Genomic DNA, 57,671 nt, shown 5'->3' with positions numbered 1-57,671 from the left:
GCCACCCAAAACAGTCTTATTAATAGAAGAAGCGATGAAGTTAATCCTATCTATTGGCCCTTAGCAGTGCATCTGTTGTTGTTACCTACTTATTTCATTTTTCGTTAACCGCATCATGGCAAATCCCATAGCTCCTACAAATCTTCAATATGTTAACTCCCCAGAAATGCTAGAGCCTTCCTGGGAAGCGATCGCTAACTCTCACGGAACCCTCGCCGATCCTTTAACTGGCGAACCCCTGTTTTCTGCTGCTGCCATGCCTTCAGACCTGGTGGCCTTCGATGAAAATGCCTACCTGGAACAAAACCCCGACGTAGCGGAGGCCGTGGCCCGAGGCTCGCTTGCCAGCGGTTACGACCATTGGGTGAGGTTTGGTTTAGCCGAAGGGCGGATGCCACAAATTCCTTTTAACGAGAGCTTTTATCTCGACTTTAACCCCGACGTAGCGGAGGCCGTGGCTGACGGCGATTTTGCTAGCGGTTTGCAACATTACCTTAACTTTGGCGCTGCGGAAGGTCGCGCCCCTGTCGGTAGCGCTACCCGGGAGGGTTCTTTCCTCCAAGAGGTTTTAGACCGAGGCTTTTTGCGGGTGGCGGTCTATGACGATGCCGTTGGTTTTAGTAACCGAGAAGCGGACGGGTCTTTTAGTGGCATTGGCATTGATTTTAGTCGGGCCATTGCCAATGCTTTATTTGGCAATCCTGATGCGATCGAATATGTGGTTGTCGAAGCGGGACAAGACTTTAATGCGGTTGCTAATGGTGCCGCAGATATCGCCGCCACTTTGCCCGCTCATTCGGTTCTCCGCGATGCCAGTTTAGGAGTGGATTATTCCCCGACCGTGTTCTTCGATACCCAAGGGGTAATGGTGCGAGGGAACAGTGGCATTAGTTCGGTGGAACAATTGCCAGGAACTACTATTGGGGTATTGGCTGGAACTCGCTCTCAGCAAAACTTAGAAGATGCGGCGCAACGAGCGAGAGTAACTCTAAATATCCAAACTTTTTCCTCTCAAGATGACCTCTTTGCTGCTTATGATGCGGGGCAAATTGGGGCAGTTTCGATGAATCGTGGGGCGCTGGCTTCGCGGATTCCCACCTTATCTAATCCGGGGAATCAAGTGATTTTAGAGGAGAATCTGGGTAAAGAACCGTTAGCATTGATTTTCCCGGAAAACCAGTCAGAATTTGCCGATGTAGTCCGCTGGGTAGTTAACGCGCCCATTCAAGCGGAAGTTTTTGGCATCAACTCCCAGAATGTGAATGAATTTCTCAATGGCAATACCGACATTAAGCGGTTCTTGGGAGTAGAAGGAAATTTAGGCGAATCCCTGGGAATCTCCAATGACTTCGCCCGGAAAATCATCCAACAAATCGGCAACTACGAAGAGATTTACAATCGCAACTTCGACGAAACGGCGTTACCCCGCAATCTCAACGAACTGATGTTTGTGGAACCAGAAGGTCAGCTATTTTATCCGCCCTTTTCCGGTAGCGATACAATCAGCGTGCCCTTGGTGGATAACGATAACCGCAACATTTTGCAGGAAGTTTTAGACCGAGGTTTCGTGCGCGTCGGGGTGAGAAATGAGGCTCCCGGACTGGGTTTTGCCGATGCCAACGGCAACTTAACCGGCTTCGATGTGGATTTGGGGCGGGCCGTAGCAGCAGCGGTATTTGGCGACCCCAATGCTGTGGAGTTCGTGGTTCAGACATCCGCCGCCCAGCGCTTCAGCGATGTTGCCAACGGCATTGTGGATATTACCAGTCGCAACACCACCCACAACCTCAAGCGGGATGCCCTGTTGGGAGTCGATTATGCCCCGATTAATTCTTACGACGCTCAATTTGTAATGGCTCGCAGTGATAGTGGCATTACCTCTTTTGAGCAGCTTGAAGGTCGTCGCATTGGTGTCGGTGCGGGTACGACTTCTGAGACTCGGTTGCGAGAAAGACTGGACTCTCTGGGCGTTAATGCGGAAATCGTCACCTCTACTAACTTCCAAACTCTATTTGATAGTTACATTAACGGCGAACTCGATGTCATAACTGGCGATGGAACCTTGATTCTCTCTAGTCTTCTGAGTTTACCTCCCGAACAGCAAAACCTGTCGCAGCCGCTGCCCGGAGTCTTGGGAGAGGAACCTTTAGCAATGGTGGTGGATGAAAACCAATCCCAGTGGAAGGATGTGGTTTCTGGGGTGACTTACGCCCTTTATGAAGGGGTAGAACTGGACTTGACTTCAGAGAATGTGGCTGAAGCCGTTAATAGTTTCGACCCAGTTGTGCGCCGCTTTTTGGGCGCGGAAGGAAATATCGGAGCAAGTTTGGGTTTGCCCAATGATTTCGCTTTGAATGCGATTTCCGCTGTGGGCAATTTGAGTGAGATGACAGCCCGGAGTTTTCCCGGTCTTCCGGTTGGCGTTGTCGATACGGAAGACGGTTATGTTTCCATTCCTTTTGCTTGATTTTGTGCCGTCGGGGGAATTTATAACTCTCCCCTGACCACAATAACTACTGTAGATTTACTGTCAATTCATTGGAGTCGTGACATGATGCTGGTGCCAACCCCTACTCATCTTTCATCTTTCTTTAAAAGCGCGATTTTCAATCAGCAATCAATCCCATTAAGTACAGGTAATCCTCCTGTAAAACGGACTACTAAACTGAAAAATTATGCAAAAATAGGGAAATTGCAACGACAAAATGAATGTGGAGTTTATCAAGGCAATCAATACCACAGAAACTTTCAACCTCAAAATAAAATCCTAAAATCTCTTTAAGAGACAATGAAACTAGCCAAGAAATAAAACGGCACGATGCCATTATTTCGCGTCACTCTAAACCATCTCTAACCGAAGGATAAAGCACCATGAAAATTCCAATTCAGGCGGGACACGTCCCGCGTTAAGCGGAGTAAATGTTCTGCAAATAAACCCATACAAAACAAAAAGGAGGTGATGATTAATATGTTTTTTTTCTTCTGGCGGCGTTGGTAATTAAAGCATCATAATACTTCTTTCCGTCAATTAATCTTTTTCGTTCAATCCCGTGATTAATTGCAATGGAAAAGAACTGGGGTGAGCCTCTCTCACCCTACTGACTCAAAAGTAGGATGGGCAACGCTCATCCTACTGATTGAGAAAATATCGAAACACCTAGCCCTCAAAGGCATAAAAGCATCGGCAGTTCACCGAAATCCAGGAGATCGGATTTTGAGTTTGCTTTAGTAATAGCGTGAGCATTGCCCACCGTCGGGATTAGACCCACGAAGATGGCAGTCTAAATTTTTGCCAACAGCATTTACACCAACCATGCAGCAGCTTACTTGGTTTATCAAAACCATCGCTAAATATATCGGCCCCTACAAATGGCAAGTTATTCTTATGTTTTGCTGCATTATTTTTAATGCGGCCTTTGATTCTGTATCGAGAGTCAGCTTAAAATTTCTGGTTGATGCAGCAATTATCCCTCAAAATTACCGACTTTTAGTTTTAATCATATCCCTACTTTGTATTGGGGCAATTCTTTACATTGCCATTGGCTTGCTGGGTAATTTTTTAGGAGCCAGATTGGGAATTATTATTACTAACAATATTCGCCGCTCTCTATTCGAGCATCTCCAGGGTCTGTCAATGGAGTTTTTTGGACGACGTTCAGCCGGAGATATTCTTAAATGTATCATTTCCGACGTAAAAACTGTAGAAGATGGTTTAATCTCGGCGGGGCTAACCGTGGTGGTTATGGCAATGAGCAACATCCTCTTTTCTACGGTTTTCCTCTTCTTACTCAACTGGCAGTTAGCCACTTTGACGTTGATGGGTATTACCCTCTGTGTTATTGCTCCTGCACCCATTGCCCAAATCGCTACTGCCAAAGGTTATCATGTGCTGCAAAAAGAAGGAGAAATTTCCAGTCTCCTCGAAGAAAATATTCTCTCTCAATCTGTGGTCAAACTGTTTGGCATGGAGACTCGCGCTTCTCAAGAGTTTGACCGTGAGTTGAATGACTTGCAGCGAATTTATGTTCGGGCAATGTTTTTGTCCTACTTAGTACAAAGAATTCCCCTCATTCTCTTTGTTCTCACCCAGCTTGCCATCCTCAGTATCGGTTCGGTGATGACCTACAACAATTATATTTCTGTAGGGACTCTCGTTTCCTATCAAGTTTTGCTCCTCAATTTAAACCTCTATATTCTTGCCCTAGCCAGTTCGATTCCGATTTTTATTGATGGTGTAGCTGCCCTGCGACGCATCACGGATATTTTCTCAGAAACGCCCACAGTGCAAGAGTCACCGGATGCAGTTGCATTGCCGCATTTTTCCCAGGAAATTTGCTTTGATACTGTCACTTTTAACTACTCTACCGAGAGAGTCGGAGTTAAAAACTTATCCCTGAAAATTCGTCACGGCGAGTATGTGATGTTTGTCGGGCAGAGTGGGGCTGGGAAAAGCACGATTGTTAACTTACTGACGCGCTTTTATGACCCCGACAAAGGGAGCATTTTGTTGGATGGAATCGATTTACGCCATGCCACTTTGCGTTCCCTGCGCTCTCAAATCGGACTGGTTTCTCAGGAGGTGATTTTATTTAACACTTCCATCCGAGAAAATATCCGCATGGGTGATTTAGAAGCCAGCGATGCACAAGTAGAAGCCGCCGCCAAAGCAGCCGAAATTCACAATTTTATCTTAACTTTACCCCAAGGTTACGAGACCCGGGTTGGCGACAGGGGCGGACAACTATCGGGGGGACAACGGCAAAGAATCGCCCTAGCGAGAGCGTTGGTGAGAGATCCGGCAATTCTGATTCTCGACGAAGCCACATCTGCCCTGGATGTGGCGACGGAAGCGGGAATTCTCGCGACTATCGATCGCATCGCCCAAAAGCGCACGGTAATAGTCATCACCCACCGCATCGCCCAAGCCTTGCGTGCGGATAAAATCTTTGTTCTGGAACATGGCAGCATTACCGCATCGGGACACCATACGGATTTGGTGGAACGAGAAGGACTCTATGCCACCCTGTGGCAACAGGGTCATCAAACTTCTCACTCCCCCAAACTTCCTCTATCCTAACTACTAGTTAGGTAGGGTGCGTTACGGCGACAATAAACCTTCGTGCGCCACCAGAAAAGGGAAATCGCCGTAACGCACCGCCTCCACATTTCCACCATCACGGTCATTTATAAAATCATCATCACATCATCCCAATTTCACAAACACCCAGAAATAATATGTTTTTCTGGGTCGGTTTTGTCTGTGTAAAACCAATATTTATTAATGGAATTTTTCGGTGGGGGTGGTGCGTTACGGCGATGTCAATATTTGCGTCAAAACCCATCATGTATTCCCGCCGTAACACACCCTACCGGGGGCGATCCCATCATAGGTAGGGTGTGTTATGCGGTCAGAAAATGTCAATGGTGACAAATCAATGATATTTCCGCATAACGCACCATTCCAAATCGCGCGACACCATCATAGGTAGGGTGTGTTATGCGGTCAGAAAATGTGAATGGTGACAAATCAATGATATTTCCGCATAACGCACCATTCCAAATCGCGCGATACCATCATAGGTAGGGTGTGTTATGCGGCCAGAAAATGCGAATGGTGACAAATCAATGATATTTCCGCATAACGCACCATTCCAAATCGCGCGACACCATCATAGGTAGGGTGTGTTATGCGGCCAGAAAATGTTAATGGCGACAAATCAATGATATTTCCGCATAACGCACCATTTCAAATCGCTGGTTGTAACAGATGTAGTTTGCCAAATTATGCGATAATTATTATTCTCATTCTTTTGTGCTAATGTCATCACAATTTGCTGCCCGGACTTCCGTTGAAGCTGTCGAAGAAGGAATGCTATTGGCTCCTAAGTTTGACCCCAATGGATTCATCCCCGCGATCGCTACGGATGCTGCAACCGGCAAAGCAGAATTGCAGATCGTTCGAGGTGAGCCATGAGCCAGACCTATGTCATTTATGCTGATATCTGTTGCCTCAACCGTCCACTGGATGACTTGCAACAATCAAGAGTCAAACTTGAAGCTGAAGCAATGCTGTCTATCCTCCAAAAATGCGAAGATCGAGAGTGGTTACTACTCAGTAGTGATGCAATTCGGTTTGAAATCGCCAGAAATACCGATTCATCCAAGCAAGAACAGCTAGAAGCTACCTTATCCATTGCTCAAACCCATCTCTCCTCCACGCCAGAAATTGAAGCTTCTGCCCAGGAGTTGATGCAGCTAGGATTTAAGCTCTACGATGCCTTGCATTTGGCATTTGCCCAGTCACCGTCCGTCGATATTTTTCTGACTACCGACGATCGACTTCTGCGAAAAGCCAAGCAATATCCTGAAATAGTCACTATCCCGGTTGAAAATCCGGTTGTTTGGTTGATGAACCGATTACAAGAGGAAAATACAAACCATGAAACAAGCTGAAATTAGAAAAAATGGCTACAAAGCTCTGGTTGATTCGCTCGGAGTCGTTGGTATGTTGCGCTTCCTTCAGCAACTCGAAGTTGGCAGCGGTGACTACACGCTGGAACGGCATCAAGCAAGCGTTCCCACCCTTGAAGAATTTCAACAATTTACCCATACAGTCTCTAAGCCTTAATATAACGAGATGGTGCGTGACGCGGGTATTTGACAAATCTGACAACCCGCCAAATTTCCTGGCGCGTCACACACCCTACCGGGATTTTTAATTGAAATTACTGGCCCCAATCGGGGGGATAAATGCCTTGTTGAATAAACCGATGAATGGTTGACCACGGCCAATCTGTCGGCGATTTACATAACCCATGTTTCACCGGGTTAATATGAATATAATCGCAATAGGCGGCAAATTCTTGTTCGTCCCGTACCCGATGTTCCCAAAACCGCCGTTGCCATAAATTTCGTTCCCGACGGGATTGGCGCGATCGCGTTGTTTTCGTCTCCAAATTCAAGCGATCGCCGATCGCTCTGGTTACATGGCTTTTGACCAAACGCATTCGGGTTGAAAAATCCCCATCGTTTTCCGGTAGCGTCCACAGACAATGAAAATGGTCGGGTAATAAGACAAAAGCATCGATTTGAAACGGACGTTTACGGCGAACCGTTTCGATCGCCTGTCGCAACGCTACCCTAGCCATATCGTCGCACAGCCAGGACTGGCGATCGCAGGTCACCTGTGTAAAAAAATAGGTTGCCCCCTGCCAATATTCTCGCCGATATTCTGCCATTGTAATCCGTCGAAAATTGCGATCGTATTATTATGATAGATAAATGGTACGTTTGGATTGTCGAACAGGTAGGGTGTGTTATGCGGTCAGAAAATGTGAACCGTCACAAATCAATGGCATTTCCGCATAACGCACCATCCATAATTACGCGATCGGCCAATTTGAATCATCGCACCATGCAAATGATATCAATATCTGGGATGTGGTGCGTTGCGGCGATGTGGATATTTGGGTGAAAATTGTGGTGTATTCCCGCCGCAACACACCCTACCGGGGGCGACACCATCATAGGTAGGGTGTGTTATGCGGTCAGAAAATGTGAATGGTGACAAATCAATGATATTTCCGCATAACGCACCGTCCACGGAACGCCGAATTCAATGTTGGGTTGAATTCACATATTTATTCATGGGGTTTGTTGGTGGGGGTGGTGCGTTGCGGCAAGGTTAATATTTGTCGTAAAAACCGATGATTTATCGATGCCGCAACACACCCTACCGGGGTTTTGGGAAACCCCACAAACCATTTCGGGTAGGGTGTGTGACGCGCCAGGAAATTTGGCGGGTTGTCAGATTTGTGAAATACCCGCGTCACGCACCATCTCGTTATATTAAGGCTTTGAACATTTTTCTTGTTTAAGTCCCGATAACCGATCGCCTAGTTCTTTGGAACTAGACCGCTCTAGTCCTTTTGTGAAGGGAGGGTTAGTGCTAGTGTGAGGTGGATTTGGGTGTTTAGAGTCAGGTCATTCCCTAGCTGTGTTTCCTAGGATGGAAGCAAGTTCAAGGAGGTACTGACGATGTTACAGAATGTTCCTGAGAAACAGATGAGAAGGGTGCGATCGCTGCTGGCGATCGCCTGGTTGCTCTTAATTGCATCTTTGATATACGACCCCATTTCACCCCTGTTAACCCATCCAGACACCCACTGGAGCTTACTGCGTCTCGATCCGAGGGTATTCGATCCGCAACGGTGTCATGAGGTGGTAACGGTGCAAGGACAGTGTTTTATTGAGCGTCCCTATGCGATCGCCACCCGACTCTTTTGGGGAGTCATTATCGGTGCAGTCATCTGTATCGTTTTTCTCTTCGGTCATGAAAGTTGGCGCAGAATTTGCCCCCTCTCCTTCTTTTCCCAACTGCCCCGTTTATCGGGTATTCAACGGCAAAAACAAATCACCAATCCTCGTACGGGTAAAATCCGTTTAGAAGGAGTAAAAATTGACTCCAATTCTTGGCTCGGTCGCCATCATATCCTCTTTCAATTCGGGTTTCTCTTTGTTGGTTTATGCCTGAGAATGTTATTTTTAGACTCCCATCGTCTGCTGTTAGCCGCTTTTCTGAGTGCCACCATTCTGGCTAGTATCATTGTCGGCTATTTATTCGCCGGTAAAACCTGGTGTCAATACATTTGCCCCATGGGCCCCATTGAAGTCTTTTACACCGGCCCCAGGGCATTATGGGGCAGTCCAGCCCATGAAAAAACCACGTCTAAAATTACCCAATCCATGTGTCGAACAATGGATGAAACCGGGAAAGAAAAAAGTGCTTGTGTTGCCTGTAAATCCGCCTGTTTTGACATTGACGCAGAACGCAGTTATTGGGACTCTTTGCAGAAATCAGAGCGCAAGTTTTTCCATTATGGCTATGTGGGCTTGGTAATTGCATTTTATTTGTATTACATTTTATATGCTGGAGATTTAGACTACTTTTACTCTGGGGCTTGGACTCACGACACAGAACAAGTGCAAAGACTGTTTACCCCTGGTTTTCACCTGTTTAATATCCCTATTCCGATTCCCCGATTGATTGCTGTTCCTCTGACCTTTGCAGCATTCACTTTCGGGAGTTATGGGAGCTTGTGTCGGCTGGAAAAAGCCTATAAAGCCTATTGTCTACACCACGATCGAGAATTTTCGGCGGCAAAAGTCCGTCATCATGTGTTTTCCTTGTCTACCTTTGTGACGTTTAACTTTCTGTTTTCCGTGGGAACCCATTCTACCTTAGAATTATTTCCAGAATGGCTAGAATGGAGTCTTCAAGCTCTGGTTCCGCTTTTAAGTGCTGCCTGGTTGTATCGCACGTGGAATCGTTCCTTAAGTCTGTATCATAAGGAAAGTGTGGCGAGTAGTTTGCGCCGACAATTGAGTAAATTAGAGTTTGATTTTACGGAGTTTCTGGAAGGACGTTCTCTGGAGGATTTGAAAGCGGAAGAAGTGTATGTTTTGGCTAAGGTGCTGCCGGGATTTAGTCAGGAGTCTAAGGTGCGGGTTTATGAAGGAATTTTGCGGGAAATGTTGGAGAAGAAGATGACAGGTTCTCAGGAGTCTTTGGAGTTGTTGACTCAGGTGCGGGTGTCGTTGGGAATTGAGGAGGAGGTGCATTTTAGGCTGCTGTCTGAGTTGGGAGAAACGTATCTAGAGCTGTTGTATGGCGATCGCCCGTTAATGCCGATGTCGAGTTTATCCACTTCAAGTGACAGCGCTTTCCTTGCGTCGCGGACATGAAACGCGCGGCAGAAGGGTAATAGGCTGAGAGGTTGGGTACTACGATTAAAAAAGGTTGGCTTCTGTGGTTGGGGGGATGGTTTTGCGCCAGGCTTGAATGCCTCCCTCTAGACTCACCGCTTCAATACCCGCTTGTTCGAGGATCTGTTGAGCTTTACCGGAGCGAAACCCGGAGAAGCAATAAAGGATGACAAGGCGATCGCCGGCTAATTGACGAATTTTCTCAATCTCTTCTCCCGATTCAATTTCTGCCAGGGGAATTAAGGGACTCTCCCCAATGCGATCTTGGGCGTATTCTTGAGGGGTGCGGACATCGATAAAGAGGGCGTGTTCGGCTAAGGTTCCCGGTGTTTGAGCCACCAGTTGCTTCACCTGAGTCACACTCATTTCGGCGATCGCCTCTTGGCTGTTACCGGGAAGGGCACATCCGGCGATCGCAGCACTTAAATATAAAGCAGATAGAACTAGAATCCAGCGTTTCCCTTTCATAACATTAACTCTCAATCTCAATATCTTGTTATAACAGGCGATCGCGCGACTCAGGATTATTTTAATCGATGCATCTAGGAAAAAGGGGAAAATCAGGAGAAAATAGACCAGAATTAAGGTAACTTTTATGGGATTTTGGACTGAAATCACCGATAGTCTTCTCAATCTATTTTTGCGCTCGAATTGTCCCCTGTGCGATCGCCCCACAGATGGGGATATATTGTGTTCCTCCTGCGGGCGCTCCTTACGTCAATTGCAATTTTGCCCGTCCCGTCGCCATCTCTATACTTGCCCCTCCTCTCCTATCCCCGTTTGGGTTTGGGGCAAATACCAAGGACAGCTCAAACGGGCGATCGCCCGCTTAAAATATGACAACCATCCCGAAATTGCCCGCCCCTTGGGACAATGGTTGGGGGAAGCCTGGAGCGCTACAGGGGTTTCTAAGCAGGCTTCTCCCCTCGTCATCCCCATTCCCCTACATCAGGACAAACTCAAACAACGGGGATTTAACCAAGCCGAGCGCCTAGCCGCCAGTTTTTGCCAAGTTACAGGCTTTCCTTTATCTGCAAACGGCCTGATTCGCTCTCGTCCAACCGAAGCCCAATTTGGTAAAAGCGCCGATCAACGTCGTGTTAATCTTAAAGATGCCTTTACCGTCAACCCAGCTCGAATTTCCCGGTATCCATCCTCCCCTGTGCTATTGTTGGACGATATCTATACCACAGGGGCAACGGTGCAATCCGCAACCGAAGCTTTGCGTCATCAGGGGATATCCGTTTATGGTGTAGTGGCGATCGCCACCACATCCGTCACCCAACCTCCAGTTTAACCTTTTCTCCCTTAGTCATTATCGAGCGCCATTACATTATGTCTGCTGCCCCAGAACACCCGACCCCCTTAAGGGTTCTCATTGTTGAAGACGACCCCATGATGCAACTCGGCTTAGAACAAACCCTCACCGAATTTCCCCACTTGGAAATTATCGGTCAAGCCGAAGACGGTTATCTAGGGGTGCAAGCAGCCCAAAAATTGCAGCCCGATCTCGTCGTCATGGATATTGGTTTACCTCGCTTAGATGGCATTGCCGCCACCCAACAAATTAAAGCACAACTCCCCCAAACACGGGTGGTGATGCTCACCTCCCATACCACCGAAAATGAAATTATTGCCGCCCTCTCTAGTGGGGCCGATGCCTATTGTATTAAAGGAGCCAATGTAGACCGACTCTTGGCCGCCATTTCTGCGGCCCAGGAAGGTGCAACCTATCTTGACCCACAAATTGCCCGCCAAGTGATTAGTCATCTCAAGCCCCCCACTCCCCAGGGCAATATTGCCAATTTATCAGAGCGGGAGTCAGAGGTACTCAAGTTAATGGTAGAAGGATACAGCAATCCCCAAATTGCCGAGCAACTCTACCTCAGTCCCAATACGGTTAAAACCCATGTACGGGGGATTATGAATAAATTAGCCGTCGATGACCGGGTACAAGTGGCGGTTAAGGCGTTGCGAGAAGGGTTGGTGTAGGGATGTAATCGCCCCTCTGCTGGTCATCGGTCTCAGGGATTTCTAAACTATCTAAGCCTCTCGATTCTTTTCTGTTAATCCTAATCCGGCCACTTCCATCAGCAGAGCAGTACCGGCCAATCCAGGGGGGACACTTTTGAGACTCAGCAGTCCGGAAGCCACACAGCCGCCACCGATTAGAAAGAGAGCCACGCCACCGGAGACTAATCCTTGGGCAACTTTGGTTTGGAGTTCAGGTTTCATACAGTTTTTTAAGTTTCTTGTCGATTGTGGGCAACTTTGAGGGATCTAATGTTAAGCAATGATAAGTCTTTTTCAGCGTTTTGTCATCTCATGGATGGATTCACCTTGAGAAAGATCGAGCAAGATCGTCAACTCGACCTTACAGAGTGACTCTCAAAGTTATTAACTTTTGTCATGAGTGCGATCGTAAATTCTGAATTTTATCCTCTTTTGACCGCGATCAAACGGATGACCGGTCTAAAGTTAGATACCCTTAATAAGATAGTCCTTAGATATTCTACTAGGGGCGATCTCGATTCTCACCCACTTCCAATCAGCAACAGCTATGAGCATACAGCCTCCTAATCCCGATCTGTCTTCCCTAAGTTCTGCCAATAGCTCGCCCAAGCTCGACTCCATAGTTCAGCAACGCACGAGCCAACTGGAGCAAGCCCTAGAGTTTGAGGCTATGCTCAAGCGAATTACGGATAAAGTCCGAGATAGTTTAGACGAAACCCAAATTTGGCAAACTGCTGTTCGAGAATTAACTGTAGTTTTGGGCATTAAAGGATGTAATGCCTCTTTATATGATTTAGAGAAGGGAACCTCAACGATTTGCTCGGAATATGCTGCCACAATTCCTGCCATTCACGGCCGGGTGGCCAAATTAGCCAAGTTTCCTGAACTGTATAAACAGTTGCTTAGAGGGCAGTATTTTCAGTTTTGCTCCCTATTGCCCAATCCAGAACGGGGGCGATCGGCGATGTTAGCCTGTCCTATTTTTGACAATCAAGGAGTATTGGGAGATTTGTGGTTAGTTCACCATGCGGACTATGAGTTTAGCGAGCTAGAACTTCGCTTAGTGCAGCAAGTCGCCAATCAATGTGCGATCGCCATCCGTCAAGCGCGTCTGTTTCAGTCCTCACAAGCTCAAGTGCAGGAGTTAGAGAAACTCAATCATCTTAAGGATGATTTTCTCAGCACCGTTTCCCATGAACTGCGCACTCCCGTGTCGAATATGAAAATGGCGATTCGGATGCTCAATATCTCCTTAGAACGATATATGACTGCGGCTCCCCCAGAAAGCGGGAACACTCAACAGGAAGCCTTAGAGAAAAAAGTGAACCATTATTTACAAATTTTGGGGGCTGAATGCGAACGGGAAATTAATCTGATTAATGACTTACTCGATCTCCAGCGATTGGAAAATCAGGAAGCACCCAGCGATCTGGATCGGATTAATTTGGTCGAGTTTATGGAGAAGATCCTGCCCTCGTTTCGCGATCGCGCCCACACTCGTCAACAACACCTGTCAATTGCAATTGCTGATGACATTCCCGACTTCCTCTCCGAGACGTTTAGCTTAGAACGGGTAATTGCCGAACTGTTCAATAATGCTTGTAAATATACCCCTCCAGACGAATCAATTCAATTCAAGGCATGGTTAGAGCAACCCTCAGAATTTTTACCCCCCAACTCCGATCGGGTGGTTAGCAATCGTCCCAAGCTATGGATGGAGGTTAAAAATACAGGCATAGAAATTTCTAAATCTGAATTAGAGCGAATTTTTGATAAGTTTTATCGCATTCCCAGCGCCGATCCTTGGAAACAAGGGGGAACGGGTTTGGGACTGGCTTTAGTGAAAAAATTAAGCGAGCGTTTAGGGGGAAAAATTCAGGTGAACAGTGGTAGTACATTTGTTGCTTTTACGGTTGTGTTGCCGATACAGACTGAAAATGGATAGTGATACAGGGAATGGGCACTCCGAGTCACCCCTTAATACTCATTACTTTTGAGGATAAATGGAGATAACAGGGGATCGGGAGTACCGGTTAACTGCCGGGCAAACCGGGGGGCGATCGCCGGAACTAAGGTCATGGGAGCGGTAAACCCAGAAAAAACATATAACCCTTCTCGTTTGGGTACAGCCCCCATAATGGCAAAATTTTGATGGACAAAGGCAACTAAACAAGAGTGCCAGGTTCCTGGTTCTTGGGCTAACGCGGGTAAGACTTGTCCCACTTTTTGGCGAATCTCTTGCTCGCTCTTTTGAGGATTAACCTGAGCTTGGGGATCGGTTACCGTGCGGCTCAATTGTCCCAATAAGAGTCTACCATCTTGAAACTGTACCGCACTGGTATCGACAATGGCGGGGGCTAATTCATGTCCCGGTTCATCCCAAAGGAATTCCAATTCTGGACGACTAGAAACGGTTTCCAGTTGATAGAGTTGGGTTTGGGAAGGGATGACAAAACTGGATAAACGCTGGTTGGTTTCGAGAATTTCTATTAATTCTGCATGGGTAAAATAAATAGGGATATCAATTCCCGCTTGTTTGAGCAGTTGGCGAGTCCATCCCCCCGCGCAAACAACTACATTTTTCGCCCGATAGATATCTTCAGAAGTGCTGACAGAATAGGAACGATCGCGATGGTTTTCTAATTCCTGGACTTCACCCATTTCCATGGCTCCCCCTTGACGAATCATGGCCTGTTGATAGGCTTGATTGAGGAGAATGGGGTTAACCTGCGCTTGCTCTAAGATTAAAGCATGAACGATCGCCTCTGGATTCAGTAGAGGTTCAATTTCACAGGCTTCTTGGGGGCTTAAAATCTGAAACGGATCGCTCATCTGCTCGTAAGCGGCGATCGTGCGTTCCACATCTTGCCCCGGATCGACGGTAAATAACAGATTCACCGGTCGATATTCCGTATCCATCCCTAACTCGTCGGATAATTGCTCGTGTCTGGCTTTTCCTTCCTGGAACAATTTTCCCATGTCTCCGGAATTACCATACCAATGAACGCCCCCATAACTATAGCGGGTTGCCCGATCGCGTTCATGTCCGCTTGCGGAAAGCGACTCCGCAGGAATATCGCCATCAGCACTTTGATCTAAAAGCAATACCTCTAATCCCAGCTTACCGAGTTCATAGGCTAGAGCGCTACCGGTAATACCTGCCCCGATTAAGATCCAATCATAGATTTTTGTCATATTTACCGAATCCCTTCCCTAATTGCCAACATTTTTTGCACAAAGCGCCGAGGAATATCTGGGCGATCGCCCCAATGTAAATGCAAATAGGAGGCATGAAGATTATAGATTTGCCATCCTTCGCTTACCGGGAGCCTATGGCGATCGTAGCCTTTTAATTGAAATAAGGGAAGAGCCGCCCCTTCTCCAGTGGGGAAAGGGGGAGTCAGTTGAGAGCGATGAAACTCATGGCCTTGAAGGGTTGTACCGGCTACCACCAGGGGACTATCATGGAGGACGGTTCCTTGTCGATAGCCGAGGGTAAGTTTTTTCTCCATGGTGACATGGGAGGGCAGAATACCTACCATTTCCCAGGTTTTGCCTGCAAAGGTGGTGAGACTTTGGCACAAAACCATTAAACCACCGCATTCGGCATAGGTGGGCAGTCCGGCTAAGATGGCGTGGTAGATGGCTCTTCGAGCGGCTTGATTTTCTGTGAGTTGCTCGGCGAACATTTCTGGAAATCCGCCCCCGAAGTAGAGTCCATCAATCTTAGGGGGAAGGGTGCGATCGCCTATCGGACTCCAGGGAACCAGTTCTACCCCTAGATTTTCCAAGATATCTAAGTTATCGGCATAGTAGAAGCTAAAGGCTGGATCTTGGGCGATCGCCAATCGGACTTTAGGCTTATGGTTAGGGGATGGGGGGATTTTATGCGATCCCCCTAAATCCCCCTTAGAAAGGGGGACTTTGAGAAATTGCTGCAAGGTTTGCCAATTAAAATGATGTTTTCCTAAATGGGCTAATCGGTCTAAAATCTGGTTCAACTGGGGTAATTCAGCCGTGGGAATTAGCCCTAGATGGCGGTCTGGGATGGTAATTTGAGTTTGGCGGGGAAATACGCCTAAAATAGGCAAATTGAGGGGTTCTAGGGCTGCTTCCAGGTATTCTTGATGGCGATCGCTCCCCACCCGATTGAGGACAATTCCCGCTAATGGTATGCTGGGGTCGAAGGTTTTGAAGCCATGGGCGATCGCGGCTACAGAATTAGACATCCTTCCGCAATCTAAAACCAGCATCACCGGTAAATTGAGCAGTTTGGCCACATGAGCCGTAGAGCCAAAAAAGCGATCGTCAGGATGACAATTGTAGGGCAAGCCATCAAACAACCCCATCACCCCTTCTACCACCGCACAATCTGCTGTTTGCTGATGGTGAGAATAACAGGTTTGCACCCATTCTGGAGAGGTTAACACCGGATCTAAATTGCGGCAAGAGCGACCCGTAATATAAGTATGAAACATGGGATCGATATAATCGGGCCCCACCTTAAACGATTGTACCGATACTCCTTGTTCTCGCAAACTTGCCAACAGTGCCAAGGTGATGGTTGTTTTCCCCACTCCGGAGCGATCGCCCGCAATGATTAATCCCATAATCAATTAAAAATTAAAAATTAAAAATTAAACAGTTTATTTTCCACGATTTCGGATTTTACACCACCTGATACCAAAATCAGGCGGTGTGCCGTTTGTCTGCCATCCAGGTATTGAGGGGTAGTATAGGGAGCAAGAGGGGTAGTATAGGGAGCAAGAGGGGTAGTATAGGGAGCAAGAGGGGTAGTATAGGGAGCAAGAGGGGTAGTATAGGGAGCAAGATGCTCCCACTCCAATAATATCAAAGGATTGAGGGAGAGTGCGGGCATCTTGCCCGCTCGTTTAAATCCAATAATATCAAAGGATTGAGGGAGAGTGCGGGCATCTTGCCCGCTCGTTTAAATCCAATAATATCAAAGGATTGAGGGAGTGCGGGCATCTTGCCCGCTCGTTTAACTCATTTTCATGTCCGCTTGCGGAAACCGGACTTGATATCATATCAAGTCTGTTGAATCAATTACAATTTTATAGCTTTTCTTACCTTTGTGTTCTCTGTGTCTTGGTGGTTTCAACAGCAACTATCAACCAATACCAGGATTCAACCATCGCAAAATCTCAGATTTCAACCGGGTAATATCCTTATAAATAAACTCCTGTTTCACCCATTGCCCCATAGCATCTAAAGGGCTAAACTCTCGTCCCGCTTGCCAGTTTATATCTTGTCCGAGGGGCGTTAAATGATTGCCGGGAAGCCTTTGTAACGTGACCATATTGGCAAATTTGGCTTGCAAAATTTCAATTAACCGGGAACTTTGATCGATGTCGTCTTTCTGAAAGCGAATTAAGAGATTGCGTCGGATCTGATACTCTTTCTCGATCGAACGTTCGGTTTCTTCTGGAGAGGGGGTAAATTCGAGTTCTAACAGGCTGGAAAGATTGAGACCCAGAGGAATGGCTTCATTAACGGGAGCGTTATTGTAGGCAATCAGGATGTTTCCGGCTCGATTAATCTTGGGTAAACTACCGATCAGCAGGTGCAGTTTACAGCCCATGCTATGACCTAATCCGTAAAGGGGTAAATAGCGCCGTCGCAGTTTTCCGAATCGTTCTAATTCGGCTAGGGTGTGATTAAATCGCTCCAAAACCGATCGCGCAATCTGATAATGATCGAAGGTATTGATAAAGGGGGTGGTGACGATAATATAGCCTTGAGCGGCGATCGCCTCCAATAACCAGCGATAGGTCACATGGGGGGCTGCACCAATAAACGCACCGCCCAAAAAATGCACCACGGCGATCGGTTTGGGAGGTACTAATACCCAATTGTCATCAATCTCTAACCAGTCCATAGCCTCAACTTAAAATCCTTGAGTTTATATCCAATCCTTGATAATCATGATCTTGTCTATCCTAAGTTTAAGTCTACTTCCATTCGCGAAACGCAACCTGCGGCGATCGCTCCTTCTTCTAGTCCTCTTGTTTACCACCTGGGGACTCGTCATCAGTTGCAGTTCATCCGTGAACCAGGTCAAAAATTTGCAACTCGGACAAGGGGAGCAGATGATCGTTTTGGGCGATAGCATTGCCTCTGGCTATGGAGTCCAGGTAGAGCAAGCCTTTCCCAGTCTTTTAAGTCGTCGCTTAAATGTCCCCATTCTCAATCAAGGGGTAGCAGGAGATACCACAGCCCTGGGGTTAGCCCGTCTGCAAACCGATGTATTGGATCAAAACCCCTGGTTGGTGATGGTAGAATTATCGGGAAATGACTATCTACAGCGTATCCCCGAAACCGAAACCGAGGAAAATTTACGCCAAATCATTACCCGAATTCAAGCTCAGGGGGCGATCGCCGTCATCTTGGGCATTAATGTAGGGGTTGTGGGAGATAATTACGATCGCCTGTTTGAGGACTTAGCCAAGGAAACTCAAGCCTATTTAATTCCCCAGATTCTTAAAGGCCTGCACAGAGATGAGAGATATCGACAAGATGATATTATTCATCCGAGTGCCGCAGGACATCAGATCATTAGCGATCGGGTTTTTGAGGGTTTACAACCCTTACTCAAAGCAGCTAAAATCCCCCCGACTCTTGAAAATCTGGTGATTGAAGAGTAAGAAAAAATGTTAACCTTTGTAAAGTATCAAAGGTCTGGCAAAGAACCTGGTAAGATACCTGTCGAAACTCTCCGATCTTATGAAGGGACATCGTTATGAGCTGGGAAACTGTGCGCCGACATCTTTCCGAATTAGCGGAATTAATTAGTCAATTGGAGTATGAAAACCTCAACGCGGAACAAAAGAAAGCCAAAGCTTCCCTAATTGAGACCTATGAAACGATGAGAACCCGCGTGATTGAAGAGTATTGGCGCGAGATTGAAATGAAAGGCGCTTATATGTCAGAAGATGCGGGATTAATTGCAGTAGCGGAAGAGTTAAAAGATGCCCTAGAGGCCGATGGTAATTACTTAGGCAAAACTCAAGAAGCCTTTGACGTATTTATGGCTGATGTACAGAAGTTACGCTAATGTAGCGCTACCCGCTAGGGAATTCGGGAATAAGCATGTATATTTTAGGAGTGGGTCATGGGAAAAACCAGGGCGATCGCCATCGGCATTAATCAATATCAACATTTCCAACCGTTAAGCTATGCCCAACAAGATGCCCAGGCATTTTCTGATTTTTGGACATATCAAGCGGGGTTATCCCTGGATCAATGCTTACTCCTGAGTGAGGTTTCACAGCCCATTCAAGGAGAATCTACTTACCCCGATCGCCCCACAATCGAAGGGTGGATCGACAAAATCGGTCGGCGCGAGCATCCCCAATTCCAGCTAGAGCCAGACGATCACCTTTGGGTCTTCTTTAGCGGTTATGGCTCCAGTATCGATGGCCAAGACTATCTGATGCCCATTGAAAGCGATCCCAATCAAGTCACCTCCACAGGTATCTCGATAGCTGACTTATTCAACCGTCTAGGAGACTTACCCACTGAAAATGTGCTGGTTGTTCTGGATATGAATCGGCCATCGAGTTTGCAAATTGGGGGACTTTTAGGAAACCAGACGGCTAATTTAGCGCGAGAACTAGAAATTGCCACCCTTCTTTCTTGTCAACCGGGTCAATTTTCCCAAGAGACCTTAGAATTACGACAAGGGTTATTTACGGCTGCTTTGCTGGAAGGATTGCGATCGGGTCAATGTAGTACATTAGCAAGTTTAGATCGCTATCTGCACCGTCGGCTAATGGAATTGAGCGATCAACACAATCGACCCAACCAACAAGCCTTGATGGTGGTGAATCCTCCCGGCCGAGTTCATCGGGTGATTTTACCGATTGAGGAACCCAAAACAGAAGAATCCCTTTCTCACTCTTCCAGTACCACCGAACCGTTAAGTGTTCCCTCCGGTTCTGGGGGCGTTCCTCAGCCAAGCCCTGTTGCCCAGAAAACCTCAACAGATACAACAGATATTCGTAAGCCTATGGAACCTGACAAAAAACCCCAATCTCAAGACCCCAAATCCAATGAAGAAGATGCACAGTTTTGGCGATTACTGATTCTGGCTTGGGGGGGCATCGCTCTGATTTTAATTGGGGGAGTATTTTTACGCAATCGCAATGCGCTAACCACGGTGGAAGGACAACCCAGCCCGACAGTGACTGAGCCTGTCCAGGGTTCTCCAGGGCCTTCTCCAGCAGCCACTCCTTCAGAAGTGGTGGTGATTCCTGCCCCTGCTCCAGAAGCGGCGACTCCAGCGCCTTCTCCAGTGCCTTCCCCAGCGCCTTCTCCAGAACCAGTTCCCCAAGCTCCGGCAACGGTGGCTCCACCGGCAGCTCAACCGGAACCAGCCAGTCCGCCAACGCTCTCAGAAGTGACCAGTATTTTAGGTTCTCAGCAAGCGTCACCTTATGTAAAGGCGATCGAAGAAGCACGGAAAATTTCAGCCGATAATCCGGCCTATGCCGAAGCTCAAGGAAAAATTGAGTTATGGGGTCAAGCGATTATGGATATTGCCATGGGTCGAGCGGCTCAGGGAGAATTTCAGAAGGCGATCGCTGCTGCCCAACTGGTTCCATCGGAAGTATCGGTTTATTCGCAAGCCCAGAACATGATTCCTTCCTGGCAACAGCAGGCAGCCCAAGCGCAAGCGAATCAGACGGTGATTCAGCAAGCCAGTAGCAAGGTTAAGGCCAATCAAGCGTCTTCTTATAATCAGGCGATCGCCCAGGTGAAGACCATTGGAGCCGATCAACCCCGCTATAGCCAAGCCCAGCAGTTAGCCAACCAATGGAGTAGTGAAATTCTCAAAATTGCCTATCGGCGGTTAGCCAGCGACGGCCCAGCAGCAGCGATCGCGGCTGCCCAGTTGGTTCCCCAAAATACGGCAGCTTATGCAGAGGCCCAACGGGCGATCGCCGTCTGGCAGACTCGCTTGTAACCTCAAGCCCTAGCATCCAAGGGATCGACTCCTCTGAAGGGATACAACCGACTGGTTGTATCCCTTATTCATTCAAAGCTTTAAACTTCTTTACGCACAGTTACCCTTCTAATCTTTTATACTGGCCAAGCTACCCATCCAGACAACTCCCTTATTTTTCCGTTTATTTCAATCCCATGTCCGATGAGTATGTTGTGGTTAAAGCAAGTGAATATACGGCCCTTCAAGAGGAAATTGAACGGCTTAGAGAACGGGTATGGGAACTGGAAAAAACAACCCAGACGCAGCCAGAACCCGTTCAGATTGCCCAAGAAAAAGCCCTCTTAGCGGTGATTACTCGCATTCGCCAATCTCTGGATGTAGAAACCATTTTTCAATCAACCGCCAGAGAAGTACGGCAGCTTTTGAATGCCGATCGGGTGGGGATGTATCAGTTTGGCCAGAACTCGAATTACCAATGGGGGGAATTTGTCTCCGAGGATGTCCTACCCCCGTTTTCTTCAACCTTAGCCGCTCGCATTGAAGACCACTGTTTCGGCGATCACTACGCCCAATATTACCAAGACGGGCGAATGTGGGCCTGTGATGACATTTATCAAGAAGGTTTGAACCTTTGCCATATTCAGATCTTGGAGCAATTCCAAGTCCGAGCCAATTTAGTGGTTCCCCTGCTTAAGGGAGAGACCTTATGGGGGCTTCTATGCATTCATCACTGTCGCGCCCCTCGCTCTTGGCAACCCCAAGAAATAGAATTTGTTTCCCATATTGCCGTTCATTTAGGAGTCGCCCTACAGCAAGCAGAAGTCTTAGCGGGGCAAAAGCAGCAGTCCGAACAGTTAGCCCAAGCCGTCGCTCAAGCTGTAGAACGGGAACAGGCGATCGCCGCCGTGATCACCAAAATCCGTCAATCCCTAGATCTCGACACCATTTTTCGCACCACCACCCAAGAAGTCCGCCACCTCCTCAAAGCCGATCGAGTCGTCATTTATCGCTTCAATGAAGACTGGAGTGGTGAATTTTTAGTAGACTCCGTTAACCCACACTGGAAATCCTTAATTATCTGTCAACAAGAAAATCCAGAGTTGAACTGTAAGATTAGTGAATGTAGCCTCAAAAATCTAGAACATTTGTCCGTCACAGACACTCATTTACAGGCAACCCAAGGACAATTATTTAAGCAAGGGCAATTATTTCGCGTCTGTTCCGATATTTATACCCATGATTTTTCAGACTGTTATATTCAGGCATTAGAATCCTATCAAGCCAGAGCCTATGCCATTGTAGCCATTTATCAACACCAGCGTCTCTGGGGGTTATTAGCAGCCTTTCAAAACACTGGCCCCAGAAATTGGCAAGAAATTGAAATTAACTTCTTAATTCAAATTAGCTCCCAGTTAGGCGTAGCCATTCAGCAAGCCCAGTTATTAGCCCAAACTCAAAAGCGCTCTAGCGAATTACAAAGCACCTTAGAAGCGCAACTGAAAAAACGGGCAGAAGAATTAGAAGAAGAAGCACAACGGGAGAGAGCGATCGCAGAAGTCATCGATAAAATTCGTCGTACCTTAGATTTAGAAACCATTTTCCAAACAGCCGCCACAGAAGTTAGACAATTACTCAACGCCGATCGCGTCGGGATTTTCGCCTTTGATTCCCACTCCGATCAAACAGTCGGGAAATTTATTTCCGAAGATGTTATCCCCCCCTTTGACTCGACTTTACAAAAAATTGTACAAGATCGATGCTTTCACGATCATCATCACATCCATTATCATCAAGGTAAAATCCAAGCCATTTCTGACATTCAAACAGCCAACTTATCCCCTTGCTACTTTGATATCTTAAACCAATTCCAAATTCGAGCCAATTTAGTTTTGCCCCTAGTAAAAGGCGAACAGTTATGGGGCTTGCTCTGTATTCATCAATGTTCAGAACCCAGGACTTGGCAATCCAAGGAAATAGAGTTCACTCGTAAAATTGCCATTCAACTGGGAGTCGCCCTACAACAGGCAGAATTACTCTCCCAGGCTCAAAAGCGATCCAGCGAACTGCGAACTACTTTAGCCGATTTAAATGCCATTGTTGATAACTTGGCCGATGGATTATTGGTCACGGATACTCAAGGAAAAATCACCCGATTTAATCCGGCTTTGTTAGCCATGTTTAATTTAGAAAAATGGCAATTACAAGGGCAGAATATTTGGACAATCTTTTCTCCAGAATTACATGAATTAATTACGACGATTCAGAATCGGAACCAGGAGATTGTAACCCTGAATGTAAAGTTAGGCAACAATCGGGAAGGTCAAGCCCTAGCCACCAGTATTATTAAGGAGGGAGAAGGCATGGAAGGGGATCAATGTATGGGTTCCGTCATTCTCATTCGAGATGTCACAGTAGAACGGGAAGTGGATCGGATGAAAACTGATTTTTTGAACACCGTTTCCCATGAATTACGCACCCCGTTAACATCCGTTTTAGGATTTGCGGAAATGATTCAGGAAAAATTAGAAGACGTAATTTTCCCGGTGACAGTGCAAGAGGATAGAAAAGTTAAGCGATCGGTGATTGCAGTTAGTAATAATATTGAAATCATCATCTCCGAGGCAGAACGCTTAACATCCTTAATTAATGACGTTTTAGATATTGCTAAGATGGAATCTGGGCGAGTGGATTGGAATATTCAACCCGTCGATCCACAAGTGATTTTAGATCGAGCGATCGCGGCAACATCCTCTTTGATTGAACGGAATCATTTACAATTCATTAAAAATATCGATCCCCATCTCCCCGTGATTGAAGTCGATCGCGATCGCATCATTCAAGTCGTCATTAATTTAATCTCTAATTCCGTAAAATTTACGGAGCAAGGAACCATTACTTGTGAAGCCAAGGTAGTGGACGATCATTTGATGATTGCCATTATTGATACGGGAATTGGCATTGCTCCAGAAGACCAGGATAAAGTATTTGAGCGATTCAAGCAAGTGGGAGATATTTTAACCAACAAACCCAAAGGCACTGGCTTAGGGTTACCCATTTGTAAACAAATTATTGAATATCATGGCGGAAAAATTTGGGTCGAAAGCACCCTCAATCAAGGAAGTAAATTTTCTTGCTTGCTTCCCCTGGATGCAACCGTTGTCAAAGCACATATTTTAGAGGAATTTAATGAATAAAAAAGTTTTAATCGCTGACGATGAGCCAAATATTCTTATCCTTATGGAACAAGCCCTTGAAAAGCTCGAAGATGAAGATGACGTAATATTACTCACGGCTAAAAACGGCCAAGAAGCATTGCAGATTATTGAACAAGAGAAACCTGATTTAGTATTTTTGGACGTAATGATGCCGAAAATGAATGGATTAGAAGTTTGTGCCCAAGTTAAGCAAAATATGAGCTTGGGTCATATCTATATTATTATGCTCACCGCAAAAGGTCAAGAATTTGACAAAAAAACAGGAATTGCCATGGGCGCTAACTTATATATGACCAAACCTTTTCGGCCCAAAGAAGTGTTAGCAAAATCTAGAGAAATTCTTGGATTTCTATATGAGTAACGGTGAATGATTAACCTCAAGTTTAAAAAAATTATCCTCAAACCAAGGATGAAAGGATTAATTCAGCGACTCTTGGATGATGACCATCCGATAGCGGTTTTAGATGACCATCAAAGACCGATTATCGGCAATTTGAATTTAGGGGATTTTCAAGGGTATGAAATTTCTATAGAAAACTCGATTGTCGGTTGGGTTGTGAGTCCTCTATTAGATCATCCCATCACACAAATGCTCATTTACTTGATTGAAACAGAAATCAACAAGAAAGTTTTAGCTATTGATGCTTTAGATAAATATGAAGAACTAAATTTTTTATATGATATTTCTGCCAAACTATCCACGTGCTTGAACGTCCAGGAAGTGATCAAGCTGATGGCAGATGAAGCCTTAAAACAAATTCCGGGTAATGCCCTGGTGGTGATGATTTACCAGGATGGTATGATGCAAGTATTTTACCCGAAACAAAACGAAAATCAAGTCATATTAGGTCAAAAAATATCTGCCAATTTAGGAATTTATGGCCATGTTTTTAAGACAGGGCAAGCAGAAATTGTCAATCAAGTTGATTTAGATACTCGCTTTATTTCGCAAACTTTTAAGATTGCTTCTCTAATGTGTTGCCCGTTAATGACTCAAACGGGAAAATTAGGTGTGATTCAAATTAGTAGCGATCGCACTCTAGAATATACTGCCCAAGATCTAAAATTATTTATTGCTCTAGCTTCCCAAGCCGCAGCCTCTATTCAAAATGCCCTCTTTTATGAACAACTTCGAGAATATTCCCATACTTTAGAACGAAAAGTGGCCGAAAGAACTGCCGAATTAGAAAAAGTTAACCAGGAATTAAATCAACTGGCCAATTTAGATGGTTTAACTCAAGTGGCGAACCGTCGTTGTTTACAAGAAACATTTAATCGAGAATGGTATCGCTTGGCCCGAGAGCAAGGGCCCTTATCGATGATTATTTGTGATGTAGACTATTTTAAGCGCTATAATGATACCTATGGGCATCAAATGGGGGATGAATGCTTACAAAAAATTGCCCAAACTCTTAAAAAAACATTAAAAAGACCAGCCGATTTAGTGGCGCGATATGGGGGAGAAGAATTTGTGGTCGTGCTACCCAATACTCAAGCATCTGGGGCTTGGATTGTGGCTCAAGAAATTCAAAGCAATGTGCGAAATTTAGGGATTGAGCATCAAGCCTCTTTGGTGAGTCCATTGATCACGATGAGTATGGGGATTTCTTCGACCGTTCCTACCCATTCCACATCAGGAGAAGAGTTATTTGAAGTTGCGGATCAAGCGCTCTACGAAGCGAAAAAACAAGGGCGCGATCGCATGATATTTCGGGAATTTAAATCCCCTATCTCCCCATCACAACGGCCAGAACCTAGACGAAATGACGGTTTTTATAGATTATAGTGGGGAGATGGGTAGGAGATCCTCATCTCAAGTTTGGTTGAATTGCTAAACTAAGATCCGATCTAAATCTCTCACCTTGAGAATCCTAACGCTATGGTTGATAACAATACCCAACCCTCTGTTCCCCATGTCGTGATTGTCGGAGGAGGCTTTGGGGGGCTTTATGCAGCTCAAGCCCTAGGCAAAGCACCGGTTAAACTGACGTTAATCGATAAGCGAAACTTTCACCTGTTTCAACCCTTACTCTATCAAGTGGCTACGGGCAGTGTATCCCCAGCCGATATTTCTTCACCCTTGCGTCTGGTTCTCAATCAAAATAAAAATACCCAAGTTCTCTTAGACCGGGTAACGGATATCGATCCCGATCGCCAACGGCTTACCCTCGGCGATCGTACCCTCTCCTACGATACCCTGATTCTGGCCACGGGCGTGAAGCATCACTACTTCGGCAATGACCAATGGCAAAGTATTGCCCCTGGCTTAAAAACCATCGAAGATGCTCTACTCATGCGTCGTCGCATTTATGGGGCCTTTGAAGCCGCAGAAAAGGAAACCGACCCCGAAAAACAAAAAGCCTGGCTCACCTTCGTGATTGTGGGGGGCGGCCCCACTGGGGTAGAATTAGCGGGGGCGATCGCCGAACTGGCCCATAGCGTTCTCAAAAATGACTTTCACCACATCGATACCACCAGCGCCCGGATTTTGCTCCTAGAAGGCATGGATCGCATTTTACCCCCTTACGCGCCAGAATTGTCCGCGAGAGCAGCATCAGACCTCACCCAGCTAGGGGTAAAGGTACAAACCCAGACCCTAGTCACCCAGGTAACGGAAGGGTCAGTAACGGTACGTCAGGGAGAAACGGAAAAATTAATTCCCGCCCGTACCATCCTCTGGGCTGCTGGAGTCAAGGCTTCTGGACTCGGTAAAGTGTTGCATGAAAAAACTGGAGTCGCCCTAGACCGAGCGGGTCGGGTGATGGTCGAAGATAACTTAAGCATTTCGGGTTATCCTAATATCTTTGTTATCGGTGACTTAGCCAACTTTTCCCATCAAGGAGAAGGAGAGCGTCCCTTACCCGGTATTGCTCCTGTTGCTATGCAAGAGGGCAAATATGTGGCCCAATGGATCAAACGGGAACTGCGCGGCCAAACCCATTCCCCATTCCGCTATACCGAAGTGGGCAGTCTAGCGGTGATTGGGGAAAATGCGGCGGTGGTAGACTTGGGATGGATGAAGCTCACGGGATTTATTGCCTGGTTAACCTGGGTGTTTGCCCATATTTACTATTTAATTGAGTTTGATAATAAATTAGTGGTGATGGTGCAATGGGGATGGAACTACCTAACCAGAGGTCGAGGAGCGCGGTTAATTACCGGTGAAGATTTCCTGTTAACCATTACTCCGGAAAATCTGGATACGACGGAAGATATGCCCCTTCCAGCGATCAAAAATTAAAAGAATGCAGGGGAATTATGACAGGACAACCTTCTAATCGTCCACCCGTAGAGAGTCCCTCTTGGGTGAAACGGCAAATGCTGAAGATCTTGCGATCGCTCATTACTGGGTTGCAGGCGATCGCCGATCGCCTAGAAACCTCTCCCTTTTCCGATCCCCAAGAGCCAATATTTCCCCTGTGGGATCGGCTTTTAGCACGGGTGCGCCGATGGCTACCGGCTCCCTGGAATCAGAACATCAATGATTTTGACCTCAGTCTAGCTCTAGGTGCAATCATCACCGTCTCTCTGATCCTCTCCGTTTCCCTCATTCCCCGTCCCGCTCCAGAAGTCGCGCAAGTTCCAGAACCGCCGCCAGAAGTGGAAGAACCAGAGATCGCCCCAGAACCTATCCCTGAAGAGATCCCAGAAGAAGAGATCCCAGAACCCATAGAAGAAGTGACTCAAGAACCCGAACCCCCAGAAATGGCAGAAGCAGAAGAACCTGTTGAGCAAGAAGAACAAGAAGAAGAAATTCCAGAACCCATTCCTGTAGACATTGCCCCACCCCCTCCTCCCGTTCTCACTCCCGAACAACGGTTAATTGTCACCATTCAAGAGCAAGTCAACCGCTTAACCGAAAAATATGAAGAGGGTTTAATTGATTCATTAGAAGCCGATTTCTTGAATAGCCTCCTGGTGCTAAAAGTCGATCGGCGCTGGTATGACTTACCTTTAGAGCAACAAAAGCGCCTCGCTAACGATATGTTGCGGCGATCGCAAAAACTCGACTTTAGCCGTTTAGAAATTCTCGATCTCGACGGTCATTTATTAGCCCGTAACTCCGTCGTAGGAAGCAACATGGTCATTCTCAAAGCCCAAACATTTGATGCCACTACTTAAAAACCCCAGTAATATCAAGTCCGGTGAATGGGAAAAAAGAAGCGGGCAAGATGCCCGCACTCCTAGAAAAAAGAAGCGGGCAAGATGCCCGCACTCCTAGAATCGGTTGATCTTAGTGGAGTGGGAGCGTCTCGCTCCCTAGACTTTTAATTAGGGTATTTCCGCTTCGCGGACATGAATAACCGGACTTGATATGAAACCCATGCAACCTAAGAGGTTGCTTGTGCAGGATAAACACTCACTTTCTTCCGATATCTACCGTTGCGCTCAAACGTAACGATACCATCAGTCAGAGCAAACAGAGTGTAATCCCGGCCCACACCCACATTTTTACCCGCATGGAAAGAAGTTCCTCTTTGACGGACAAGAATATTACCCGCCAGGACATTTTCCCCACCAAAGCGTTTTACACCCAAGCGTTGGGCGTTCGAGTCGCGGCCGTTGCGTGTACTTCCAGTTCCTTTCTTATGTGCCATAGGACTTTTGAGATTGATTATCGAGTGTATATCTAGTGTACAAACTTTACTGCAATTAAGCTTCTTCAGAGACTTCAGCCGGTGCTGCGGTTGAGGTTAACACCTCTCCATTGAGATTAATGGAATCGATCATCAACCGGGTGCGTTCTTGGCGGTGTCCGCGTTTTTTGCGCGTTTTCTTTTTCGGCTGCATTTTATAGACTAAAACCTTGCGATCGCGAAAATGACGCATTACCGTTCCTTCCACCGTCGCGCCACTCACCAAGGGTTGCCCCACATGGATATCATCACCATGCTGGATATACAACACCTGGTCAATCGAAACCGTTTGCTCCGGTTCCACCGCCAACAGTTCAATGTCATAAAAGCGACCGGGTTCAACTCTCAGTTGTTTACCACCCGTTTCAATAATTGCGTAACTCATGGGATATCGGTTCCTTGGGGTTGCCGTACAGGTAGCTGGTTGTTACCAGCATTTAGGGATGCTTGCACCTGATCCGAGCAGGGATTAAGCAGACAATCTATCATTATTTCACTTTACTTTCTATTTTGTCAATTACGGTTACTGTTGCCGCTCCTCCCCTGCTTCTGCTGCGGCATTGGCTAGAGCTTGAATCACGCGAGCATTACTTTCGATCAGGCGATCGTGGTTCTTAGCCATTTCAAATAACTGTTGCCGCTCTTCCCTAGCGGCACGAGCATTACTTTCGATCAGATCGGCTAAACGGTCTAACCGCTCATCATCCCAGCGCTCTGTACTCATCAATATGTCTCCTTTAATCTCCTACTGTTAGCTTAAACAGAAATCACCGTTGAAGAGGCGATCGCCCCCATCAGAATCCAGAGCAGAGCGGGACTCTGAAAATATGTTAAAATTTGATAAGTAAACACTCACAACTTGGTACGCTCAAACCCCCTCTGTGGGCGGGAATACCAAGTTTTGTAGTTTCTGAATTGTTTTCTGCATGGAGCCTTGCCCCGTATGAGTATCCCCCTAGATCGGATTGTGCCCACGGACTTAAGAAATGAGATGTCCCGGTCATACCTAGAATACGCCATGAGCGTGATTGTAGGTCGAGCGCTCCCCGATGCCAGGGATGGACTCAAACCGGTTCACCGCCGGATTTTGTATGCGATGCATGAACTGGGATTAACCCCCGATCGCCCCTTCCGGAAATGCGCCCGTGTCGTCGGGGAAGTCCTCGGTAAATACCATCCCCATGGCGATACCGCCGTTTATGATGCCCTCGTGCGGATGGCGCAAGACTTTTCCATGCGATCGCCCCTGATCAACGGTCATGGTAACTTCGGCTCCGTAGACAACGACCCCCCAGCCGCCATGCGGTACACCGAATGTCGCCTCCAGGCGATCGCCACCGAAGCCATGCTGCAAGACATCGAAGCCGAAACCGTAGACTTTCTCGATAACTTCGACGGCTCCCAACAGGAACCCATCGTTCTCCCCGCCAGGGTTCCCCAACTGCTGCTCAACGGTTCAGCCGGTATTGCCGTGGGAATGGCCACCAATATCCCCCCCCATAACCTGGGAGAACTGATCGATGGCTTAGTGGCGCTTATTGAAAATCCAGACTTAACCGATACTGCCCTGATGCAGTATATTCCCGGCCCTGACTTCCCCACCGGCGGCAAAATATTGGGAACCTCCGGTATCCAAGAAGCCTATACCCTGGGGCGCGGCTCCATTACCATGCGCGGGATCGCCGACATCGAAACCATTGAGCATCGGGGAAGACCGTCACGGGATGCCATTATTGTTACTGAACTTCCCTACCAGGTGAATAAGGCTGCCCTCATTGAGCGGATCGCCGAACTTGTCAATGATAAACGCATTGACGGCATTGCCGACATTCGCGATGAAAGCGATCGCGACGGAATGCGGATCGTCGTCGAACTGCGCCGGGATGCCTATCCTAGGGTCGTTCTCAACAACCTCTACAAACAAACCCCCCTGCAAACCAACTTCGGGGCCAATATGTTGGCCCTCGTCAACAACGACCCCCAACTGCTCTCCCTCACACACTTCCTCAACGTCTTCCTGGAATTCCGCGTAGAGACCATCACCCGACGCACCCAATACGAACTCCGCAAAGCCGAAGAGCGAGACCACCTGTTGCAGGGCTTGCTCATTGCCATGCAATACCTAGATGAAATTATCCAACTCATCCGTCACGCTGCCGATACCCCCAGCGCCAAAACCGAGCTGATCGAAAACTACTCCCTCTCGGAAATGCAGGCAGATGCCATTCTGCAAATGCAACTGCGGCGACTGACGGCCCTAGAAGCCGAAAAAATTCGTCAAGAACATGAAGACCTACAACTTCGCATTGCCGACTTAAAAGACATTCTGGCCAACCGCAATCGTATCCTAGAGATGATTAAGGCAGAATGTGCAGACCTGAAACAAAAATTTGCCACCCCTCGCCGCACCCAAATCGAAAGAGCAGAAGGGGATCTCGTCGATATGGACTTGATCGCCAATGAAAAAGCGGTGATCTTAATTACGGAACAGGGCTATATTAAACGGATGCCCGTGGATACCTTTGATGCCCAAAGTCGGGCAACACGGGGTAAATCCGGCGCAAAAATCAAAGAAGATGATGGCATTGACCATTTCTTGACCTGTTGCGATCACGATAGCTTACTCTTTTTTAGCGATCGCGGTGTGGTCTATCGCCTCCTGGCCTATCAAATTCCCAGTGGCTCCCGGAATGCTAAGGGCACGCCCCTGGTACAAATGTTGCCCATCCCCATGGATGAGAAGATTACATCCATTATCCCGGTATCTGAATTTAGCGACCATGAATATTTGGTCATGCTCACCCAAAATGGCTATATTAAACGCACTACCCTTGATGCCTTTAGTAACATTCGCACCAACGGGTTAATCGCCATTTCTTTAGGGGAAGGGGATCAGTTGCGTTGGGTCAGACGAGCAACGGAAGAAGATAGTATTATTATTGCCTCTCGCCAGGGCAAAGCGATTCATTTCCGAACCAATACCCAACAATTGCGTCCCCTGGGTCGGACGGCACGGGGAGTGCGAGCGATGAAACTGGCGGATGGCGATCGCCTAATTAGCATGGATATTCTACCCGGTCAGGTTCTCAATGAGCTAATGGTCGATCAGACCGAAGAAGAAGAGACCAACGAGCAACCAGAAACCGAAGACATAGATACCACTCCCCTGGGCCCCTGGGCTTTAGTCGTCACCACCAGAGGCTATGGAAAACGAGTTCCCGTGAACCAGTTCCGACTGCAAAATCGCTCCGGAAAAGGCATTATTGCCACTAAGTTCAAATCCCATAAAACCCATGATAAGTTAGCCGCTCTCCGCATCGTTCACCCCGACGACGAGTTAATGATGGTCACCTCCCGTGGCATTATTATTCGCCAGTCCACTAACGCCATTTCCGTACAATCCCGTGGTGCAACCGGGGTATTGGTGCAACGGTTAGATAAAGACGATGCCATTGCCGCAGTTGCCCTGGTTCCTACCCACGCCGAAGAAACGACAGAGGGAGAGCAAGAGGTAGAGTTACCCCCTGAAATCGACACTCCCGAACCCTTAGCGGAATAATTTCCAGTTCACATCGTGGTGATGAAATCTTGGTGATATGCGTATTTATGGCAATCGTGTGATTAAAACCCTTTCCGGTTCTCGGACTCGCCCGACTGCTGGGCGAGTCCGAGAAGCGGTATTTAATATTTGGCAAGGTTCGATTGAGGGCTGTCGCTGGTTAGATTTGTGTGCTGGTAGTGGTTCCATGGGGGCGGAAGCGTTGTGTCGGGGGGCTAGTTGGGTGGTGGGGATTGAACAGTCGAGTCCCGCTTGTGGGGTGATTCGCCAAAATTGGCAACAGATGGCATCAGCAGATCGATTTCGGGTTTGGTCTGGGGATGTGGTGAAGCGGTTGCAGCGCTTAGAGGGCGATCGCTTCGATCGCATTTACTTCGATCCACCCTATCAGAGTTCATTATATCAGCCGGTGTTAGAGGCGATCGCCGATCTCGATCTGCTCTCTCCTACAGGAGAACTCGCGGTTGAACATGCTCCCCAACTCCCTCCTCCAGGTGAGCTAGATGGCTTAGAAATTCTTCGCCAAAAGGTTTACGGGAATAGTGCTGTCACCTTTTATTCGAGTTAATTCTTCCTGTTAAGCAGTCAAAACCGAGTCAATAGGACATAATGTTAATGAGGGGCGTGACCCCTCATTCTTATTTTTGCGGAAGATCAAGTATTCTAGATAACATTTTGTGAGGACGGAGCGTTATGACCCTAGCAGAGAAGATAGCTGGCGCAAAACTTAAGAGACAGGGTAGAAACCAGCCTCAACCTCAGCTATCTGATAGAGTATCAACAACTCCAGTTGTGGAATCTTTGGTTTCTATTGGAGAATCAGATCGCCATCTGCACCTGTGCCGATTGCGGACTCCCTCCGAGAGAACAATCTATCCCTTTGATTGCTTGAGCGAACAACAAACGGCCGTGTCTAATGCTGCGGATATCACAGAATCTGACTTACCGTCCTCTGCTGGGGGGAGCAAGAGGATTCATTTGGATTTAGAAACCTTGCAAGGGTTTGAAGTGGTGAATCACCAGTTTGAACAGTGGGGGATTCAGTTTCGCAATGCGATCGCTCTTCAACCCTCTAATCCTGCCTATCCTCCGAAAACAGGAACAATGGTACTGATTGCTGGGCCCAAAAGTGGTTGGATGGAAGTGCTGTTTACTCGTCCAATCAGCGCCATGAGTTGTTATGTCACTAGCTCCCGACGAATTACGTTAACGGGGTTTGATCGACACAAGCAAGCGATCGCCTATACGGAGTTGTCAGAAGCGAATCTAGCAGACTCTAACGCTCCTATTGCTCCGAATGCTCTTTTGACGTTAACCACAGAGACACCAGAGATCCACCGCATTAACTTTTCCGCTTTTGATGGACAATTTAGTGTGGATGACTTTTACTTTCAATGGGATTAGCGATCGCATTGTGAACTATAGCGCTTCGCGCGGTAATAGGTAATGGTATTACTCCTGTGCAATGAAGTTGTGGGTAAGCGCCTGGCAAGGCTGATGGACAACTTAAGGCGCTGTCAAGTTTCTCATGACTTATTACTTAAAAATCATTCCTCCTCCGTAGGTCGTAAAGGAATTTCCACAATAAACTGAGCGCCCTCTCCCGGTTGAGAAATACAACTGAGTTGTCCGCTATGTTTTTCCACCACAATTTGATAACTGATGGATAACCCTAGACCAGTTCCAGAACCGACCGGCTTAGTGGTATAAAAGGGATTAAAGATTCTTTTCAAGGTTTCCTCGCTCATCCCCGGGCCATTATCAGCAATAATGACTTCCACCGATTGGCGATCCGTTACTTGCGTCCGCACCGTAATCGAGGGTTGCCGATCTTCAGGGGTTTCGGTATTTCTCTGATCTTGCATCGCATCGCAAGCATTGGTTAATAAATTCATGAACACTTGATTGAGTTGCGAAGCGTAGCAATTGACTAGAGGTAAATTGCCATACTCTTTAATAATTTTAATTTCTTTTTCATTCCCCGACTCTTTGAAGCGATTTTGCAAAATCAAGAGCGTACTCTCTAATCCATCATGCAGATTAACCGGTTTTTTATCTGCTTCATCCAGGCGGGAGAAGTTGCGTAGAGAAAGAATAATCTTCCGGATGCGTTCAGCTCCCACTTGCATGGAAGTGAGAAGATTTTTGAGGTCTTCACTGATAAAGTCGAGATCGATATCTTCAATCAGATCTTCAACTTCTTCAACAGGATTAGGGTAATGGGTTTGATAGAGATCGATCAAAGACAGTAAATCTTCAACATATTCTGTAGCGGGGGCGAGGTTCCCATAGATAAAACTGACGGGATTATTAATCTCATGGGCAACACCAGCCACCATTTGACCTAAACCGGACATTTTTTCTGTTTGGATGAGTTGGGCTTGGGTTCGTTGTAGCTCTTCGAGGGTTTGGGATAAATCTTGGTTTTTTTGGTTGAGTTCTTGGGTGCGCTCTTGCACTTTTTGCTCGACGGAGGCATAGAGGAGAGCATTATCAAGGGCGATCGCCGCTTGGGAGGATAAAACTTGCAGCACTTCAATGCGATCGCTGGTGAAGGCATCGGTAGTGAGGTTATTCTCTAAGTAGAGAATACTAATCAGTTGCCCTTGGCTAACAATGGGGATACACAGCAGAGATTTAACCTGGCGCTTAGTAATATAAGGATCGTTAGTAAACTGCCCATCTCGACAGGCATGACTTAACACCACATCCGAGAGCGATCGCTCCACATAGTTAATCACAGTAATGGGAAGCTCTTCACTGGTTTCTACGGCTGTTGAGTCTTGATTAATAATCGTTTCCTCATCGACAGAAGCCGACGCAGAAATCAGCAACTTGCCCTCCTTGGGCAGCAGCAAAAATCCAGATTGCGCTCCGGCATTTTCAATCAAGATTTGCATTAAGTTACCTAAAAGCTTATCTAAAACGATTTCACTCGAAATGGCTTGAGAGGCTTTGAGGACTGTATTTAAATCTAGGCTATGAGAAATCGAATTGGTAGAGGTGTGAATGGTTTTCGCCACATCTATGCCATTGGTGGATTGATTTAATGTGGCTTCTAATTGGGGATAGGCTAATTTCAGAGATGCCACTTTGCGCTTGATGCCCCATTTCTGGTAATGATAGTAAGCCTCCCGTAAATGCACCAGAGCATAGGAGACTTTATTTTTGTCCAGCCAAAAATCCGCCGCCCGTTCATTAGCGATCGCCTGCACCGGCATTAACTCATGCTCCGTAGCAACGGCGATCGCGCGATCGTACAAATCGATCGCCAGCTCCAGATCATTTTGCACGCGAGCCAATTCCCCTTCTACCAGTAAATATTTAGACAAGAAATTCGCCGCACAATTTTCCGACCATACCTTTAATTGCCGTTGATTCTCTCTCACCTTAGCTAACAGAGCCTCTCGCTCCGTCTCCTCTGTCATCCCATAAGCCGATAGACACAGCAAAGAAGAATAAAAATTATACTCAGTAACCGGCACAGTTCCCAGAATCGACTGAAGTTGATTAGCGATCGTCTCACTCAGAGCTAAAGCTTCCTCCAGATTGCCATACAAATAGAGCGTTTGCATCTTAAAAATCTGATAAATACACAACGCAAACGTATTCTGATTTTGCTGACACAGCTCCACATACTCCCCTTCCGTTAAACTCGGCCCATCAAAATTTAACGGCTCATCCGTTTGATCGTCCAAATTCAACAGTACCAACTGTAAACCCAGTAAAATATCCGTCACCAACTGATTTTCCGTTTTCTCGGCAAAAGGTAAATACTTAGGAATCTCCTCTAAAATCTCATTAATCGGTTTACCTTGGACAAAGAAATTAAGAGACTGATTATGCAACACATAACCCCCATAGGGTAAATCACCCGCATCCAGCGCAGATTGATAAGCCTCATTGCCTAAAGGATTTGAATCTTTCACCGGATTAAACCAATAATTCAAAGTGCTAATTAAACACACACCAGCCTTATAAGTCGGATGTCCCCACTTTTGATTCAACTGATAAGCCACCCGTCCCAGATCATAACCATTACGATATTCTCCAAACAAATTCACCAACAAAATGCCATAGGTAGGCAAAAAGAATCCCACTTCTGGAGTATATCCCTCCTCTAAAACCAACGTTGCACCCTTCAGAATCATCAGCGTCCACAACTGAATATTCAGCATATAAGTCGGTGGAGCCAAATTATTTAATAACTTCACCTTCATTTCGCTGACAGGATTCTCCATTTTCGGTTGATCGAGCAAGGATAAGATCGGGCGATTCCCTAGCGCTTCACCCGCTTTTTCTAACTGCTGGGGAATTACCCGATCTAAACCTTCAGTCGGTAAATCTATCCCTAATAAATCAAGAGCAGTTCTACCAATTTCCACCGCCTTTTGATATTGACCTCTGAGGGTATTTTGAATTAATAAAATATTATAAATCTCCGCCTTCTCAAAATCAGACTCAGCATGAGCTAAAACTTCATCAATCAAAGCTTCTGATTCAGCAAAATTTCCATTCAGATACTCCACATCTGCCCGTTCTCTATACAACGAAAACGCAAACCCATGATCCAACTGCCAAATATTATCCGGCAGACGACTCATTGCCTCCCTTAAATATTGAGAAGCAGCCACAAAAGCCGTAGCATCCTTCGCCCGTTTTCCTGCCTCTAAATTCAGTTGAGCCAATTCCAGGATTTGATCCCTTTCCGCAATCAAAGATCGACCCACATTCATATGATCGACCAACTCAAAAATCCGTTCACTGCGATATTCAACCGGCGTTCTCTCCAACAGCATTCGCCCGATTTTCAGATGCACCGCCTTTTTATCCACCTCATCAATTAAAGTATAAGCCGCTTGCTGAACGCGATCGTGGGAAAACTTATAATTTAAAATTAATAAAGGAGCCGTCACTAAATCAAAATCCACCACATCGCGACCCGAATTGGCCTGAATCATTTTTTCTGCAATCGCAGGCAACAAATCTTGAAACGTGCCATAGGATTCTTTTTCATAAATTAAAGACAAAGTATTTAAATCAAATTGATTTCCCAAACAAGCCGATAATCGTAAAACTTCCTGTGTCTTTTCCGGTAACTTGCGTAACTTACCAATCATTAAGTCCACCACATTTTCTGTAATACTCATGGACTCAATTTCTTCTAAATCCCAAGCCCATCCGCCCATCGTATCCGGCTGAGGCGGAACAAACCTGAGAAGCTTTTCTTGGTATAAAGTTTTCAGGAACTCATTCACAAAAAATGGATTTCCTTCTGTTTTATTTTTGATCAAATTTGCCAAAGGCTGAACCGAACTTTGGTCTTGATGCAAGGTTTGAGAAATCAACTGACCAATTTGATGTAAGTTCAGATTTTTTAAGTGAATTTCGCTCAAGTTCACCGACTGAATTCGCAGAGAATCCACCATCATCATCAGAGGATGACTGGGGCTGACTTCATTATCTCGATAGGCTCCAATTAAGAAAAAGTGTTTCACCTCTGCTTCTGTCAGCATCAGCTCAATCAACTTCAACGTGGCAGAATCTGCCCATTGTAAGTCATCTAAGAACATCACTAAGGGATGTTCTGGGCGACAGAAAATTTGCACAAAATTCTGAAAGACTAAATTAAATCTATTTTGGGATTCTGCTGGCCCTAATTCGATCGCGGAGGGTTGGGGGCCAATAATATATTCGATTTCCGGAATAACATCAATAATAATTTGCCCATTGGGGCCAAGGGCGGCTAATAACTTCTCTTTCCAGGCTTTTAATTTTTCTTCACTTTCTGTGAGCAGTAAATTGACTAATTCAGAAAACGCTTTAACAATAGCAAAATAAGGAATACTACGCTGAAATTGATCGAATTTTCCGAGGATAAAATAGCCATTTTTGCGGGTAATGGGCTTATAAATTTCTTGCACTAAAGCCGATTTACCGATCCCCGAATAGCCGCTCACCAGCATCAATTCCTTATGACCATCCGCGACTCGCTCGAAAGCTGCTAACAGCGTATCGATTTCCTTATCCCTGCCGTAGAGTTTTTCCGGAATTTTAAAATTATCGGAAACATCTTGTTCCCCTAACGGAAATAAATCGATCTGGTCGTTTTCTTTCAGATTCACCAAACACCGCTCTAAATCGGCCAGTAATCCCCAACTACTTTGGTAGCGCTCCTCAGCATTTTTAGCCAGTAATTTGATTACCAAATCAGAGACAATCTGGGGGATTTCTGGATTGACGATATGGGGAGCAACGGGTTGTTTGGCAATGTGACAATGGATGAGTTCCATCGTTTCTGTGGCTTCAAAGGGAAGCTTATGGGTCAGGAGTTCATAAAAGGTGACCCCCAAGGAATAGAAATCTGTGCGATAGTCTAAGCTGCGATTAAGTCTTCCGGTTTGCTCCGGGGACATATAAGCTAAAGTCCCTTCAATGGTGGGAGCCTGACGAGAGGTTTCATCCTCTCGATTGAGCATTCCCGATATACTTAAATCGACCAGTTTCACTTTTCCGGTGGCGGGATTAAAGACAATATTGGCCGGATTGATATCTTTATGAATAATATTGGCTTGATGCAAATCTCCCAAACTTTTGACAATTTGGAGCGCTAGGTTCAAAAATCCTAACAGGGTAAATTTCTGAGAGGCTAACAACTGTTTTAAGGATTCTCCCCCGAAATCCTCTAAAACCATGACTAAAGAGTTTTGATAGGTTTCTAGGGCGTAAGCCTTAACCACACTATCGAGATTGAGGCGATTGAGGAGTTCAAACTCTTGCTGATATCGATTTCTCTCTTCCCCGGTGGGGTACTCAGATTTGAGTAACTTGAGAATCACTGGCAGATTCCCTTTTTGTTGACAACCCCGATAGACTACTGTTTTGTCACTTTCGTAGATCTTGGCCAGAATTTGATAGCCGCTTAGATTAATCATAATCTTTTTGCTCTGAATCGCTTGGGGGAAGTAGGCAAAGAAATCTATAGGTAGAGGAGAAACAGACGACCCGAGGCGATCGCCGCCACCCTGCATCAAGATTACCTCACCAATTTAGCAAAATATAGCGCCACGTGCTGGTCATGCATTCCCCATAACAATTAGACAAGATGTAGGGGCGTTTCATGTCCCCAAGGGAAACAGGCGGAAAGCCCCTACACTTCTGCTCTAGCTCATCCACTGACTATGGAAAAACTCCCCTCTCGGTTTATCAACCCGTTCATAGGTATGAGCGCCAAAGAAATCCCGTTGCGCTTGAGTCAAATTCTGCGGTAACGTCGCGCGACGATAGCTATCAAAATAGTCCAAGGACGCACTAAAAGCCGGAACCGGAATCCCCAACTGACAAGCCAAAGCCAACACTTCCCGCCAAGCTTGCTGACGGTCTAGAATGGTCTGCTTAAACTCAGGAGCAAGCAACAAATTAGGCAAACTCGGATTCTCCTTAAACGCCACCTTAATCTTATCCAAGAAGCCCGCGCGAATAATACATCCACCTTTCCAGATGCGGGAAATCTCGCTCAGATTTAACTCATAGCCAAACTCCTGAGAAGCCTTACTCAGTAGCGCCATCCCCTGGGCATAGGAACAAATTTTAGAGCAATACAGAGCATCCCGAATCTTAGGAATAAATGCTTTGAGATCTCCGTCATATTGGCCACTCGGCCCCGTTAACTCCTGAGACGCTGCTACCCGCTCTTCCTTATACGAAGAGATAATCCGAGCATTGACGGCTGCCGTAATCGTGGGAATACTGACCCCCAATTCCAGAGAAGTGACCACCGTCCAGCGTCCCGTCCCTTTTTGACCGGCTGCATCCACAATCAGATCGATAACATGCTGATTGGTCTCTGGATCGATCTTTGTAAAAATGTCTCTAGTAATCTCAATCAGAAAGGAATTGAGTTCCTCGGTTTCATTCCACTCCTTAAACACTTCATGGAGTTCGGGATTGGTTAAACCGACCGCATTTTTGAGCAAATCGTAGGCCTCAGCAATCAACTGCATATCGCCATACTCAATGCCATTGTGAACCATTTTCACATAATGACCCGCTCCACCTTTACCAATAAACGTGACACAAGGGCCATCATCCACTTGGGCGGCAATTTTGGTGACAATGGGTTCTAATTCCTGGTAGGCGGCTGGCGTTCCCCCTGGCATTAAACTGGGGCCATTGAGCGCTCCTTCTTCACCGCCACTGACTCCCATGCCCACAAACCCTAGGTTACAGGCTTCTAGATCTTGGGTGCGCCGTTCGGTATCTTCATAGAGGGAGTTACCGCCATCGATAATCATATCTCCTTCATCGAGCAAAGGCTTGAGGCTATTAATCACGGCATCAACGGGTTTACCTGCTTTTACCATAATCAAAATTTTGCGCGGGCGATCGAGTTTTTGCACAAACTCTTCCAGGGTTTGGGCGGCTAAGAAATTTTTCCCCTTGGCTCTGGTGGCCATAAACTCTTCAGTTTTGGCATAAGTTCGGTTATAAACCGTTACGGGAAATCCATTCCGTTCTACGTTTAGGGCTAGGTTTTCACCCATAACTGCAAGGCCAATTAGACCAAAACTTGGCTGTGTCATAAGTTTATATACTGGTGTAACCAACAATTGCTTGCTATACAGCACTTGCTTCTGCGATGATGTCGGTTTGCATCGGAAACTGCTATAACAGCAAATTACCTACAAGGTTAGCCCGATCTGTAAAATAGTCCTGTAAAGAAGAGATTAAGTCTGGGTCAGCACGGTAAAATGACCCTGTAGGCTGTAGACAGAGAATTAGTAACAGAGGGTTCAGCAGGTATGGCACGAATTCTGGCATTGGCCGTTGGTTTGGGAAGTTTTGCCTTTTATATGGCTTTCTTCTTTTTTCCAGAAGTTTATCGGCGTAAAAGTGATTTTATCTGGAGTGGGCTAGGCTTTCTCTATGCCCTCACCCTCTGGTTTTGTGCTGGACGGTTTACGGGTGCGGTGATGCTCGGTCAAATGGCGGCGGTTCCCCTGTTGTTGTATTTGGGTTGGGAATCCCTAACTTTGCGTCGCCAATTAACGCCTGCTGGCCAACAAACGCCTGTGGAGGCGGAAGAGTTAAAACAAAATGGTTTAGGCGCTCTGAATCGTTTGTTTAAGAAATCGACTGCTCCAGAGGTGGCTGTTCCTGATGCTCGGACTCCAGAATCTGATGTTCCTGTTGCCGAAGGAGAAACGCTTCCAGAAACTCCTGTCCCGGTAGGCACGGAGGAAACGGTGAGTGAACCGGAACCGAGTGCAGAAGACGCGCCTATGGCTGAACCTGAATCTCCTGTATCTCCAGAACCTGAACCTGAGCCAGAACCAGAGGTGGTGCAAGGGGTAGGAGAATCGGTGAGTGAGCAGACAGAGGTGACTGAAGCAACTGAAGCAACTGAAACAAGGGAAGAGCTGGAAGAAGAAACTCCAGAGAATCAGGAAACTCTAGAGTCTGTACCAGAATCTCCAGAACTGGAGACGCAAACGCCAGAACCTCCAGCTACTGCTCCGGAACCGAAGTCTAAAACTCTGTCGAGTGTTTTGGGTTTCTTGAAGAGTTTGACGGCGCGATTGCAAAAATCGAAGCCGTCTGAAACGCCTTCTTCCGATGGGGAAACATCAGATGGGGAAACTTGGACTGAAGAGGAGTCAGAGTCATCAACTGCTGAAACTCCAGAACCGGAAGTGGTGGAGGAGGCGGTGGCTAAAACTCTAGAGACTCTGGAAACTCCAGAACCGGAAGTGGTGGAGGAGGCGGTGGCTAAAACTCTAGAGACTCCGGAAACTCCAGAAACTCCGGAGGCGGTGGCGGAGACTCTAGAGACTCCGGAAACTCCAGAAACTCCGGAGGCGGTGGCGGAGACTCTAGAGACTCCGGAAACTCCAGAAACTCCGGAGGCGGTGGCGGAGACTCTAGAGACTCCAGAGACTCCAGAAACTCCGGAGGCGGTGGCGGAGACTCTAGAGACTCCAGAGACTCCGGAAACTTCGGAAGGGGTGGAGGAAGAAACCCCAGCACCAACGGAACCAGAGCCATTGCTAGATGAAAAAAGTTCAGAAGATGCTTCTGAGTCGGAAAATGCTGAAATTCCTCCAGCTTCGGGTTCAGACTTGCCGGAGACGGTTTCAGAGTCTTCTGAGACGACGGAAGAAGAGGGGGTGGAGGATGATTCTATAGACTCCGAGGAATCCGAGTCGGAATCGGAGCCAGAAACGGATGAGGAAACTGAAGCGGAATCTACGGAACCGACAGAAACTCAGGAGAGCAAACCTTCTCGTTCTCGGTCTTCAAGACGCAAGAAACGGAGATAATGGCTGATAAAGTTCCATAAAATGCTCACCTGGATTTTAACCGGGGAGGCGATCGCCCTTAAAAGCCGATAAACTTCCCTGTTACAATCTGACTACAGAACCCTTTTGTCCCTAACCCTCCCAATAAGTACCGTGACAGCAGCAAAAGACTATAAAACCACTGTTAATTTGCCCAAAACTGGCTTTGATATGCGGGCAAATTCCACCAAAAAAGAGCCGGAACTGCAACAATTTTGGGCAGATCATCAGATTTATGAAAAGCTCTCCCAAGAAAATCCGGGGGATTTGTTTATTCTCCATGATGGCCCGCCCTACGCTAATGGTTCTCTGCATATGGGCCATGCGTTGAATAAAATCCTTAAGGATATTATTAATAAATACAAGTTGTTGCAAGGCCATAAAGTCCGCTATGTACCGGGGTGGGACTGTCATGGGCTACCGATTGAACTGAAGGTGCTTCAGGCAATGAAGTCGGCGGAGCGCAAGCAGTTAACGCCGATTACCCTGCGGCAAAAAGCGGCCGAGTTTGCCCAAAAAACGGTTGATGAACAACGAGAAAGTTTTAAGCGCTATGGAATTTGGGGAAATTGGGAGAATCCCTATTTAACCCTGACTCCGGAATATGAGGCGGCCCAAATTGAGGTGTTTGGGCAAATGGTACTCAAGGGTTATATTTATCGGGGTCTGAAACCGGTACATTGGAGTCCGAGTTCTCGCACTGCTCTGGCGGAGGCTGAGTTGGAGTATCCGGAAGGCCATACCTCTGATAGTATCTATGGGGTGTTCCGGATGGTGCATCTGAATGATGCGGTGTTTGCCCAGCTTAATCCGTTTATGCCGGATTTGGGGGTCGCTATTTGGACGACGACACCTTGGACGATTCCGGGTAATTTGGCGGTAGCGGTGAATCCAGCATTGACCTATGCGGTGGTGGAAACCCCTTGGGGTAAAGGAACCCGGAAGACGAAGGGTAAGGGATTTGCGAAAGGAAGTGATGCAGAGAGTGAAGCCACGGATCAAGGGACTTTACCGAAGTATATCTTGGTGGCAGAAGGGGCGATCGCCCGCCTCTCGGAAGAATTGGAGATTAAACTGACGCTGAAGGCGAAGGTTAAGGGGCAGGATCTGGAGCATTGCACCTATCAACATCCTCTGTTTAACCGGGAGTCTCCCATTGTTGTGGGTGGAGAGTATGTAACTACGGAGTCGGGGACGGGATTAGTTCATACGGCTCCTGGCCATGGTCAAGACGATTTTATGGTGGGTCAACGCTATGGATTGCCGGTTTTGTCCCCGGTAGATGATGCGGGTACGTTTACGCAGTTAGCGGGTAAATTTGCGGGATTAAATGTGCTAAAGGATGCAAATCAGGCAATTATTGAGGCGTTGACGGAAGCGGGCGCTTTAATCAAACAATCGCCCTATGTGCATAAGTATCCCTATGATTGGCGCACTAAAAAACCGACGATTTTCCGGGCGACTGAGCAATGGTTTGCTTCGGTGGAGAAGTTCCGAGAAACGGCTTTAGAGGCGATCGCCTCGGTGAAATGGATTCCAGCTTCTGGCGAAAACCGGATTACTTCCATGGTTTCGGAGCGATCGGATTGGTGTATTTCCAGACAACGGAGTTGGGGCTTGCCCATTCCGGTGTTCTATCACCAGGAAACCAGAGAAGCTCTGTTAACCCAAGAAACCATTGACCATGTGAAAGCCATTATCGGCGAGCAGGGTTCGGATGCTTGGTGGACTCTTTCTGTAGAAGAATTATTACCGCCCAAATATCAAAAAGAGGCGCAGAATTACCGCAAAGGCACGGATACGATGGATGTGTGGTTTGACTCTGGCTGTTCCTGGGCTGGTGTGGCAGTGGCGCGGGAAGAGTTGAAATATCCGGTGGATCTGTATCTGGAAGGCTCCGATCAGCACCGGGGCTGGTTCCAGTCTAGTTTGCTCACCAGTGTGGCGACTCAGGGGATGGCTCCCTATAAGAGCGTTTTAACCCATGGGTTTACCTTGGATGAACAGGGACGGAAGATGAGTAAGTCTCTGGGCAATGTGGTCGATCCGTTGGACATTATTAATGGGGGTAACAATAAGAAGGAGGCTCCTCCCTACGGCGCGGATGTGCTGCGTCTGTGGGTGTCTTCGGTGGATTATTCTTCCGATGTGCCCATTGGGAAGACGATTCTGAGACAGCTATCGGATGTGTATCGCAAGATCCGCAATACTTCCCGGTTCCTGTTGGGGAATTTATATGATTTCGATCCAGAGCGCGATCGCGTCCCCTATGAGGAAATGCCAGAGTTAGACCAGTATATGTTGCATCGCATGGGGGAAGTGTTCGCCCAAATCACCGAGGCGTTTGAAAGTTATCAGTTTTTCCGCTTCTTCCAAACGGTGCAGAATTTCTGTGTGGTAGATTTGTCTAATTTCTATCTGGATATTGCCAAAGATCGGCTCTATATCAGTGCCGAAAATGGCAAACGTCGCCGCAGTTGTCAGACGGTGCTGGCGATCGCCGTGGAAAACTTAGCACGGGCGATCGCTCCCGTACTCTCCCACATGGCAGAAGACATCTGGCAAAATCTACCCTACAAAACGCCCCATGAATCGGTCTTTCAGGCGGGATGGTTGGTGACTGAACCCTATTGGCACAATCCCCCGTTAGCCGAAAAATGGACAAAATTGCGCCAAATTCGCATGGAAGTGAATAAGGTATTAGAAGGGGCACGGAATGCTAAGGCGATCGGCTCGGCTCTAGAAGCCAAAGTCTTGCTTTATGTCGCCGATGCCAAGTTCCGGGAACAGTTAGAAGCCTTTAACCCTGAACTCTCCGTCGCCCTCAAACCGCAACCGCAACCCGTGGCAGAAACGCCAGAAAGCGCGGTAGGGGCGGGTTCAGGAAATGCTTGGTCTTCCAACCCAGATCTGGGTGAACCCGCCCCTACGGAACCAGGATCGTTGGGCGAGTTCATGGCAGTTGCCACCCGATGGTGGAAACAATGGCGGCAATGGGTAAAAGATTATCCCCGCGCCTTCTTGACTCTATTCGTCTTAGTCGGTGGTGCAGCAACGGTAAATGTAGGCTGGACAACGGCTCAATCGATGCTGAAGTTGCCCATCTTCTCCCTCCTGTTGGAACTGGTAGGCATTATCTATACCATCTGGTTTGTGCGGCAACGGCTGTTCTATGCCCAAGAGCGCTCGGCTCTCTTGAGTCAGGTGAATCGGGCAGTGCAAGAGTTTATGGGAACCGGAAAAGCCTCCGAACCGGTGGACAGTTTTGCACCTGTTGCAGAAGAGGTCACTTCGACTCCGCTCAGTGACCTCAGTGTAGAAGATGCGCCATCGGAGACTCCAGAAGAGGTCACTATTGGCAATGGAGTGGATGAACTGCGCTATCTGTTCATTACTTCCCAAGTGGAATTGGTGGACGATCTAAAAGCGTTAGAAGGGTTAGAGCATAAGGCAGCAGGCGATACTCTGGGGATTGGTGTGGTGAAAGCAGAGGGCGAAAAGTGCGATCGCTGCTGGAACTATTCCACCCACATCGGCGAAAGCGCTGAACATCCCACCCTCTGCGAGCGGTGCGTTTCCGCCCTAGATGGGGAATTTTAAGGTGTAGGGGCGGCCGGAAAGCCCCTACATATATTGACATTCTATTAGGGTTATGCTTCTTAAAGAGAGGCGATCGCTAGTGGCGATCGCAACGAATACCCTCAAAGAATATTTACAACAACTTTATCAGAACAATCTAGATCGAGTGATTTTGTTTGGTTCCCAGGCAAGGGGGGAGGCTGAAATCGATTCCGATGTCGATATTTTGATTGTGCTGAAACATTCATTTATCTATTTTGACGAAATCAAAAGAATCAGTGGATTTATTAGCGATTTGTGCTTGAATTATCACCTATATTTAAGTTGCTGTTTTACCACTTCTGAAACCTGGAACAACTCAAGAACTGGATTTTATCGCAATGTGCGAAAAGAGGGAATTGAAGTGTGAACGAAGCTCAAGGTCATATCAAGTCCGGTTTCCGCAAGCGGACATGAAAATGAGTTAAACTAGCGGGCAAGATGCCCGCACTCCCTCAATTATTTGATATTACTGGAGTGGGAGCATCTTGCTCCCTACATTTTTAATTATGGTATTCAAGCGGATTTGATATCATTGTTCATTCTTCCTCCTCCAAAAAATCCTCGTGATTTTCATGGAGAAAATCCACAGGTTTATCCATATGCAATTGGGAAAAAATCTGATATTTATCTAAATTCGAGGCCGACTGACTTCCCAAACTCTTTTGGTCAATGCGGACTAAGTTGTACTGGACATTATCCGCATAAATCGCAAAAGCAATATTCAACACTTCCATAAAGTTAATCAGCCACTTACATTCATTTTCTGGATAATCTTTATAGTAGTGAATTAAATCCGCAATTCTAGCCTCCAGGTGAACCCTAGTCGGTTTACTGATCAAGATCAACTTCAGCATCATCGTCACTAACGTCAGAGGATTATTTTGAGCCACCCACAGCACAAATAAATTTGAAGGAGTTTTCCGGTCTTCAGTGGTCAGATATTCAACAACGCGGTTACAAGTTCTCAGCAGCAGAGCTTTATTGACCGGCAGATCGTCATAGTCAGTATAGAGATTATTTAACTGAACTGACAACTTATTTTCAATTAAATGGATAAAAGCAGTATCATCTACAGAAAACACCAAGTAACGCTGGAGAGCCTGCTTGAATTCTTGATAACTAATATCCTGAGTTTGTTGCAGGAAAATATGAGCTAAATTCAAATAATTGTATGGCCCGCGTCTCAGAAGGATCGTTTTAATCAGATGTAACACTTCATCCCCTAACTGGGTCGGATTTTGAGGCAGTTCACTGTCCTGATTATGGGTAAGCTGAGACCGGGTAGTGTACATCGCTAAATCAAATTTGAACTTTTCTTTAAGTTCGTGCGATCGCACTTTAGCCGCTTGCCGTTGTTCGGCAGAGTTCTTGATGTTAATATATTGGGGCACTAACAGATAGGAGGTGTAGCGATTACTCCAATTCTTTTCTTCGACACCGAACTTAGCACAAAAAAGTTTGATTTCTTCATAGTCGCTGCTCTTAACAAAGTTAAGCGTCCACTTTCTCAGTCTTTTAATGGGTGCAGAATGGCTAGGACGACCAATCGTTTGATCTTCAAAACTATTGACTAAATCCTGAACCGCTTCATGATGTCTACTGGCTTCCCAGTTATTAATTAAAATATAACAGCACCGTTTTAAGGTATGAGTAAATTCTTCTTCTTGATTGGCAAATACGAGATTAAACAAGGCTTGATTAACTGCTTTATTGCTAACTTCTAGGTGAGCAATAAATAACTGCTTAAATTCTTTCAGAACTTGCTCTGGACTCTCTTTTTTGACAATCGATAAGAAATAACGATAAATCGTTTCTTGGTATTGACCAAGGTTTTTCTTTAGTTCTCTTATCTTGAAACCAGAAGGTGGATAATTTTCATCCATTAAACTAGGTCCCATCTTAGTTGCCCCTTTTTGGATTGTTCCGCACCCCAAGCCCTAAAGCATAGCTCATTGAATGGAAATATTGCCATACTAAAGAAATCCTCTGTTTCTCATTAATACGTTTAAACCGTATCTGCAATGAGAAGACTCCTATGATTTATATTACTTATTAGGTTAACCTATTTCCGGCTAAATTGGGTGTAATTGGGATGGGTTTATCCGGTCACCTCTTGAGGTCAAATATTAGTCAAAGCCGGCCTCTTGCGGGATAAAGAGCTGACGTTTTAGGAGTTTCTGGTGGGGAAAAAGGACTTGAATCCAATCCCCTGACACCAGCTAAGGCTACTCTAGGGGCTAAAAGCCTTATGGAATCTACCATACAGCACCTTGACGAAACAACAGGTAGAGGTTTGATAATTGTACCTTACTACCCATGCCGTTTCCTGTTTCTGGTTTGAGGTGGCAGATTGGAACTGTCCTTTCCTTCTCTGGGGTGTGATAGTCGGTTTAGGTTGAGATAACGAGCACGGAGGGATTTGAACCCCCGACACCCAGAACCGGAATCTGGTGCTCTATCCACTGAGCTACGTGCCCTTAACCTAAAGGATTATAACACAGATGTTCCCGGATTCAAATCTTTTTTGGGTTTTCGGCTGGGAACTGAGGAGGTGAGAATTTTAAGGTTTAATTTCTAATTGGTAATAAACCCCTGCTGTATCCTTAAACATGGCGCATCAATCATGGAACAAGTAGATTATGGCTCCTCTCGCCCTTCTTAGCACATCGGATAAAACGGGACTGGTGGATCTGGCCCGGAGTTTGGTGGAAGAATTTGGATTTGATTTAGTCAGTAGTGGAGGTACAGCGAAAACCCTACAAGAAGCTGGCTTAACGGTAACTAAGGTGGCTGACTATACGGGATCGCCGGAAATTTTAGGCGGCCGGGTGAAAACGCTTCATCCTCGCATTCATGGGGGGATTTTAGCACGGCGCAATCTGGAGGGGGATCTTCAGGATTTAGCGGATAATGAGATTCGCCCCATTGATTTGGTGGTGGTGAATTTATACCCGTTTGCACAGACGATCGCCAAACCGGATGTGAGTTTAGAAGAGGCGATCGAAAATATCGATATTGGCGGCCCTACGCTGCTGAGGGCTTCGGCTAAAAATTATGCCCATCTCACCGTCCTCTGCGATCCAACGGATTATGATGCTTATTTAACCGAACTGCGTCAACAGGGGGGCAAAGCTTCCGCAGAATTTCGCAAAGAACGGGCGATTAAAGCCTTTGCCCATACTGGGGGCTATGACCGAGCTATTACGGCTTATCTCACCGGTCAGCAAGAGGAACTCTTACCTCCAGAATTTAGCCTATCGGGAGAGAAGCGGCAAACCATGCGCTATGGGGAAAACCCCCACCAGAGCGCTGCTTGGTATCAGACGGGGACGGGGAAAGAGGGATGGTCGGGAGCGACCCAATTACAAGGTAAGGAACTGAGCTATAACAATTTGGTGGATTTGGAGGCAGCGCGGGAAATTATTACCGAGTTTACGGATAAGCCAGCCGTGGCTATTTTGAAACATACTAATCCCTGTGGACTGGCGGTGGCGGATACCTTGCTGGAAGCTTATGAGAAGGCGTTAGCGGCTGATTCTGTTTCGGCATTTGGCGGTATTGTGGCTCTGAATAAACCCCTTGATGGGGCTACGGCCCAGGAGTTAAAAAAGATGTTCCTGGAATGTGTGGTGGCTCCGGGCTGCGAACCGGAGGCTGAGGAGATTTTACACAAGAAATCGAAGTTACGGGTGTTGGTTTTACCGGATCTGATGCAGGGGCCGCCCGTGAAGATCAAGGGGATTGCTGGTGGGTTCTTGTTGCAAGAGAGCGATCGCACCATTAGCACCCCGGATCGGTGGCAAGTGGTGACGGAAAAACAACCGACTCCAGAGCAGTTGGAAGAGCTGTTTTTTGCCTGGAAAGTGGTCAAGCATGTGAAATCGAATGCGATCGTGGTGACCAAAAATCAAACCACCTGTGGGGTGGGAGCGGGTCAAATGAACCGCGTCGGAGCGGCGCAAATTGCCCTGGAACAGGCGGGAGAAAAGGCCCGTGGGGCCATCCTTGGCAGTGATGCTTTTTTCCCCTTTGACGACACAGTACGCAAGGCTGCGGCTGCTGGGATTGAGGCGATCGTCCAGCCTGGGGGCAGCGTGCGGGATAAGGACTCGATCGCCGCAGCCAATGAGTTAGGGGTGGTGATGGTGTTTACCGGAATGCGCCATTTTCTCCATTAGACTTCAGTACCGCAAATTTCGGCCTAAGGCCTGAATATATAACCCCGGATCTTCAGCCACCCAACCCACAGGCGATCGATAGCGCATTTCAAAATGGAGATGGGGAATGGAAAACTGGGGATTTCCAGTGGTTCCCACGGTTCCCAGTCGGTCTCCCTGACGGATGGTTTGACCGGCGGAAACTTCAATAGTTTGCAGATGAGCGTAACGGGTTTGTCGTCCTCCGGGATGGTTGATGACCACAAGTTGACCATAGGAGCCGCGATCGCCTGCATAAGCAACGATACCCTCTCCCACTGCCAAAACCGGAGTGCCAATAGGAGCGCGGATATCGACTCCGCTACTAAATTCTCGTTTAGAGGTCTGTGGATTTAAATACCAACCATACCCTTTGAGTAAGGGGGCAATCTCCGGCAGGGGATAGGTAGAAAGTCGGGTTCGCACTTCCCTCGATGGCCGACCGGGAGTCCAGTTTACCCCTGGCACAAACACCATTTCTGGGTTTTGTTGACATCCATTCACCTCAAAGAGAGCATCGGCCGGCACTCGGTAAGCTTCTGCCACATCTCGCCAAGTTTTACCCGCCGGAATCCGTACTAACACCCCATCATAGGGCGGAATCACAATTTGCGTGCCCATGGGGGCTTCTCCGTTGCGTAGGGAACGATTGAGACCCATTAAGGTTGAAGGCATTAATTGATGGTTGGCCGCAATCTGGCTTAGGGTTTCTCCCGGAGCGATCGTGTGATAAATGAAGCGGTCTATGGCGGGTTCTTTGGGGCAGAGTTGTCCTGGATTGGGAGATAAGGGAATGAAAGATGGTTCATTTATGGGGGTTTGGGCAAAGCTAGCAGAAGTTGAGATTAATGGCAAAATTAAATACACAATAAAAATCAAGCCCATCCTTTGATTACTCCCCAAACGTAAGTCCCGCAAGCTATTGCCTGCTGCCTCTTGCCTTTTGCCTAGCGCGAAGCGCTGTAACTGCCACATAAACTGCCACATAATCAAGAATCCCTGTTAATTCGCTTTGGCTTGCTTTCTCGCCTTTTGTTTCGCTTTTTGTTTCTCCCGTTTCGCGGCCGCTTTTTCTGCTTTCGCTTTGGCGATTTCCGCTAATTTTAACTTTTCTTTTTCTTCGGCGATTTTATCGAGATAATAATGGTAGTTCCCCAGATAGACTTGAAATTCACCGTCGCGAATTTCTACAATTTTATTGGCGACTTGGGAGATAAAATAACGGTCGTGGGAGACAATAATCGCTGTGCCATCGTAATGTTGCAGCGCTTCTTCCAACATTTCTTTTGCGGGAATATCTAAATGGTTGGTCGGTTCATCTAAGATTAACAAATTTGCGGGTTGTAAGAGCATTTTAGCTAGGGCTAACCGGGCTTTTTCTCCTCCACTGAGGGCTTCCACCTTTTTATAAACCATATCCCCACTAAATAGGAAGCGACCTAAGAGGGTACGCACTTCTTCATTAGTCCAATCTGGGACTTCATCATGGATGGTATCCATGACGGTTTTACCTAGGTCTAAGGCTTCCGCTTGGTTTTGTTCAAAATAGCCCGGAATGACGTTATGTTTGCCTAAGCTGACGCTGCCTTCGACTGGAGGTTCCCAGCCCATCATTAATCGCAGTAGGGTGGATTTTCCGCAACCATTGGGGCCTAAAATGGCGATGCGATCGCCCCGTTCAATTCCCAGAGATGCCCCCAGAAACAGGATCTTATCGTCATACAGGTAGGTTAAATCCTTGATATTCACCACCTCCCGACCACTGCGCGGGGAAGGGGGGAAGCGAAAATGCAGGGTTTTGAGGTCACTAACCGGCGCTTCGATGCGCTCTATTTTGTCGAGCTGCTTCTCGCGACTTTTGGCTTGGGTGCTGCGGGTGGCACTGGCGCGAAATCGCTCGATATAGGCTTGTTGCTTATCGAATTCCTTTTGTTGATTTTCGTAGGCACTGAGTTGGGCGGCTTTTTGCTCGGCTTTTTGTTGCAGATAGGCGGAATAGTTGCCTAAATAGGTGGTGGAGACTCCGCGCTCGGTTTCTACGATTTGAGTGCAGAGGCGATCGAGAAATTCCCGGTCATGGGAGACGATCACCATGGGAAGGGTTGAGCTTTTGAGATAGGTTTCTAACCATTCAATGGTTTCTAAGTCTAGATGGTTGGTTGGCTCATCGAGGAGGAGGAGATCGGGGGATTGTAGGAGGATTTTACCCAGTTGAATCCGCATTTGCCAGCCCCCAGAAAAGGCGCTGACGAGGCGATCGCCATCATCGGGTTCAAACCCCATCTCTGGTAACATCTTCTCGATCTGCGCGTCTAACCCATATCCATCGAGCGCTTCAAAGTGTCGTTGCTGCTTATCGAGCTTATGGATGAGAATATCTAGCTCCTCTGGGGTAGCCGTTTGCATCTGATGCTGAATTTCGGCGATCGCATGATGAACTCTATTGGCTTCATGGAACACCTTCCAAAACTCTTCGCGCACCGTATCCCCAGGGTTCACATCAAATTCCTGGGTCAAATAGGCGATCTGCAAATTTGTCGGCCGGATCACTTCCCCAGAAGTCGGCTCAATTTCTCCGGCAATAATCTTGAGCTGGGTCGATTTTCCGGCCCCATTCACCCCCACCAAACCCACGCGATCGCCCGGTTTCACTTCCCAGTTGATATCACTTAACACTTGGCCAGTCGAATAAATTTTGCTGATATGCTCTAATCGCAGCATCGAAACCTCCAAGGGCAGGGTAAGCGTCAAAATTCAGAATAATGAGTCAATGGACTTCCGGTTTTCGCTCATAATTACAGTTAATCACCGTTAGCCATCATCGGGGGTTTATAATTCTTAACCATTATATCTGGTTCAGTCCCCTGCTGAAGGCGATCGCTCAAATCCAGGTTCCTGTACTCTCCTGTTCCTGATTTTCCCTGGATTTCCAGGATAAGTGTGTTGTTTAACACCCAACAAGTGTAAACTTATCTAACTGAAACCGGAATCAACCCTCTCAAGCATTGAGGCCTTCCGATAATCACCCGTTCTGACTGTTATCTTCAATCCTAGCTATGGCCACATCCTCTAACTCAACTCCCCCCATCCTATCGAGCGAACCCAGCAGACCCTTACACGCCACAATTCAAATTGGTCTGTATCTTAAGGACTCTCCCCAAAGTCAGCCCCTATCCACATTCATTACAGTCAGTCGCATTCCTATGATGGGGGAATTTATTGAAATTGGAGGAACGCTCTATCGCGTCTTTCTTGTTTGTCATCAACCCGAATCCCAAGAGGTCACTGCATCTGTCGCAGCAGTGAAAACCCCCTGGGAATCTTGCCAAAGTTTAATTGCCACCCAAAATATATAGCTTTAATCTTGCAAATAAGCAGCTATTCGTTTTAATAATGCCATTCCCACAACCGAATTTCCCGTGGAATCGAGAAGGGGACTATATATGGCGATCGCCCCCTGTTGGGGAACCAAGGATAACAATACTCCACTGACTCCTGATTTTGTGGGTAATCCCACTAAACGAGAAAATTCAGTAGAATATTCATATAATCCACAGGTTTGGATTAACTGAGTTACCCAGAGTTGATGTTCTGACTGAGTTTGGCCTTGTGGATCGATTAATCCTAATCCCAATTTTACTAAATCTGCAAGACTTGAGGATAAACAACAAACCCGTTGATAGGTATCTAAAGCCACCGCTTCAGAACTGCCTAAATAACCCGATTGTGCCAAGAGTTTCGTTAACTCCTGATTGATTACATTGGGTAAAGATTCCACAGAGGCTAAAAGTTGTCGATCTAAAAATAAGTGAGTTTGACCATCCTTATTGAGCCGATCGCAGAATTTTTGGCACTTTTCCATACCCGTCGATCCGGGTAAGTGGGAACAGAGGGCGATCGCCCCACTATTAATCATCGGATTCCGGGGAAATCCCCCATCTGCCTGTAACTGCTCCACCGAGTTATAGGATAAATCCGAAGGCATATGACCCACAATCCTCTTAATTTTATCAATCCCAAGCTGTTCTAAAGCATACAACAAAACAAACGGCTTAATCACACTCATCAACGGTACAGAACTTTCCCCCCATCCATACCCTGGACAATCTAAGCTTTGAATATAAATACCCATATGTTGTGGATCGACTTGAGCCAATTGAGGAATATAACTGGGCAGTTCCCCCGACAAATCGAGCCGTTCAATGTCGGTTAACCATGGCTCTACAGTAGATTGAGTTATGCTATTCAAATCTCTCATACCAACTCTTTAACCTTTGATTTTTCCATTGACCGATTACCCATTACCCATTACCCATCTTAGAAGTGATACCATAATAAAAAGTCTTTTGCACCGCGCGTCGTCTGGTAGAGTACATCGATTATGCTGAAAAACCTGTTTGGTGACCCCAACACCCGCAAACTCAAAAAATATCAGCCCTTCGTGGCTGAAATCAGCCTCTACGAAGAAGACATCCAGAGCCTATCCGATGACCAGTTGAGAGGAAAAACCGCAGAATATAAACAAATTCTGGAAAAAGCCGGTTCTGAGCAAGCGCAAAAAGAATTACTCGATGAAATCCTTCCCGAAGCCTTCGCCGTTGTGCGCGAAGCCTCCAAGCGCGTCCTGGGAATGCGCCACTACGATGTCCAGATGATTGGGGGGATGGTTCTCCACGATGGCCAAATTGCCGAAATGAAAACCGGGGAAGGTAAAACCCTAGTGGCAACCCTTCCCGCTTACTTAAACGCCCTGAGCGGCAAAGGGGTTCACATCATTACCGTCAACGACTACCTCGCCCGTCGGGACGCGGAATGGATGGGGCAAGTCCATCGTTTCCTAGGCTTAAGCGTGGGCTTAATTCAGCAGAGCATGGCCCCCTCAGAACGCCGCAAAAACTATAACTGCGATATTACCTACGCCACCAACTCCGAAGTCGGATTTGATTATCTGCGCGATAATATGGCTTCCTCCATGGCTGAAGTCGTACAGCGGCCCTTTAATTTCTGCATTATTGATGAAGTGGATTCGGTCTTAGTCGATGAAGCGCGAACCCCTCTAATTATTTCAGGTCAAGTCGATAGGCCCAGTGAAAAGTATATCAAAGCCGCTCAACTGGCCCAAACCTTGGTTCCGTTGGATGAGGAAAGCGGACAGGGCCATTATGAGGTCGATGAAAAAGCCCGCAATGTGCTGTTAACCGATGAGGGATATATTGCGGCTGAGGAATTTTTGCAAGTTGCGGATTTATTCAACCCGGATGACCCTTGGGCCCATTTTGTGTTTAACGCCATTAAGGGCAAGGAGTTGTTTATTAAGGATGTCAACTATATTGTCCGCGACGATGAAATTGTGATTGTCGATGAATTTACTGGTCGGGTGATGCCCGGTCGTCGCTGGAGTGATGGACTACATCAGGCGATTGAAGCCAAAGAGCATGTGGAAATTCAGCCGGAAACCCAGACCTTAGCAAGCATCACGTATCAGAATTTCTTTTTGCTCTATCCTAAGTTATCGGGAATGACGGGGACGGCGAAAACGGAAGAAGCGGAATTTGAGAAAATCTATAGCTTAGAAGTGACCATTGTCCCCACCAACCGGCCTACGGGACGTAGAGATATGGCGGATGTGGTGTATAAGACCGAGGAAGCGAAGTGGAAGGCGGTGGCTCAAGATTGTGCCGAATTGCATCACCAAGGGCGGCCGATTTTGGTGGGAACGACGAGTGTGGAGAAGTCGGAGGTGTTGTCTAATCTGTTGAGTCAGTTGGAAGTCCCCCATCAGTTGCTGAACGCCAAGCCGGAAAATGTGGAGCGGGAGTCGGAAATTGTGGCTCAAGCGGGACGGAAAGGAGCGGTGACGATTGCCACGAACATGGCAGGACGGGGTACGGATATTATTTTGGGCGGAAATGCGGATTATATGGCCCGGTTGAAGTTACGGGAGTATTTTATGCCCCGAATTGTGAAACCGGAAGATGAAGAGGGGATGAAAATGGCTAAAGTGCCGGGTACGGGTAAACGGAAGTCAGCCCAAGGGTTTAGTTTGGATAAGAAGGTGAAAACCTGGAAGGTGTCGCCGAAGATTTTCCCCACCCAGTTGTCGGCGAGTACGGAAGCGAAGTTAAAAGAGGTGGTGGATTTTGCGGTGTCTGAGTATGGGGAGCGCTCTTTAGCGGAGTTGGCAGCCGAGGATAAGGTGGCGGTAGCGGCGGAAAAAGCGCCGACGAATGACCCGGTGGTGCAAAAATTACGGGAAGTGTTTAATCTGATTCGCTCGGAGTATGAGGAGTGGACTGACCGAGAACATGAGGAGGTGATTTCTCTTGGTGGGTTGTTTGTGATGGGGACGGAACGTCATGATTCGAGGCGCATTGATAATCAGCTTCGAGGTCGTGCGGGTCGTCAGGGTGACCCCGGAACGACGAAGTTTTTCTTGAGTTTACAGGATAACTTATTGCGGATTTTTGGGGGCGATCGCGTGGCTGGTTTGATGAATGCCTTCCGCGTGGAAGAAGATATGCCTATCGAGTCGGGAATGCTTACCCGTTCCCTGGAAGGGGCGCAAAAGAAAGTTGAAACTTACTACTACGACATCCGTAAGCAGGTCTTTGAATATGACGAGGTGATGAATAACCAGCGCCGCGCCATTTATGCTGAACGCCGCCGGGTTTTGGAAGGGCAGGACTTGAAAGAACAGGTGATTGCCTATGCCGAACGGACGATGGACGATATTGTAGAAGCCTATGTTAACCCAGAATTGCCGGCCGAAGAGTGGGATTTGGGGCAACTGGTGGGCAAAGTGCAAGAGTTTGTCTATCTGCTCAGAGATTTGCAACCGCAGCAACTGGAAGATTTGAGCTTCAGCGAGATGAAAACTTTCTTGCACGAGCAAGTCCGTATTGCCTACGACTTGAAAGAGGCGGAAGTTGACCAGATTCAAGCTGGGTTAATGCGTCAAGCGGAACGATTTTTTATTCTTCAGCAAATTGATACCCTCTGGCGGGAACATCTGCAACAAATGGATGCCCTGAGAGAGTCGGTTGGGTTGCGCGGTTATGGGCAAAAAGACCCCTTGATTGAGTATAAGAGTGAGGGCTATGAACTGTTTTTAGAGATGATGATTTCGATTCGCCGAAATGTGGTCTATTCTCTCTTCCAGTTCCAACCCCAAGCTCAACCCAAGGCTACTGCCCAACAAGGGACGGTATAGGTAGAAGGATTGAAACTCTGCGGTCTAAAGACGCGCAGATTCTTAAGAAGTCCAAAAATGAACTCTTAAAGGCGTAATCAAAGCGCCTCTACTTAGTTGGCTTAAGTTAAGCTTGAGCCTTCCAGATACTTTTCTGAGAATATTTGCTGC

General features: G+C 46.9%; 40 protein-coding genes, 1 tRNA gene and 1 pseudogene. 26 read left to right on the top strand and 16 right to left on the bottom strand.

The features are described 5' to 3' along the window. Positions 1-115 precede the first annotated feature (115 nt). The 5 genes from PJF56_RS12155 to PJF56_RS12135 all read left to right on the top strand — a co-directional run bounded on the left by PJF56_RS12155 (position 116) and on the right by PJF56_RS12135 (position 6,628). Positions 116-2,467, top strand: a complete 2,352-nt coding sequence (locus PJF56_RS12155) for a transporter substrate-binding domain-containing protein (protein WP_283762943.1) — start codon at positions 116-118, stop codon at positions 2,465-2,467. Between the two features lie 846 nt (positions 2,468-3,313). After that, positions 3,314-5,077: an ABC transporter ATP-binding protein gene (locus PJF56_RS12150; protein WP_283762942.1), complete on the top strand. Its 1,764-nt coding sequence runs from the start codon at positions 3,314-3,316 to the stop codon at positions 5,075-5,077. A 741-nt stretch (positions 5,078-5,818) separates the two neighbouring features. Beyond that, positions 5,819-5,974, top strand: a complete 156-nt coding sequence (locus PJF56_RS12145) for a hypothetical protein (RefSeq protein WP_283762941.1) — start codon at positions 5,819-5,821, stop codon at positions 5,972-5,974. Continuing rightward, positions 5,971-6,453 (top strand): PIN domain-containing protein, encoded by a 483-nt coding sequence (locus PJF56_RS12140; RefSeq protein ID WP_283762940.1) that lies wholly within the window; start codon positions 5,971-5,973, stop codon positions 6,451-6,453. The genes PJF56_RS12145 and PJF56_RS12140 overlap by 4 nt, the downstream gene beginning before the upstream one ends. Further along, entirely contained in the window at positions 6,440-6,628 is a 189-nt protein-coding gene (locus tag PJF56_RS12135) for a hypothetical protein (RefSeq protein ID WP_283762939.1), read from the top strand. The genes PJF56_RS12140 and PJF56_RS12135 overlap by 14 nt, the downstream gene beginning before the upstream one ends. A 97-nt stretch (positions 6,629-6,725) precedes the next feature. Here PJF56_RS12135 and PJF56_RS12130 read toward each other — a convergent pair whose 3' ends face one another. Further along, positions 6,726-7,238 (bottom strand): REP-associated tyrosine transposase, encoded by a 513-nt coding sequence (locus PJF56_RS12130; protein WP_283762938.1) that lies wholly within the window; start codon positions 7,236-7,238, stop codon positions 6,726-6,728. Positions 7,239-8,037: 799 nt separating this feature from the next. Between PJF56_RS12130 and PJF56_RS12125 the strand changes: the two genes are divergently transcribed. Further along, complete coding sequence (locus PJF56_RS12125; RefSeq protein ID WP_283762937.1) at positions 8,038-9,744, top strand: 4Fe-4S binding protein; 1,707 nt, start codon at positions 8,038-8,040, stop codon at positions 9,742-9,744. 45 nt (positions 9,745-9,789) lie between these two features. On the opposite strand, the gene PJF56_RS12120 is transcribed toward PJF56_RS12125, so the two are convergent. Continuing rightward, positions 9,790-10,233, bottom strand: coding sequence for a rhodanese-like domain-containing protein (locus tag PJF56_RS12120; protein ID WP_283762936.1), 444 nt, complete (start codon positions 10,231-10,233; stop codon positions 9,790-9,792). 127 nt (positions 10,234-10,360) lie between these two features. Between PJF56_RS12120 and PJF56_RS12115 the strand changes: the two genes are divergently transcribed. Beyond that, a complete protein-coding gene (locus tag PJF56_RS12115) occupies positions 10,361-11,062 on the top strand; it encodes a ComF family protein (RefSeq protein ID WP_283762935.1) in 702 nt (233 codons plus the stop codon). Positions 11,063-11,100: 38 nt separating this feature from the next. Beyond that, positions 11,101-11,757 carry a response regulator gene (locus tag PJF56_RS12110; RefSeq protein ID WP_283762934.1) on the top strand — a complete coding sequence of 219 codons (657 nt, stop codon included), beginning with the start codon at positions 11,101-11,103 and terminating at the stop codon, positions 11,755-11,757. A gap of 51 nt (positions 11,758-11,808) precedes the next feature. Here the strand turns inward: PJF56_RS12110 and PJF56_RS12105 are convergent, their stop codons facing one another. After that, a complete protein-coding gene (locus PJF56_RS12105) occupies positions 11,809-12,000 on the bottom strand; it encodes a hypothetical protein (protein ID WP_283762933.1) in 192 nt (63 codons plus the stop codon). A gap of 325 nt (positions 12,001-12,325) precedes the next feature. On the opposite strand from PJF56_RS12105, the gene PJF56_RS12100 reads away from it, so the two are divergent. Then, a complete protein-coding gene (locus PJF56_RS12100; RefSeq protein ID WP_283762932.1) occupies positions 12,326-13,723 on the top strand; it encodes a GAF domain-containing sensor histidine kinase in 1,398 nt (465 codons plus the stop codon). Positions 13,724-13,755: 32 nt separating this feature from the next. Here the strand turns inward: PJF56_RS12100 and PJF56_RS12095 are convergent, their stop codons facing one another. From PJF56_RS12095 to PJF56_RS12085, 3 genes are all read right to left on the bottom strand, one after another. Continuing rightward, on the bottom strand, positions 13,756-14,973 hold the full coding sequence (locus PJF56_RS12095; protein ID WP_283762931.1) for an NAD(P)/FAD-dependent oxidoreductase: 1,218 nt from the start codon (positions 14,971-14,973) through the stop codon (positions 13,756-13,758). A gap of 2 nt (positions 14,974-14,975) precedes the next feature. Further along, positions 14,976-16,388 (bottom strand): cobyrinic acid a,c-diamide synthase CobB, encoded by a 1,413-nt coding sequence (locus PJF56_RS12090; RefSeq protein ID WP_283762930.1) that lies wholly within the window; start codon positions 16,386-16,388, stop codon positions 14,976-14,978. 521 nt (positions 16,389-16,909) lie between these two features. Continuing rightward, positions 16,910-17,677: a DUF1350 family protein gene (locus PJF56_RS12085; protein WP_283762929.1), complete on the bottom strand. Its 768-nt coding sequence runs from the start codon at positions 17,675-17,677 to the stop codon at positions 16,910-16,912. Between the two features lie 52 nt (positions 17,678-17,729). Between PJF56_RS12085 and PJF56_RS12080 the strand changes: the two genes are divergently transcribed. The 8 genes from PJF56_RS12080 to PJF56_RS12045 all read left to right on the top strand — a co-directional run bounded on the left by PJF56_RS12080 (position 17,730) and on the right by PJF56_RS12045 (position 28,083). Then, positions 17,730-18,443: a GDSL-type esterase/lipase family protein gene (locus tag PJF56_RS12080; RefSeq protein ID WP_283762928.1), complete on the top strand. Its 714-nt coding sequence runs from the start codon at positions 17,730-17,732 to the stop codon at positions 18,441-18,443. A 95-nt stretch (positions 18,444-18,538) separates the two neighbouring features. Further along, positions 18,539-18,853: a hypothetical protein gene (locus tag PJF56_RS12075; protein ID WP_283762927.1), complete on the top strand. Its 315-nt coding sequence runs from the start codon at positions 18,539-18,541 to the stop codon at positions 18,851-18,853. A gap of 57 nt (positions 18,854-18,910) precedes the next feature. Next, positions 18,911-20,764: a caspase family protein gene (locus tag PJF56_RS12070; protein WP_283762926.1), complete on the top strand. Its 1,854-nt coding sequence runs from the start codon at positions 18,911-18,913 to the stop codon at positions 20,762-20,764. A 176-nt stretch (positions 20,765-20,940) separates the two neighbouring features. Next, on the top strand, positions 20,941-23,940 hold the full coding sequence (locus PJF56_RS12065; protein ID WP_283762925.1) for a GAF domain-containing protein: 3,000 nt from the start codon (positions 20,941-20,943) through the stop codon (positions 23,938-23,940). After that, a complete protein-coding gene (locus PJF56_RS12060) occupies positions 23,933-24,322 on the top strand; it encodes a response regulator transcription factor (protein WP_283762924.1) in 390 nt (129 codons plus the stop codon). The genes PJF56_RS12065 and PJF56_RS12060 overlap by 8 nt, the downstream gene beginning before the upstream one ends. Before the next feature lie 6 nt (positions 24,323-24,328). Then, entirely contained in the window at positions 24,329-25,747 is a 1,419-nt protein-coding gene (locus PJF56_RS12055; RefSeq protein WP_283762923.1) for a sensor domain-containing diguanylate cyclase, read from the top strand. A gap of 93 nt (positions 25,748-25,840) precedes the next feature. After that, entirely contained in the window at positions 25,841-27,202 is a 1,362-nt protein-coding gene (locus PJF56_RS12050) for an NAD(P)/FAD-dependent oxidoreductase (RefSeq protein ID WP_283762922.1), read from the top strand. Positions 27,203-27,219: 17 nt separating this feature from the next. Next, entirely contained in the window at positions 27,220-28,083 is an 864-nt protein-coding gene (locus PJF56_RS12045) for a hypothetical protein (RefSeq protein WP_283762921.1), read from the top strand. A 209-nt stretch (positions 28,084-28,292) separates the two neighbouring features. On the opposite strand, the gene rpmA is transcribed toward PJF56_RS12045, so the two are convergent. From rpmA to PJF56_RS12030, 3 genes and pseudogenes are all read right to left on the bottom strand, one after another. After that, on the bottom strand, positions 28,293-28,559 hold the full coding sequence (gene rpmA, locus PJF56_RS12040) for a 50S ribosomal protein L27 (RefSeq protein WP_283762920.1): 267 nt from the start codon (positions 28,557-28,559) through the stop codon (positions 28,293-28,295). Between the two features lie 55 nt (positions 28,560-28,614). Beyond that, complete coding sequence (rplU, locus tag PJF56_RS12035; RefSeq protein ID WP_283762919.1) at positions 28,615-28,983, bottom strand: 50S ribosomal protein L21; 369 nt, start codon at positions 28,981-28,983, stop codon at positions 28,615-28,617. A gap of 141 nt (positions 28,984-29,124) precedes the next feature. Further along, positions 29,125-29,322, bottom strand: a pseudogene (locus tag PJF56_RS12030) (hypothetical protein); the annotation flags it as partial. A 219-nt stretch (positions 29,323-29,541) separates the two neighbouring features. Between PJF56_RS12030 and gyrA the strand changes: the two are divergent. From gyrA to PJF56_RS12015, 3 genes are all read left to right on the top strand, one after another. Next, entirely contained in the window at positions 29,542-32,157 is a 2,616-nt protein-coding gene (gene gyrA / locus PJF56_RS12025; protein ID WP_283762917.1) for a DNA gyrase subunit A, read from the top strand. 37 nt (positions 32,158-32,194) lie between these two features. Beyond that, on the top strand, positions 32,195-32,725 hold the full coding sequence (gene rsmD, locus PJF56_RS12020; protein ID WP_283762916.1) for a 16S rRNA (guanine(966)-N(2))-methyltransferase RsmD: 531 nt from the start codon (positions 32,195-32,197) through the stop codon (positions 32,723-32,725). Between the two features lie 224 nt (positions 32,726-32,949). Then, entirely contained in the window at positions 32,950-33,561 is a 612-nt protein-coding gene (locus PJF56_RS12015; RefSeq protein WP_283762915.1) for a hypothetical protein, read from the top strand. A 143-nt stretch (positions 33,562-33,704) separates the two neighbouring features. Here the strand turns inward: PJF56_RS12015 and PJF56_RS12010 are convergent, their stop codons facing one another. Both PJF56_RS12010 and gnd read right to left on the bottom strand, forming a co-directional pair. Beyond that, positions 33,705-39,092 (bottom strand): trifunctional serine/threonine-protein kinase/ATP-binding protein/sensor histidine kinase, encoded by a 5,388-nt coding sequence (locus tag PJF56_RS12010; RefSeq protein WP_283762914.1) that lies wholly within the window; start codon positions 39,090-39,092, stop codon positions 33,705-33,707. Between the two features lie 228 nt (positions 39,093-39,320). Further along, complete coding sequence (gnd, locus tag PJF56_RS12005; RefSeq protein WP_283762913.1) at positions 39,321-40,739, bottom strand: decarboxylating NADP(+)-dependent phosphogluconate dehydrogenase; 1,419 nt, start codon at positions 40,737-40,739, stop codon at positions 39,321-39,323. A gap of 219 nt (positions 40,740-40,958) precedes the next feature. On the opposite strand from gnd, the gene PJF56_RS12000 reads away from it, so the two are divergent. From PJF56_RS12000 to PJF56_RS11990, 3 genes are all read left to right on the top strand, one after another. Beyond that, entirely contained in the window at positions 40,959-42,476 is a 1,518-nt protein-coding gene (locus PJF56_RS12000) for a Ycf66 family protein (protein ID WP_283762912.1), read from the top strand. A gap of 132 nt (positions 42,477-42,608) precedes the next feature. Beyond that, positions 42,609-46,094: an isoleucine--tRNA ligase gene (gene ileS, locus PJF56_RS11995; RefSeq protein WP_283762911.1), complete on the top strand. Its 3,486-nt coding sequence runs from the start codon at positions 42,609-42,611 to the stop codon at positions 46,092-46,094. 52 nt (positions 46,095-46,146) lie between these two features. Further along, positions 46,147-46,482: a nucleotidyltransferase domain-containing protein gene (locus PJF56_RS11990; RefSeq protein ID WP_283762910.1), complete on the top strand. Its 336-nt coding sequence runs from the start codon at positions 46,147-46,149 to the stop codon at positions 46,480-46,482. 169 nt (positions 46,483-46,651) lie between these two features. Here PJF56_RS11990 and PJF56_RS11985 read toward each other — a convergent pair whose 3' ends face one another. Together PJF56_RS11985 and PJF56_RS11980 are read right to left on the bottom strand one after the other, a co-directional pair. Next, positions 46,652-48,013 carry a hypothetical protein gene (locus tag PJF56_RS11985; protein WP_283762909.1) on the bottom strand — a complete coding sequence of 454 codons (1,362 nt, stop codon included), beginning with the start codon at positions 48,011-48,013 and terminating at the stop codon, positions 46,652-46,654. A 506-nt stretch (positions 48,014-48,519) separates the two neighbouring features. After that, positions 48,520-48,592 (bottom strand) — tRNA-Arg (locus PJF56_RS11980). 162 nt (positions 48,593-48,754) lie between these two features. On the opposite strand from PJF56_RS11980, the gene purH reads away from it, so the two are divergent. Then, on the top strand, positions 48,755-50,293 hold the full coding sequence (gene purH, locus PJF56_RS11975; protein ID WP_283762908.1) for a bifunctional phosphoribosylaminoimidazolecarboxamide formyltransferase/IMP cyclohydrolase: 1,539 nt from the start codon (positions 48,755-48,757) through the stop codon (positions 50,291-50,293). 3 nt (positions 50,294-50,296) lie between these two features. Here the strand turns inward: purH and PJF56_RS11970 are convergent, their stop codons facing one another. Beyond that, complete coding sequence (locus PJF56_RS11970; protein WP_283762907.1) at positions 50,297-51,298, bottom strand: M23 family metallopeptidase; 1,002 nt, start codon at positions 51,296-51,298, stop codon at positions 50,297-50,299. Positions 51,299-51,313: 15 nt separating this feature from the next. Further along, positions 51,314-53,032 (bottom strand): ABC-F family ATP-binding cassette domain-containing protein, encoded by a 1,719-nt coding sequence (locus tag PJF56_RS11965; RefSeq protein WP_347179531.1) that lies wholly within the window; start codon positions 53,030-53,032, stop codon positions 51,314-51,316. A 335-nt stretch (positions 53,033-53,367) separates the two neighbouring features. On the opposite strand from PJF56_RS11965, the gene PJF56_RS11960 reads away from it, so the two are divergent. Next, complete coding sequence (locus tag PJF56_RS11960) at positions 53,368-53,667, top strand: hypothetical protein (protein WP_283762905.1); 300 nt, start codon at positions 53,368-53,370, stop codon at positions 53,665-53,667. 2 nt (positions 53,668-53,669) lie between these two features. On the opposite strand, the gene PJF56_RS11955 is transcribed toward PJF56_RS11960, so the two are convergent. Beyond that, complete coding sequence (locus tag PJF56_RS11955) at positions 53,670-54,569, bottom strand: glutaminase (RefSeq protein WP_283762904.1); 900 nt, start codon at positions 54,567-54,569, stop codon at positions 53,670-53,672. Positions 54,570-54,692: 123 nt separating this feature from the next. Here PJF56_RS11955 and secA point away from each other — a divergent pair, with 123 nt between their 5' ends. Next, a complete protein-coding gene (gene secA / locus PJF56_RS11950; RefSeq protein ID WP_283762903.1) occupies positions 54,693-57,521 on the top strand; it encodes a preprotein translocase subunit SecA in 2,829 nt (942 codons plus the stop codon). Positions 57,522-57,671: the final 150 nt, after the last annotated feature.

The organism is Roseofilum halophilum BLCC-M91 (assembly GCF_030068445.1).
Lineage (GTDB): Bacteria > Cyanobacteriota > Cyanobacteriia > Cyanobacteriales > Desertifilaceae > Roseofilum > Roseofilum halophilum.
This window is presented reverse-complemented; position numbering and strand designations above follow the sequence as displayed.

Bases quoted from the DNA above. Each gene is read 5' to 3' on its own strand.
- PJF56_RS12010 (WP_283762914.1), bottom strand. From the start codon at position 39,092: ATGATTAATCTAAGCGGCTATCAAATTCTGGCCAAGATCTACGAAAGT.
- PJF56_RS11960 (WP_283762905.1), top strand. From the start codon at position 53,368: ATGGCCACATCCTCTAACTCAACTCCCCCCATCCTATCGAGCGAACCC.
- PJF56_RS12055 (WP_283762923.1), top strand. From the start codon at position 24,329: ATGATTAACCTCAAGTTTAAAAAAATTATCCTCAAACCAAGGATGAAA.
- rplU (WP_283762919.1), bottom strand. From the start codon at position 28,983: ATGAGTTACGCAATTATTGAAACGGGTGGTAAACAACTGAGAGTTGAA.
- rpmA (WP_283762920.1), bottom strand. From the start codon at position 28,559: ATGGCACATAAGAAAGGAACTGGAAGTACACGCAACGGCCGCGACTCG.
- PJF56_RS12110 (WP_283762934.1), top strand. From the start codon at position 11,101: ATGTCTGCTGCCCCAGAACACCCGACCCCCTTAAGGGTTCTCATTGTT.
- purH (WP_283762908.1), top strand. From the start codon at position 48,755: ATGGCTCCTCTCGCCCTTCTTAGCACATCGGATAAAACGGGACTGGTG.
- PJF56_RS12000 (WP_283762912.1), top strand. From the start codon at position 40,959: ATGGCACGAATTCTGGCATTGGCCGTTGGTTTGGGAAGTTTTGCCTTT.
- PJF56_RS12090 (WP_283762930.1), bottom strand. From the start codon at position 16,388: ATGGGATTAATCATTGCGGGCGATCGCTCCGGAGTGGGGAAAACAACC.
- rsmD (WP_283762916.1), top strand. From the start codon at position 32,195: ATGCGTATTTATGGCAATCGTGTGATTAAAACCCTTTCCGGTTCTCGG.
- PJF56_RS12065 (WP_283762925.1), top strand. From the start codon at position 20,941: ATGTCCGATGAGTATGTTGTGGTTAAAGCAAGTGAATATACGGCCCTT.
- PJF56_RS12145 (WP_283762941.1), top strand. From the start codon at position 5,819: ATGTCATCACAATTTGCTGCCCGGACTTCCGTTGAAGCTGTCGAAGAA.
- PJF56_RS12100 (WP_283762932.1), top strand. From the start codon at position 12,326: ATGAGCATACAGCCTCCTAATCCCGATCTGTCTTCCCTAAGTTCTGCC.
- PJF56_RS12125 (WP_283762937.1), top strand. From the start codon at position 8,038: ATGTTACAGAATGTTCCTGAGAAACAGATGAGAAGGGTGCGATCGCTG.
- PJF56_RS12050 (WP_283762922.1), top strand. From the start codon at position 25,841: ATGGTTGATAACAATACCCAACCCTCTGTTCCCCATGTCGTGATTGTC.
- PJF56_RS12135 (WP_283762939.1), top strand. From the start codon at position 6,440: ATGAAACAAGCTGAAATTAGAAAAAATGGCTACAAAGCTCTGGTTGAT.
- PJF56_RS12045 (WP_283762921.1), top strand. From the start codon at position 27,220: ATGACAGGACAACCTTCTAATCGTCCACCCGTAGAGAGTCCCTCTTGG.
- PJF56_RS12140 (WP_283762940.1), top strand. From the start codon at position 5,971: ATGAGCCAGACCTATGTCATTTATGCTGATATCTGTTGCCTCAACCGT.
- PJF56_RS12060 (WP_283762924.1), top strand. From the start codon at position 23,933: ATGAATAAAAAAGTTTTAATCGCTGACGATGAGCCAAATATTCTTATC.
- PJF56_RS12155 (WP_283762943.1), top strand. From the start codon at position 116: ATGGCAAATCCCATAGCTCCTACAAATCTTCAATATGTTAACTCCCCA.
- PJF56_RS11985 (WP_283762909.1), bottom strand. From the start codon at position 48,013: ATGGGACCTAGTTTAATGGATGAAAATTATCCACCTTCTGGTTTCAAG.
- gnd (WP_283762913.1), bottom strand. From the start codon at position 40,739: ATGACACAGCCAAGTTTTGGTCTAATTGGCCTTGCAGTTATGGGTGAA.
- PJF56_RS12120 (WP_283762936.1), bottom strand. From the start codon at position 10,233: ATGAAAGGGAAACGCTGGATTCTAGTTCTATCTGCTTTATATTTAAGT.
- PJF56_RS11990 (WP_283762910.1), top strand. From the start codon at position 46,147: ATGCTTCTTAAAGAGAGGCGATCGCTAGTGGCGATCGCAACGAATACC.
- PJF56_RS12075 (WP_283762927.1), top strand. From the start codon at position 18,539: ATGAGCTGGGAAACTGTGCGCCGACATCTTTCCGAATTAGCGGAATTA.
- PJF56_RS12115 (WP_283762935.1), top strand. From the start codon at position 10,361: ATGGGATTTTGGACTGAAATCACCGATAGTCTTCTCAATCTATTTTTG.
- secA (WP_283762903.1), top strand. From the start codon at position 54,693: ATGCTGAAAAACCTGTTTGGTGACCCCAACACCCGCAAACTCAAAAAA.
- PJF56_RS12095 (WP_283762931.1), bottom strand. From the start codon at position 14,973: ATGACAAAAATCTATGATTGGATCTTAATCGGGGCAGGTATTACCGGT.
- PJF56_RS11965 (WP_347179531.1), bottom strand. From the start codon at position 53,032: ATGCTGCGATTAGAGCATATCAGCAAAATTTATTCGACTGGCCAAGTG.
- PJF56_RS11970 (WP_283762907.1), bottom strand. From the start codon at position 51,298: ATGTGGCAGTTTATGTGGCAGTTACAGCGCTTCGCGCTAGGCAAAAGG.
- PJF56_RS12150 (WP_283762942.1), top strand. From the start codon at position 3,314: ATGCAGCAGCTTACTTGGTTTATCAAAACCATCGCTAAATATATCGGC.
- PJF56_RS12085 (WP_283762929.1), bottom strand. From the start codon at position 17,677: ATGGACTGGTTAGAGATTGATGACAATTGGGTATTAGTACCTCCCAAA.
- gyrA (WP_283762917.1), top strand. From the start codon at position 29,542: ATGAGTATCCCCCTAGATCGGATTGTGCCCACGGACTTAAGAAATGAG.
- PJF56_RS12070 (WP_283762926.1), top strand. From the start codon at position 18,911: ATGGGAAAAACCAGGGCGATCGCCATCGGCATTAATCAATATCAACAT.
- PJF56_RS12105 (WP_283762933.1), bottom strand. From the start codon at position 12,000: ATGAAACCTGAACTCCAAACCAAAGTTGCCCAAGGATTAGTCTCCGGT.
- PJF56_RS12130 (WP_283762938.1), bottom strand. From the start codon at position 7,238: ATGGCAGAATATCGGCGAGAATATTGGCAGGGGGCAACCTATTTTTTT.
- PJF56_RS11955 (WP_283762904.1), bottom strand. From the start codon at position 54,569: ATGAGAGATTTGAATAGCATAACTCAATCTACTGTAGAGCCATGGTTA.